This is a genomic window from Allomuricauda sp. XS_ASV26 (assembly GCF_041224615.1).
Classification (GTDB): Bacteria; Bacteroidota; Bacteroidia; order Flavobacteriales; family Flavobacteriaceae; genus Flagellimonas; species Flagellimonas alginolytica.
Genome location: NZ_JBGFGK010000031.1, coordinates 979289 through 1036959 on the forward strand (window position 1 = coordinate 979289; position 57671 = coordinate 1036959).

The 57671-nt window shown below is 39.1% G+C and carries 47 protein-coding genes (2 of these 47 running past the window's edge); 23 read left to right on the forward strand and 24 right to left on the reverse strand.

The window, feature by feature from the left end; genetic code table 11:
- The 6 genes from AB9K32_RS11785 to AB9K32_RS11810 form a co-directional block, all read left to right on the forward strand.
- Nucleotides 1-273, forward strand: the 3' end of a protein-coding gene (locus AB9K32_RS11785; RefSeq protein WP_369885273.1) for a helix-turn-helix domain-containing protein. 804 nt of this gene lie to the left of the window's left edge; the window shows 273 of its 1077 coding nt (coding positions 805-1077); the start codon falls outside the window, past its left edge; the stop codon is at nucleotides 271-273.
- Nucleotides 273-710, forward strand: coding sequence for a hypothetical protein (locus AB9K32_RS11790; RefSeq protein ID WP_369885274.1), 438 nt, complete (start codon nucleotides 273-275; stop codon nucleotides 708-710). The genes AB9K32_RS11785 and AB9K32_RS11790 overlap by 1 nt, the downstream gene beginning before the upstream one ends.
- A gap of 211 nt (nucleotides 711-921) precedes the next feature.
- Nucleotides 922-1098, forward strand: coding sequence for a hypothetical protein (locus tag AB9K32_RS11795; RefSeq protein ID WP_369885275.1), 177 nt, complete (start codon nucleotides 922-924; stop codon nucleotides 1096-1098).
- A 25-nt stretch (nucleotides 1099-1123) separates the two neighbouring features.
- Complete coding sequence (locus AB9K32_RS11800; protein ID WP_369885276.1) at nucleotides 1124-1528, forward strand: lecithin retinol acyltransferase family protein; 405 nt, start codon at nucleotides 1124-1126, stop codon at nucleotides 1526-1528.
- Nucleotides 1521-2348, forward strand: coding sequence for a hypothetical protein (locus AB9K32_RS11805; protein WP_369885277.1), 828 nt, complete (start codon nucleotides 1521-1523; stop codon nucleotides 2346-2348). Before AB9K32_RS11800 ends, AB9K32_RS11805 begins: the two co-directional genes overlap by 8 nt.
- Nucleotides 2349-3983: a nucleotidyltransferase gene (locus tag AB9K32_RS11810; RefSeq protein ID WP_369885278.1), complete on the forward strand. Its 1635-nt coding sequence runs from the start codon at nucleotides 2349-2351 to the stop codon at nucleotides 3981-3983.
- 8 nt (nucleotides 3984-3991) lie between these two features.
- Here the strand turns inward: AB9K32_RS11810 and AB9K32_RS11815 are convergent, their stop codons facing one another.
- The 6 genes from AB9K32_RS11815 to AB9K32_RS11840 all read right to left on the reverse strand — a co-directional run bounded on the left by AB9K32_RS11815 (nucleotide 3992) and on the right by AB9K32_RS11840 (nucleotide 8705).
- Nucleotides 3992-4654: an ATPase gene (locus tag AB9K32_RS11815; protein WP_369885279.1), complete on the reverse strand. Its 663-nt coding sequence runs from the start codon at nucleotides 4652-4654 to the stop codon at nucleotides 3992-3994.
- Nucleotides 4651-5337 (reverse strand): hypothetical protein, encoded by a 687-nt coding sequence (locus AB9K32_RS11820; RefSeq protein ID WP_369885280.1) that lies wholly within the window; start codon nucleotides 5335-5337, stop codon nucleotides 4651-4653. The genes AB9K32_RS11815 and AB9K32_RS11820 overlap by 4 nt, the downstream gene beginning before the upstream one ends.
- Nucleotides 5338-5344: 7 nt before the next feature.
- Nucleotides 5345-5623: a helix-turn-helix domain-containing protein gene (locus tag AB9K32_RS11825; protein WP_207036613.1), complete on the reverse strand. Its 279-nt coding sequence runs from the start codon at nucleotides 5621-5623 to the stop codon at nucleotides 5345-5347.
- Nucleotides 5624-5898: 275 nt separating this feature from the next.
- Nucleotides 5899-6744 (reverse strand): RteC domain-containing protein, encoded by an 846-nt coding sequence (locus AB9K32_RS11830; RefSeq protein WP_369885281.1) that lies wholly within the window; start codon nucleotides 6742-6744, stop codon nucleotides 5899-5901.
- Nucleotides 6745-6765: 21 nt separating this feature from the next.
- Nucleotides 6766-7878, reverse strand: a complete 1113-nt coding sequence (locus AB9K32_RS11835) for an epoxide hydrolase family protein (RefSeq protein WP_369885282.1) — start codon at nucleotides 7876-7878, stop codon at nucleotides 6766-6768.
- Complete coding sequence (locus AB9K32_RS11840) at nucleotides 7875-8705, reverse strand: alpha/beta hydrolase (RefSeq protein WP_369885283.1); 831 nt, start codon at nucleotides 8703-8705, stop codon at nucleotides 7875-7877. The genes AB9K32_RS11835 and AB9K32_RS11840 overlap by 4 nt, the downstream gene beginning before the upstream one ends.
- 82 nt (nucleotides 8706-8787) lie before the next feature.
- Here AB9K32_RS11840 and AB9K32_RS11845 point away from each other — a divergent pair, with 82 nt between their 5' ends.
- Complete coding sequence (locus tag AB9K32_RS11845; RefSeq protein ID WP_369885284.1) at nucleotides 8788-9153, forward strand: winged helix-turn-helix transcriptional regulator; 366 nt, start codon at nucleotides 8788-8790, stop codon at nucleotides 9151-9153.
- Nucleotides 9154-9239: 86 nt separating this feature from the next.
- On the opposite strand, the gene AB9K32_RS11850 is transcribed toward AB9K32_RS11845, so the two are convergent.
- Nucleotides 9240-10232 (reverse strand): MBL fold metallo-hydrolase, encoded by a 993-nt coding sequence (locus AB9K32_RS11850; RefSeq protein WP_369885285.1) that lies wholly within the window; start codon nucleotides 10230-10232, stop codon nucleotides 9240-9242.
- Between the two features lie 116 nt (nucleotides 10233-10348).
- On the opposite strand from AB9K32_RS11850, the gene AB9K32_RS11855 reads away from it, so the two are divergent.
- Nucleotides 10349-10711 carry a winged helix-turn-helix transcriptional regulator gene (locus AB9K32_RS11855; protein WP_369885286.1) on the forward strand — a complete coding sequence of 121 codons (363 nt, stop codon included), beginning with the start codon at nucleotides 10349-10351 and terminating at the stop codon, nucleotides 10709-10711.
- 175 nt (nucleotides 10712-10886) lie between these two features.
- Here AB9K32_RS11855 and AB9K32_RS11860 read toward each other — a convergent pair whose 3' ends face one another.
- Genes AB9K32_RS11860 through AB9K32_RS11880 form a run of 5 tightly spaced genes read right to left on the reverse strand, consistent with a single transcriptional unit; the run spans nucleotide 10887 to nucleotide 14302 of the window.
- Complete coding sequence (locus AB9K32_RS11860) at nucleotides 10887-11615, reverse strand: NAD-dependent epimerase/dehydratase family protein (protein WP_369885287.1); 729 nt, start codon at nucleotides 11613-11615, stop codon at nucleotides 10887-10889.
- 38 nt (nucleotides 11616-11653) lie between these two features.
- Entirely contained in the window at nucleotides 11654-12532 is an 879-nt protein-coding gene (locus tag AB9K32_RS11865; RefSeq protein WP_369885288.1) for a carboxymuconolactone decarboxylase family protein, read from the reverse strand.
- A 58-nt stretch (nucleotides 12533-12590) separates the two neighbouring features.
- Nucleotides 12591-13403 carry an AraC family transcriptional regulator gene (locus AB9K32_RS11870; RefSeq protein WP_369885289.1) on the reverse strand — a complete coding sequence of 271 codons (813 nt, stop codon included), beginning with the start codon at nucleotides 13401-13403 and terminating at the stop codon, nucleotides 12591-12593.
- 14 nt (nucleotides 13404-13417) lie between these two features.
- Nucleotides 13418-13966 carry a sugar O-acetyltransferase gene (locus tag AB9K32_RS11875; RefSeq protein WP_369885290.1) on the reverse strand — a complete coding sequence of 183 codons (549 nt, stop codon included), beginning with the start codon at nucleotides 13964-13966 and terminating at the stop codon, nucleotides 13418-13420.
- An 18-nt stretch (nucleotides 13967-13984) separates the two neighbouring features.
- Nucleotides 13985-14302, reverse strand: coding sequence for a MerR family transcriptional regulator (locus AB9K32_RS11880; RefSeq protein WP_369885291.1), 318 nt, complete (start codon nucleotides 14300-14302; stop codon nucleotides 13985-13987).
- A gap of 154 nt (nucleotides 14303-14456) precedes the next feature.
- Here AB9K32_RS11880 and AB9K32_RS11885 point away from each other — a divergent pair, with 154 nt between their 5' ends.
- Both AB9K32_RS11885 and AB9K32_RS11890 read left to right on the forward strand, forming a co-directional pair.
- Nucleotides 14457-15032, forward strand: a complete 576-nt coding sequence (locus tag AB9K32_RS11885; protein ID WP_369885292.1) for a hypothetical protein — start codon at nucleotides 14457-14459, stop codon at nucleotides 15030-15032.
- A 24-nt stretch (nucleotides 15033-15056) separates the two neighbouring features.
- Nucleotides 15057-15713: an isochorismatase family cysteine hydrolase gene (locus AB9K32_RS11890; protein WP_369885293.1), complete on the forward strand. Its 657-nt coding sequence runs from the start codon at nucleotides 15057-15059 to the stop codon at nucleotides 15711-15713.
- Nucleotides 15714-16025: 312 nt separating this feature from the next.
- On the opposite strand, the gene AB9K32_RS11895 is transcribed toward AB9K32_RS11890, so the two are convergent.
- The 6 genes from AB9K32_RS11895 to AB9K32_RS11920 form a co-directional block, all read right to left on the reverse strand.
- On the reverse strand, nucleotides 16026-17468 hold the full coding sequence (locus AB9K32_RS11895) for a type IV secretory system conjugative DNA transfer family protein (protein WP_369885294.1): 1443 nt from the start codon (nucleotides 17466-17468) through the stop codon (nucleotides 16026-16028).
- Nucleotides 17465-18499: a MobB family relaxase gene (gene mobB / locus AB9K32_RS11900; protein ID WP_369885295.1), complete on the reverse strand. Its 1035-nt coding sequence runs from the start codon at nucleotides 18497-18499 to the stop codon at nucleotides 17465-17467. The genes AB9K32_RS11895 and mobB overlap by 4 nt, the downstream gene beginning before the upstream one ends.
- A gap of 1 nt (nucleotide 18500) precedes the next feature.
- Nucleotides 18501-19037 (reverse strand): BfmA/BtgA family mobilization protein, encoded by a 537-nt coding sequence (locus tag AB9K32_RS11905; protein WP_369885296.1) that lies wholly within the window; start codon nucleotides 19035-19037, stop codon nucleotides 18501-18503.
- A 401-nt stretch (nucleotides 19038-19438) separates the two neighbouring features.
- The gene (locus AB9K32_RS11910; RefSeq protein WP_369885297.1) at nucleotides 19439-19636 is read right to left on the reverse strand and encodes a hypothetical protein; all 198 of its coding nucleotides are present in this window, start codon (nucleotides 19634-19636) and stop codon (nucleotides 19439-19441) included.
- A gap of 16 nt (nucleotides 19637-19652) precedes the next feature.
- Complete coding sequence (locus AB9K32_RS11915) at nucleotides 19653-20102, reverse strand: RadC family protein (protein ID WP_369885298.1); 450 nt, start codon at nucleotides 20100-20102, stop codon at nucleotides 19653-19655.
- Between the two features lie 79 nt (nucleotides 20103-20181).
- A complete protein-coding gene (locus AB9K32_RS11920; protein WP_369885299.1) occupies nucleotides 20182-20517 on the reverse strand; it encodes a single-stranded DNA-binding protein in 336 nt (111 codons plus the stop codon).
- 389 nt (nucleotides 20518-20906) lie between these two features.
- Here AB9K32_RS11920 and AB9K32_RS11925 point away from each other — a divergent pair, with 389 nt between their 5' ends.
- On the forward strand, nucleotides 20907-21194 hold the full coding sequence (locus tag AB9K32_RS11925) for a hypothetical protein (RefSeq protein ID WP_369885300.1): 288 nt from the start codon (nucleotides 20907-20909) through the stop codon (nucleotides 21192-21194).
- A gap of 75 nt (nucleotides 21195-21269) precedes the next feature.
- Here the strand turns inward: AB9K32_RS11925 and AB9K32_RS11930 are convergent, their stop codons facing one another.
- From AB9K32_RS11930 to AB9K32_RS11955, 6 genes are read right to left on the reverse strand one after another with little or no spacing between them, the layout of a single operon-like run.
- Nucleotides 21270-23063 carry a UvrD-helicase domain-containing protein gene (locus AB9K32_RS11930; protein WP_369885301.1) on the reverse strand — a complete coding sequence of 598 codons (1794 nt, stop codon included), beginning with the start codon at nucleotides 23061-23063 and terminating at the stop codon, nucleotides 21270-21272.
- 1 nt (nucleotide 23064) lies between these two features.
- A complete protein-coding gene (locus AB9K32_RS11935) occupies nucleotides 23065-25194 on the reverse strand; it encodes an ATP-dependent endonuclease (protein WP_369885302.1) in 2130 nt (709 codons plus the stop codon).
- Nucleotides 25195-25200: 6 nt separating this feature from the next.
- Nucleotides 25201-26352: a Wadjet anti-phage system protein JetD domain-containing protein gene (locus AB9K32_RS11940; protein ID WP_369885303.1), complete on the reverse strand. Its 1152-nt coding sequence runs from the start codon at nucleotides 26350-26352 to the stop codon at nucleotides 25201-25203.
- A complete protein-coding gene (locus AB9K32_RS11945) occupies nucleotides 26349-29744 on the reverse strand; it encodes an ATP-binding protein (RefSeq protein ID WP_369885304.1) in 3396 nt (1131 codons plus the stop codon). The genes AB9K32_RS11940 and AB9K32_RS11945 overlap by 4 nt, the downstream gene beginning before the upstream one ends.
- On the reverse strand, nucleotides 29728-30312 hold the full coding sequence (locus tag AB9K32_RS11950; RefSeq protein ID WP_369885305.1) for a DUF4194 domain-containing protein: 585 nt from the start codon (nucleotides 30310-30312) through the stop codon (nucleotides 29728-29730). Before AB9K32_RS11950 ends, AB9K32_RS11945 begins: the two co-directional genes overlap by 17 nt.
- Nucleotides 30309-31775, reverse strand: coding sequence for a DUF3375 domain-containing protein (locus AB9K32_RS11955; RefSeq protein ID WP_369885306.1), 1467 nt, complete (start codon nucleotides 31773-31775; stop codon nucleotides 30309-30311). Before AB9K32_RS11955 ends, AB9K32_RS11950 begins: the two co-directional genes overlap by 4 nt.
- Before the next feature lie 191 nt (nucleotides 31776-31966).
- Between AB9K32_RS11955 and AB9K32_RS11960 the strand changes: the two genes are divergently transcribed.
- The 12 genes from AB9K32_RS11960 to AB9K32_RS12015 form a co-directional block, all read left to right on the forward strand.
- A complete protein-coding gene (locus tag AB9K32_RS11960; RefSeq protein ID WP_369885307.1) occupies nucleotides 31967-32752 on the forward strand; it encodes a type IV toxin-antitoxin system AbiEi family antitoxin domain-containing protein in 786 nt (261 codons plus the stop codon).
- Nucleotides 32745-33638 carry a nucleotidyl transferase AbiEii/AbiGii toxin family protein gene (locus tag AB9K32_RS11965; RefSeq protein ID WP_369885308.1) on the forward strand — a complete coding sequence of 298 codons (894 nt, stop codon included), beginning with the start codon at nucleotides 32745-32747 and terminating at the stop codon, nucleotides 33636-33638. Before AB9K32_RS11960 ends, AB9K32_RS11965 begins: the two co-directional genes overlap by 8 nt.
- Nucleotides 33639-34186: 548 nt before the next feature.
- On the forward strand, nucleotides 34187-36940 hold the full coding sequence (locus tag AB9K32_RS11970; RefSeq protein WP_369885309.1) for a Two component regulator three Y domain-containing protein: 2754 nt from the start codon (nucleotides 34187-34189) through the stop codon (nucleotides 36938-36940).
- A 235-nt stretch (nucleotides 36941-37175) separates the two neighbouring features.
- Entirely contained in the window at nucleotides 37176-40214 is a 3039-nt protein-coding gene (locus AB9K32_RS11975) for a SusC/RagA family TonB-linked outer membrane protein (RefSeq protein ID WP_369885310.1), read from the forward strand.
- Nucleotides 40215-40227: 13 nt separating this feature from the next.
- A complete protein-coding gene (locus AB9K32_RS11980; RefSeq protein ID WP_369885331.1) occupies nucleotides 40228-41775 on the forward strand; it encodes a RagB/SusD family nutrient uptake outer membrane protein in 1548 nt (515 codons plus the stop codon).
- 24 nt (nucleotides 41776-41799) lie between these two features.
- Complete coding sequence (locus AB9K32_RS11985; RefSeq protein WP_369885311.1) at nucleotides 41800-44172, forward strand: LamG-like jellyroll fold domain-containing protein; 2373 nt, start codon at nucleotides 41800-41802, stop codon at nucleotides 44170-44172.
- Nucleotides 44173-44223: 51 nt separating this feature from the next.
- Nucleotides 44224-45600 (forward strand): glucoamylase family protein, encoded by a 1377-nt coding sequence (locus AB9K32_RS11990; RefSeq protein ID WP_369885312.1) that lies wholly within the window; start codon nucleotides 44224-44226, stop codon nucleotides 45598-45600.
- Complete coding sequence (locus AB9K32_RS11995; RefSeq protein WP_369885313.1) at nucleotides 45593-46969, forward strand: glucoamylase family protein; 1377 nt, start codon at nucleotides 45593-45595, stop codon at nucleotides 46967-46969. The genes AB9K32_RS11990 and AB9K32_RS11995 overlap by 8 nt, the downstream gene beginning before the upstream one ends.
- A 1-nt stretch (nucleotide 46970) precedes the next feature.
- Nucleotides 46971-47774: a prolyl oligopeptidase family serine peptidase gene (locus AB9K32_RS12000; protein WP_369885314.1), complete on the forward strand. Its 804-nt coding sequence runs from the start codon at nucleotides 46971-46973 to the stop codon at nucleotides 47772-47774.
- A 27-nt stretch (nucleotides 47775-47801) separates the two neighbouring features.
- Nucleotides 47802-50069, forward strand: a complete 2268-nt coding sequence (bglX, locus tag AB9K32_RS12005) for a beta-glucosidase BglX (protein WP_369885315.1) — start codon at nucleotides 47802-47804, stop codon at nucleotides 50067-50069.
- 334 nt (nucleotides 50070-50403) lie between these two features.
- Nucleotides 50404-54564, forward strand: coding sequence for a two-component regulator propeller domain-containing protein (locus AB9K32_RS12010; protein WP_369885316.1), 4161 nt, complete (start codon nucleotides 50404-50406; stop codon nucleotides 54562-54564).
- 267 nt (nucleotides 54565-54831) lie between these two features.
- Nucleotides 54832-57671, forward strand: partial view of a SusC/RagA family TonB-linked outer membrane protein gene (locus AB9K32_RS12015; RefSeq protein WP_369885317.1) — the 5' portion only. 217 nt of this gene lie beyond the right edge of the window; 2840 of the gene's 3057 nt are visible here — the first part of the coding sequence; the start codon lies at nucleotides 54832-54834; its stop codon lies off the right edge, out of view.

Here is a 57671-nt window from a genome sequence, read left to right on the forward strand (position 1 = left end):
TCAATAAGGTCAATCATTTATAGAATGAATAGTCTAAAACTGATAGATGATGATACAAAAGATAGGATTATAAGCGAGTATGAGATATGGCGTATTGATAGGAAAGATTTTGGGGAATATATTAAGAGTGACGAAAAACCGAAAAGATTTTTTGAATTGTTAAGAACTGCTTTAACCGAAAATAGAATTGAAAAATATAAGGCATCAGAGTTAAGCGGAATCCCCATAGACAAACTTAATGAATTAACCATAAAAAATTTTAATCTCAATTAATGTTCATTTTTTATGACATAGAATATTTGTGCTTACTAAGTGACGTCAGGCAATTATCGCTAATAAGGGATGATGGTTATAAGATTTTTGTGCCCCATTTACAGGTTCAAGGTTATAGTAGTGATATAAAAGGAAAAATAAGGAATTGTGAAGAATCCAAGTTGATAGAAATGCTAGATTGCTATGGGTTTGATGATTTCCTTCATGAACATGATTTAATCAATAGTGTTTTTGGTAAAGGCTTTTTATTCTTATTGCATTGTTGTAAAGCAAATGATATCGCTCTTGTAATTGACAATACAAGGTTATCTCAAATAGCTTTGTGTAATAAACTGAAAATAAAAATTATATCTATTGAAATGTTTAATAGGGAAGTAATAAGAAATGAGCAGTATTATAATTTTTTAATGGCAAATAAAGATAGAATAATGATATAAAAAAGGCCGACACCTTCAGGGCATCAGCCTTTATGCTTTAGATGAATTGAATCCATCGTAAAGAATGTTTTGCAGCACGAATATACTACTTATCGGGTAGATATTCACTCTTCACGTTGAGTTTTTCAGTTTCTACAAATAACCTAGTTAACCAACCTTCTATATGTATATAGATAAGGTCAATTTAGTGTGTAATTTAAATACTTTGAATATGGCAACAAATGGCAAGAGCGGAGATAACCGCAGGCACGGGGCGGTAAAAAGCCGCTCACAAGTTAAAAACCCAAAAACCGGTGTTTGGACAAAACGCGATTCTGAAACTGGCAGGTTTATGGATGGAAAAACATCCAGTAAGACTCCATTTAAAGGAATCAGGAAAGAAAAATGAGATTTAAATAATTATGATTAAACAGTTGAAACTAATCGACCAATTACATCCAGTAGATGTCATTGTTGCTAAGAAAAAAAGTGGTCTAAGTAGAGTTTTAGATCATTACATAGTTTATTTAGGGAAGGGTGTATTTATTGGCAACCTAAAGGGTTGCGTTAAAATTATTCCGCATCAAGAACTTGACGAACTCTTAAGGGATTATGAACCGGTAAGAATTAGAAGGTTTAGCGGAAATAATTTTGATGTCCAAAAAGCTATTCAGAGGGCTTATCAAAGATTAGGACAAAAATATAGCTATTTAGGTTTTAACTGTGAACATTATGCAAATTGGGTTCAGTACGGAAAGGAAAAAAGCAATCAGGTAAATGCAGGCTTGGCGATATTGGGAGGTATACTTTTTTTAAGAATGATGTCTAACGATGAATAACAGCATAAAACGTTTTGTCGTTTACCTAGTCGGGCTTTTTATCTCAATCGGGTATTTACTTTTTAGATATAAGTTTCTCAAAGATGTAAATGACTTCCATAAAGAAATTCTGGTAGCTTCTGCCTTTGCCGTAATTATCAGTTGTCTTACGGGCATTGTAGAAATTGCCAAGGCTCAGGGAAAGTATTTTTGGATTGCATTAAAGTGTTTTTTGTTAATACCCAATAAAAAGGTATATGTTTCTTTAAGTTATCTACTGAGAATTAAAATACCAGGAGAAGAAAAGTATTTTTTAGTCAAAGGTTCTAAGATAAATCAATACCAGCCAGTTGGGGGAGTTTACAAATTGGTCGGCAATAAAGATTTATACAAGGACTGGAAAGCATCCCCCAAAGCAGATGGAAAGAACCCTAGGGATCTACGTTTTTTTGTAGATGCAAAGTTCCTCCCCCAAATAATCAACTGGTTCTATTCTAGAAAGGATAGGGAAATTGGAGTGTGGCGCGAGTTTTACGAAGAACTCGTTAAGACTCAAATTTTAAATGCAGATAATTTTAAATCGATACGGGCGGAATTTCTACGTACAAAGGAAAACATTCTTTGCAAGCAAACTCGCTTCGAAAATGAAGTTTATCATACTTTAATTTATGATGTTTTTCAGATAGAGCTTAGTTCAAAGCAGTCAAAGGAGTTTAATAAGCTTTTTAAAACTGATAATTTCAATGAGAAGTATGCCTTTGTTACTGAAGACGATATTAAAAGGGAATGTTTCGATGAACATAAAACAAGAATAGGACAACACACTAAATACATATTATAAATGAATTTTCAAGAATACTTAAATAAACATGGCTTCCAACGAGAAGACTTATTGGCTAGGCTTGCAGAATCGCTTGAACTTGATGAAACGAGATCAAAGAAAATGGAGACGGCCTACAATGCCATTTATGATGTTTTAAAGGCTGACCCTATATTTTTTTCAAAAGTTGATTTTGTAGTTTACCCACAAGGCTCAAAAGCTATTGGCACTACTACCAAACCAATTGGTAAAGATGAGTTTGACTTAGACATTGTTGTTCAGATTAAAGACTCATATAGGAACTATACTTCTTCTGAGATTTATAATCACCTGATACGTGTCTTTAGTAACAATGAAGTATATAGTCCTAAACTTTTAAAAAAGAACAGGTGTGCAAGGATAAATTATGCTGGGGATTTCCATTTGGATATTTTACCGGGTTGTATAATCATTCCTTTCGAAGATAAAATTATGGTGCCTGACCAAGAGCTTGCTTCTTGGACTTCTTCTTTTCCTAAAGGATACGCTAATTGGTTTATAGACAGAGCTAAGGACGTTCGTGAACCTGTATTGTTGAGGAAAGCATTTGGAGACTTTGTAACACTATCTGAAGCTAAGGCAGAACAGGAAGATTTACCAGATGAGAATATCTACGAAAAAGAACCACTAAAGCGTGCGGTACAGTTAACTAAGAGATATCGAGATATTTTCTTTGAAAAGAAACCAAAGTACAAAACTTCTAGTATTGTTTTGACTACAATATTTGGTGAGCTATATGAAGGCGAGCCTTCTATTTATGAAACAATCGATAATGTCCTTAATAGGGTTTTGGAGCGATACACGAGCTATGAAAAACTTTATGAAAGTAGTGGAGTTTATAAACGGATTAAAGTCCTGAATCCAGTAAATGAAGATGAAGATTTTACTGATAAATGGGATAAAGACAAAGAATACTATTATCAGTTCATAAGCTTTATAAGAAGTTTTAAAGAGAAATGGGAACAGTTGAAAAATGGTAATTTTGGTGTAGCTGAGGATCTTTTTGGAAGTGCTAGAACCAAAACCATTTTGAAAGCCCAACTTCAAAATTTATCTCGAAACGGTAGAAATGAACTTGAAAAGGCGGGCCTAACAATATTATCGGGTAAAAGTTATGTTGATGACCAAGGAAATATTTCTAAAGACAATGGCTATCCCAGCAAGCCCAATCGTAACTATGGCGGTGTCGAATATGATTTAAGAGCCTATAATAAGAAAGTCTTAAATAAAAATTATGTAGCAGCCTTTATCCAAAAGGAATATTTGAATAGAAATTTTCCTTGGGTCAAAACGGTAATTATTGATGGAAGATTACTTGGAAAGGGAAAAGTCAAGCCTAATGGATGTAAAAAGGAATATGAAGTCCTTGTTGAATATGACATAAATAAGGAAGGCAGAAAAGAAAGGGTATATGTGTTGAATGACAGTCAAATCAAATTTGGAAAAACACCACACCTATACCCTGGAAATAGTTTATGCCTTTATTACCCAAAGGATCTGTCTCCGCAATTAGATTTGAATTTTGCTGATGTTATTCCTTGGATTTCTGAATGGTTAGTTATGTATGAACTTTGGAAAAAGTATGGTGTATGGTTGGCGGATGAAGTTAAACACTAATTATAAGGTCACTTCCTTTTATCCCCAGCAACCTTATCAAAAGCCACCAAATTAAACAACTGACGCATACGGGAACGCACTCGGTTACCATACCGTTCCTCCAGTTCCTGGGCATTAAGGTTGGTAGTAGCGTGGGTCTGGATGTTATGGTTCAAGAACAACTCGTAACGGGACAACAATATTTCGCCCAAGACATTGCAGTCCTTCCCGAAATGCCGTCCAGTGGGTTCTACGCCCAAATCGTCAAAACAGTAGAATTTTTTATCCCCATAATCTTCAATGATTTTATAGCCGATATTGTTAAAGGCAAAGGCAATATTCCGGGTGGGGATGACCTCATAGGGTTTACGGTGTGGTACGATATGGCGCAATAGTTTCATCAGACTGGTTTTGCCACAGCCCACGGGACCGGAAAGCAAAATGCCCTTATGGATATCGATACCAAGCTTTTTGCAGTTAGCCTCGTCCTTGATGTAATAATTGCACAGCTTAAAAAGTATGTTCCGGTCTTCCTCATAAATCCTGAATTTCTTGCCAAAGAGCAATTTTCCTTTGGCATTGAGATAAACCAGCATTTTATCAAAATCGTAAATAATTTCATTGTTCCTAAAAGTTCCCAAGGTATATTGAACACTGCCCTCTATGATGATATGTGGTTTATCCAACTTCATAGGGGCTCACTATAATTTTTGTTGGAACTCGTCTTTAGGTTGTCCGTATTTTGGCTAACTGCAACCACCGTTTTTTCTGTTTTAAGCTCGTCGGCTTTTAGCATCCAATTGCGGGCGGTGGCCTGCCAATCAATAATTTTTGTTTTGCCGCCCACTTTCCAGCCGATACCCTGGTAATGATTGTAAAATTTTTTGGCCTCCAGTTCCGGCCAATTTTCTTTTTGAAAAAAAATGATGACCTCGTTTTCATTTTTGGGCCGGTCAAGTTTATTCCCGTTTGTATTGTTTATTCCTGTTTGTATATGTTTGTTTATAGGTACCACCGCTTGTCCATTGCTTGTCCCGATAATGGTATGGCTTGGGTACAGTACTTGTCCATCACTTGTCCCAAAATTGAACATCTTGATTTTGCTCCCGTGAAAGGGATTGTGGGAAGGCTCGTATAACAGATATTTCCAATGGTGCAGCTCTTTGATGCAACGGTGGTAGGTGGTTTTTGAGCCGATTTTTGAAAACTGCATCACTTCTTCCCGGTTGATATGGAAATTAACGGGGAAGTGGTAATTGTTCCATATTTGGAACAAAGCCACGTACAGACTGATGTGCGTGGGATTCAAACGGCCGTCTTTCGAGAATTGCAGGAACACGGCGTTCAGGTGCTTGATGTAATTTATCTGCTCCAAAGGAATATCAGAATTTGTTATGGATTTTGTTTTTTTCCATCACGTTCATAATTTCCTCATAATCGTAATAGAGTACACCGCCTACTTTGGTATAGGGCAATGTGCCGTTGATTCTTAAATTCTGTAACGTGCCGGAAGAGATTCCCAAAAGCTCTTTTACCTCTGGGGATTTAAGCCACTTTTTGAAAGTATGCCCGGACTGGTTGTTAAGAAGTTGCTTGATGTCATCGAGCAGTTCCATTTTGAATTCCCGAAGGTCTTCGGTTGTAATGATTGTTGCTGCCATTTGTAAAACGGTTTAAATAAAAGAGACCATCGCCTTACTGTCACCTAATTTGATGGCCTCTCTTCTGATTTGACTTTCGTTCTACAAAATTGATGGGGTTTGATGGATATTTTTCAATAGTTGCACCCAAGGTGGGTGTTTTTTTCGCTCATATTTATTGTGTTGAATTGATGTTTTTTGAAGTAAGAATAGCGGCAAGACACTAATAAACAGCAGCAAAATTTATGGGTGCATCGATAATTCTTAAATCCCCACCTTGGGTGCAACTATGGTATTTACAAGTCAGAATCTGACATCCGTTTCAACAGCAGTTCTTTAAGCTTATCAAGATACTTGGTAGGATTGGATTTCCGTGACCGTAACTCTACAAAGGTGTGGTAATAGTTGCCCAAATCTATATTGAAAATCTTTTCACAGGCCATGGCTATTTCCCTGAGTTCAATGACCCCATTATTTATAGAGGCACTGCTGTGAAGAGCGTAAATCAGCTCTACCAAATCGATTTTATTGGCGGTCCAGCTTAAATTGTTTGTTTGGAGGTATCTTCTGAGGCTTTCATTGACATTATTGTTATTCAATCTATTGAGTTCCCCTACATAATAAACCAGGAGTAAATCATAGGCTATGATTTTTGCCACGACATTGTCGTGGCTGGTGGAAAACTCAGAATCGGTATAAAAGTGGGAGGTATCGGAAAAGAGTGCGGGATTGTCCTTGCCCCTCAAAAAATAATATTCGTCAAGAATGGTATTGTTCTCACGATAGTACTGGACAAAATCTATGTTCCTTTGGTAGTAATTCTGAAGTTTTTCAATCTGTGAGTCGATAAAGGTACGCTGGGATTTTTTGCTTCCCATAGGTTTGTGGGTGACATATTGATATAGCTTGGAATAGAATTTTAACCGCCCGTAGATATATGGCTTTTGTCTTTTGAAGAATTTGATTTCATCCTTACCGTTCTTGAATTCCCCATTTCTTAATATCAAGCGAAGTTCCTGAAGGAATTTTCTCGAAATATGGATGCCCGTCTCTATTTTGGCTAAGGTATATGGTGTATCCTGGTCTATTTCAGATATTTCTCCTTTATAATTTGATAATATTTTTTCGATGTCATTTGTCACTTCGTTAGGTTGAGTAATTAATTAGACTTCTATTGTTTTAAAGAAAAACTGCAAATCATCAGCAAAAAGTTTTGGTTGTTCCATTGCGGCAAAATGTCCTCCTTTTTCCATATTGGACCAATACACTATGTTAAAACCTTTCTCTATATATTCTCTGGGTGGCACTGGTATTTCTTTTGGAAACTTTGCAAAGCCTACCGGAACACCAACAAAATCATTTTCTCTAAAAACAAGAGGATTCAGCCTTATGCCATAATAGATTTTAATGGACGAATAAATACTTTGGGTAAACCAATAGAGGCTAACATTGGCAAGCAGTTCCTCTTTTGTAAAACTTTTTTCAATCGTTCCATCATTATCGCTCCAAGCTTTGAACTTTTCGATAATCCACGCGCAAAGCCCAATAGGCGAATCATTTAAACCATAGGCCAACGACAGGGGTTTGGTGCTATGAATCATTCCATAGGCTCCTTCTTTGTTGTTCCAGTCATTTAACCGTTCCAAAAATTCTTGATTGTCATTATTGAAACTTTCTTTTGAATAAGGCCTATACGAATCAGAAATGTAGTTTAAGTGAAGCCCAATAATACTCTTGGGCTGTTGTTGCGCCAATCGTATACTGATTCCGGCACCCAAATCACCACCTTGCAGACCATATCTTGAATATCCCAGTTGTATCATTAGTTTATGCCATAATTCGGCTACGTAATCATAATCGACCATTTTCTTTTCACTTGTTCCTGAAAATCCAAACCCAATTATTGAAGGTATGACCAAATGGAAATTATCTGTTAACAAAGGGATGATTTTGAACATTTCCAAAAAAGAACCAGGCCATCCGTGAGTTATTAAAAGTGGAATTGCATTGGGGTTGCTGCTTTTTATATGTACAAAATGAATTTTCGTTTTGTCCACCTCAAAAATGAAATTTGGGTAAGCATTAATTCTCTTTTCTATTTTTCGCCAATCAAATTCTTTCAGCCAATATTCGGCGAGTTTCTTTAGATAAGGCAAACTGGTGCCGAATTTCCAATCGGAATCTGGTGTTTCATTTGGCCATCGGGTGTTCTTTATCCTTTCATTTAAATCATCGATTTCAGATTGTGGTATGTTTACGTTGAACTTTTTTATCATAACTCATCTTGATTTAGATGCTGTTTAAAATAGACGAAATGGTAGACTATTGACTGTGACCAATATTCAGTATTATGGCCTCCACGTTGAATGGCAAAACGTATGGGTAGCTCTTTGCTTAATGCCAATTCCTTTATCTTCAATGTGTTTTCGAGCAAGGGGTCTTGCAATCCGCAATCCAAAAAGAATCCCTTTTTAAAATCTGGATGTTGCTCCAGTAAATTTGAAATCGAAAACCTGTTCCAATCATTGTCCGAGGGGTTTCCCAAGTGGTGTTTTAAATCGTTGGTCATTCTTTCGTTTTCAAAGAAAAGGTTACTTATATTTTTGAAATTCTCGAAATCAATTTCCAATGCCCCACTGGTGGAAGCCGCCGTATTGAAATATTCCGGATGTTTAATAAACAAGCTCAAAGCCCCATAGCCGCCCATACTTAATCCGGTTATAAAGATATTCTTGCTATCTACCTTATATTTTCGATGAACAAGAGGTACCAATTCATCAAAAAAGAAGTGTTCGTATTGTGGTCTGCCTCCAGTTCCGTTGAGATAATAGGTAGTAAACCCTTCAGGGCAAACTAAAATCATCTGATAGTCGTTTGCCAATTTTTGTAAATCGGTGGTCTTTGACCATTGTGTATAGTTTTCACTATAACCGTGCAGCATATATGCCACAGGATATTTTTTTGATTGTGAATAATCACTGGGTTTCTGAACCAAAATGGGTGTTTCATTGTTTATGTATTCTGAATTGATTTTGATTATTTCCTGTGAAAATAAATGTTGGCTCATTAGCCAAACTGTGGCCAGGAATAGTATGTCTTTCATATTTTGTATTTTTAACAAAGTTCTTAAGAGCCAACGCTTAAAACAATAACTGACAAAATTGTTAGTATTTAAAATATTGATTATGAGAAAATTAAAATCTTCAAATTATATCAACGAGCAGTTTTTATTCCAGGTTTGCGAAATAAATTCTGCCATAAGTATGATAAGCGGTCGATGGAAATCCCAAATCGTTTATTCTATTTCCCAAGGTAATAACCGCTTTAATTTACTGTTGAAAGAGCTTCCCAATATTTCAGAAACGGTTTTGGGACGTCAACTAAAAGAATTGGAAACCCACGCCATTTTGGTAAAACGAGAGATCCCTGATACCGTTCCAATAGGCATAGAATACATTTTGACCAATAAGGGTAAAGACCTAGTTCCTATTCTAGAAAGTTTGTGCGATTGGGGTAAAATGTATGCAGAGGGCAAACTGGTATCCTTATAGAGTACTATTATTTTACTTATATTAAACCGATGTAACAATTTAGTTTTTGTCGTTAAGTTAGCCCTCATTTTTTGACTTTTCATAATTTAAAGCCTAATTTCATCTGGAGTTGCGAAAGGTAATGGTATCCAATAATAGTTATCTTTTTTTCCAATATAGCCCAATCCTGGCCAAGGAAGATGTGAGGACATTGTTAATTGATTTTTGACAAAACAATCCTCCAGAACATTTTTCCTTGTATCTATACCTTTTTTAAAATCGACATCCCATTGAGTTCCCCATTCGGGATTTCCAATTAAAACTGGTGTATGAACTGTGTCTACAATATTTTTAATTGATTTATCTCCTGAAGAGATTGTAAAAATTGTATGCCCTGGTGTATGTCCCTCTGCTAATTCGGTTTGTAAAAACGAAAATAAAGTTTCACCATAATTAAAAAAAGTGATTCTTTCCTTGATGATATTTAAAATTCTTCTTGTAAAATTTATAGAATTTTTGGCTGCTTCAGGATTCAGTTTACTTTTAGAAAAATCAGGATTTTCGGACATCCAAAAATCATACTCCCTTTTTGACATATGGTAGTTAGCATTGGGATAGACTAAAGACCCATTAGTTGTAATAAGCCCTCCAACATGGTCTCTATGCCCGTGTGTGATGAAAACATCTGAAATTTCTTCTGCTTTTATGCCTGAATTTTGAATATTTTCCAATAGCCAACCTTCGTTTTCTCCAAAATGCTTTCCACTTCCTGAATCGATTAAAATAGTTCTATCCTTAGTTTTTATAAGCATAATGTTTATCGCTAAATCAAGATTGCCGTTTCCAAGATGTAAACTTCTTAATTCGTTGCCTAAACTTGAGGCTTTTATACCTGGTGCGAATGTTGGTTGTGGTTTTTCTAGAAACACGTGACCATCTGAAAAGAGTAGTAAGTCGATCTCATTGAGCTTTATTTTCAAATTATTGCTCTTTTGAAAAATAGTAGTGTTTGATTTTTTTTCCGAAAATCCTGTCAAAGTGGGGACAACCATACTTGCACTTGATAAGCTACCTAATTTTATTGCTGTTCTTCTATCCATTATATAAATTTTCACAAAATTATTTATTAAGTTTATTTATGTCAAGTACCTACTAATTTGTACTTTAGCGACTAAAAAGAAAGTATTGCTGATTATCAATTAATTAAAATATTAAAATGAATCAAAAAAAATTAAAAGAGCCTATTTGTGCTGTTGATTATGCTTTTCGAAGAATAGGCGGAAAATATAAAGGGCGTATACTATGGTATGTATCAAATTATGAGATTTTAAGATTTGGGGAATTAAAAAGACATATAAAAGATATTACCACAAAAATGTTGACCCAAACGCTAAGAGAACTCGAAGCGGACGGATTAGTAAACAGAAAAGTCTATCGTGAGGTTCCCCCAAAAGTAGAGTATTCGTTGACGGATTCAAGCAAAGAATTAATTCCTTTCATAAACCATTTGCGTGAATGGGGTGAAACACAAATGGAAAAGGATAATATACCTAGTTTAGTACATCATAATGCCAATTGATATTTCTTGTAATTATAAACTAGGAAAAGAGGTAGTGTTAATTCAGTTGCGTTACAAATAGCTTAGTGTAGGACTTTGGTTAAATAATTGGACCTTTAGTTTTTTTCAAATTAGTTTTATTATTGCTTTAAAGAATATTAATGTCCCAAGTCATTTTTACGACAGATTTTTATGTTTATTTTTTTAGTTTAAAAAGTTCAAACGCATCTGCTTTTGGCGAGTAACCCACTATTTCTCTTGATTCAGTTATGTCTAATCGTTTGTACCTGTTATTTGAAATAGCGTTCAAAACTTCATATTTTATATTTTCTGTCTCGATACACCCAATCAATAGTTGATTAAAATCATCAGGATGCAAAAATGCACTTAAATCCCGTGCGTTCATTTCGGTAAAGTCCTTTGGAAATTCGTAGGCCCCAATTCGTAAACAAATTGCCGAAATCCCTTTATTATATGCATAGAAGGCAGCTAAGGCTTCTCCAAAACATTTGGAAACCCCATAAATGTTTTTAGGTTTTGCAAGCATATTCTTGTTTACCTGAATATCTTCTGAATAGCTTTCTATGGTTTGTGCACTGCTCGCAAATACCAGTCTCCTACATTTAGCGTTTCTGGCAGCTTTAAATATATTTTGGGTCGTTTTTATGTTCGTTTCCAAAATTTCGTCCGATTCTGAAATTGGGTCAACTATTCCTGCAAGATGTATCACAGTATCCATTCCCTCGCATAAATTCGAGCAAACTGAAAAGTCCATCAAATCAGCTTTTTTGATTTGGACTTTGTTAGAAAAGGTGTTGTTATTTGTAACAATATCTGCAACTGTGATTTTGTATTGATGGTCGAAGTTTTGAACAAAATGCTTGGCTATTTTTCCAAATCCTCCTGTTATTAGAATTTTTTTCATGTTCTTTTTTTAAGTTAGCGGCCAACCAGCGTTGATCCTTATTCTTTTTCAGCTATTACCTCTTTTAAACTATTGGTTCCGTTAATGGCGGCAGGAAACCCTGCATATACTGACATTAATAGCATTATTTCTTTTACTTCATTTTCTGTAAGTCCTATATTCAACCCTGCGTTAATATGAAACTTTAACTGCGATTTAGCATTGCCAATTGCAGTCAATGCTGATATAGTAGCAATTTGTCGGTGCCTCGTACTTAAATTATCCCTTGAAAAAATATCGGCATATCCATATTCCAGAACAAACTGGACCAGGCTTGGCGAAAATTCATCATAGGCTTTTTTTAGTTTTTCTACTTGTGTATTATCTAATTTGGTCAATTCCTGGTTGCCTACGTCAAGACGGGTATCCTTCTTGTTATATGACGGTGATTTACCTATATCATCCTTGATACCTTTATCACTTCGTTCCTGTAATACTTCTTTTAAAGCATTCATCCCGTTTATACAGCTAGGGAATCCGGAATACACCGACATCTGCAAAATGACTTCTTTTATCTCGTTTATTGAACTACCTGTATTTAAAGCTCCATTAAGGTGTACCTTTAATTGAGGTTGTGCATTTCCCATAGCTGTTAATGCTGCGACAACAGCTATTTCTTTTGATTTTAGGTCTAGAGCGTTTCGTGTATAAATATCACCAAAAGGATATTCTATAATGAAATTTCCAAGGCTTGGCGAAATATCCTTTAAACTTTCTATGACTTTTTCCCCAGCTTCACCGTCAATTTCCTTGAGTTTTTCCCAACCTCTTTTAAATCGTTCTGTTTTTGTACTGTCCATTTTTGTTTGATTTTCTGTTTGCCCATATCCATTTACTGAAATGGATAAAATGAGTGCTAAAACTGTTAAATATTTCATTTTTTTAGGCAAAACTAACAGCTGGAAGAAGTTCTTTTACAGGACTTTTTCCCAAATTTCAGGCACTTTTAAATTCGGTAGGTGAAAGGTTTGTTTTCTGTTTAAATATTCTTGAAAAATAGGAACTATCCTCAAACCCTAACTTAAAAGCGATTTCCTTTACAGATAATTCTGTAAAATAGAGCAATCGTTTGGCTTCCGTTATTTTCTTTTCCAGGATTATCGTTTTAGGACTTTGTCCATAATTTTCCTTGCAAATTTCGTTTAGCTTGTCAACGGTTATGTTCAGTTTGGAAGAATAGTCATTTATGGAAAGGTTTTCGCCGATAGTGCTGGAAATCAACTTTGAAAATTTTAAAACAGTTTTTGAATTGGTTCCTTTGTTATGAATTGGCTCATTTGATAGTCTTTTTAATTGATGTAGCAAATATGAAATGCCTTGGACAATTGTTTTCTCTCCTAATTTGTCATTTTGCTTGGACTCTTCAATGAGATTATCAAATAATGGTTTTAAAAGTTGTGTGCTTTTATTGGGTAAATCAACAAATGGACTATCTATAAAACTCATTACCAGTTCTTTTAAAAGATACTTATCAAAAACGGCTATATAACCATTTGAATTTTTTGAATAGGACCAATTATGGACCTGTTTTGGTCGCATCAAAAACAATCTGTTGTGTTTTATTTCATACTCCTCAAAGTCAATTACATTGACTCCTATACTTTGTGTGAACCAAACCATCGAATAAAAATTGTGCCTATGTGGCCATTCCACATTAGGGTCTTCTGTTCCCTCAAAAGTTCCAACGTAGAAATACTTCTTTTTAGGGTTAGATATTATAATGTCCGATATGGAATATTCTTTTAACAAAGTTTTGTTTTAGATTATTCTTTTCCGATTTCAATGTCTTTAATCTTTTTAGCTGGATTCCCTGCAACCACTATATTGGGAGCAACATTTTTCGTTACTACGGAACCAGCGGCAATTACTGAATTGTCCCCAATTAACACACCGGGAAGAATGGTGCAATTTCCACCAATCCATACATTGTCTCCTATTGAAATAGGCTTTGCATAACCGTACTTATTACGGTTTTTAGGTGAAATGGAATGTCCCGCAGTATATATGCCTACATTCGGGGCAATCATACAGTTGTCTCCAATGGTCACCTTCGCAATATCTGATATTACCAGATTATATCCTCCATAAAAGTTTTTTCCCACCTCAATATTAGAACCAATGTCACAATGGAAATTATCTTCTATTTTACAATCCTTTCCTGTTTTTCCAAATAATTCGAGAATGATTCCTATTCTTGATTTTTCATCATCAATATTGGCACGATTTAATCTTTGAATTAATTTTTTGGCTCTGTTATTTTCGACTTGTAAGTTTTTATCGTTCCTTTGATAAACTATTTTTTCTTGATTCATCTTAAAAAATAATTGTCCTTAAGTTCTTTTTAATTTTTTAAGCATTTCCTCTATCATTTCCATACGCTTTTTTACTTTTTCCGCCGAAGCGTCCAAGGTGTAACCTTCGTCCAAAAGCTCCTTGATGAGTAATATTTTTTTGATGTTCTGGTAATCATAGCGCCTGTTCTTGCCTTCTTCCTCGGTTAAACTGGTAATAATGCCTTTATCTTCCCAATAACGTATTTGCCTTGTGGGGATGTTGGTTATTTGCGAAACCTCGCCAATGCCTACAATAACTTTATCCAAAAAATCAAAGTCGAATGATAAATCGGTACTCGTATTCTTTTTGCTCATTTTGTAAATTATTTACAATAATTGTTGTAAAAGTAAAAAAATGTTAGTTGATTTGAAAATGTAGATTATTTACAATCAATGGTAATTTTAAACAATAAATGAAATGAAACTGCTATTGATAGTCGTAACTATGGTATTATTAAATCAAAACAGAATGAAAGCGCAAAACCTCACACACGAAGAATCACAAAGCTATATAAGTGCCTTGCAAGGCAAAATAGATATTCCTAAAACGTTCCACTTCCAATCGGTTAAAAAGGTAAGGGTCGATGGCGTCCCTGCTTTAATGGTCAGATATGAGAAACAAGAGAACAAAGGGTCAAAAGGGGAACATTTCTCTTTTGTGGTTACTGAAAAGGAAAAACTGATTTTGGGCTTTACCCATATGGATAGGAAATATGCCGATCTAAAGATGCTTTCCAAATCGGAAACTGAAAAGGTAGCCAAAGATTTCCTGTTAAAACTGGATAGTGATTTGGCCAAAGACCTTAAAAACCTATGGATTGAACGACATGACGAAGAAATTATCGTTGATGGCATGCCAACAATAATCGCTGGCATGAAATACAAATGCTATCGTCCTGCCCAAGATAACTATACATGGGTAATCGTCGGGTTTGATGGTTCGGTTGTCACCTATGAGCGAAATATCAAATGGAACAACAATTTGCAAAAACGTATTACCGAAAAGTGGTTGCACGACAATTGGGTAAGTGAAAACGAACAATAAAAGCAATAGTAATAAAACGGGAAAATGAAAAAGTTTCTCTCTTTAATAGTAACGGTTCTAACAATGATAACAACAATCAACGCACAGGAACAGGGCAAATCGGCCTTAATCCTTATCGAAACGCAAAACGAATGGATGCACAAGGACGGCAAGCTGTACAAGGCTCTTGTCACGGACAAGGAAATGATGCACAGTTCAATTACCAATATCGAAAAGGTGCTGGACTACGCAAGAAAGAACAACATCGAAGTTATCCACGTCGGATTAAGTTTTGAAAAAGGCTATCCCGAATTGGCCAATGGTAAAAGCGGCCTGCGCAAAGCGATACCGAATGCGGGAACTTTTCCGATAAACGAATTCGGATCACAATTTTATGAAACCGTAAAACCTATTAAGGGTGAGTTTGTGGTTACCGGACGAGTAGGCGCAAGCGGATTTACAGGGTCTAATTTAGATGTATATCTCCGCAACAACAAAATCGAAAACCTATATTTGGTGGGCTATGCTACACACGTTTGTGTGGAAAGTACTTTGCGGGATGCACACGAAAAGGGATACAACACATTTTTGATTTCAGATGCGACTGCAGCATTCAACAGAATGCAACAAGATTACGTAATAAATGAAATTGTCCAACATTTTGGCGAACATCTAACAACGGGCGAGTTTAGCAATGAGTAAGGAATTGAAACAAACATTGCGGTTTGTGTCCATGATAGCCATTCCGCTTTGTTTTGTCAACAGTCTGATTTCGGGTTTTGTTCCAACAAGCTTTATTTCTGATTGGACAAGCCGATTCATTTTCAGTCTGGGCATCACGTTTCCCCAGGCGGTTTTTTATGTTTCGATAGTAAAAAGGTTGGATAAAAAAAGGAAAACATGATTTTTGGATTCTTAAAAATCAATAGGTTCCTGTTTATCAATTGTTCTTCTTGCCCTTTTGATTATGTTTCCGGTTTCCTTGGTAAGGGATTCCTTTTCTTTTTAAAAAGTTCAATCTCTAAGTATCGACTGAATTTCCCGATAAACTCTTTCAAAGTTTAGTTGTATCTCATCATCGGCATAACAATTATTAGGTTTAGGTGTCTCCTTTACAATAGGCTGTAGCTTAAATTGTACCCGTTTATCCTTCCCATCCGCAAAAGCGATAAATTCCCCTTGTTTCAATCTAAAGAAAACATCCGCCCTACGTTTGGAGACCTCTTTTTCGCCTTTGGTGATGCGGCTTTCAAAGCTCATTCCACTGCTTTTACTGATGCTCTTGGTCGGTGTCTTAATAATCTCAAAAAAACGTTCGTAATATTTAGCAGTATCGGGGTCGTTCACCTTCCCGAAAAACTGATAGGACAGGTTGCTCAAAATGGCCTTACTGGCCTTTTCACCATATAGTAGGTCATTCTGGATTTTGTCCTGCATCACATAGACTGTACAGATATCATAGCTGCGTAACGTTGCAGGGATACGGTGCATATTGGGCAATTTTAAGGTAGGGGCTTCTTCCATCAACAAAAAGGAAGAATCCCTATCTCGCACACTCATCTGTTTGATGATGGTATGCATTATCATGGCGATGACTGGGGAGTAAGCAGTATCATATTTCGGATGATTGACCAGGGAAACCACTGCCGGATGCTCAGGGTTGTTGATGTCCAAGGGTACTTCATCCTTGGACAACACATAGAACAGTTTTTGGGAACTGATTTTTTTAAAGGCATTGGCCAACGTACTTTTTACCCCGGCGGTCTGTTTCTCCGATTCGATACCGTTGATAAAGGCACTGGCCATACTTTGGGAGGTCAAATCAGATTTCAGGAAGGCAACCAGTTTTTTGGTGCTGAGCGATTGGAACAGGGCGATGATGTGGGGCAGCGTACAAAAATCGGGATAGGCCGTTTTCATTTTCCAAATCATCCCGCTTAATAATCCTTCCACAGCATCGGAAAAGAACTTGTTGCTTCCACTGTTTTCGGAAAGGTTCTGTTCCAGTAGGTTTTCCATCAGTACCCGTGATACTTCATTGACACTTTCCTCGTTCGGCAAATACTTTGGGGCAATGGGATTGACACGATAATGGATTTGGTCAAAGGCGATAGTGTAGAACTTTATATTCTTCTCCCGGAACAACGGATAGGCGATTTCGGTGAGTTCAAAATCCTTATAATCATGGATGACCCCACAAAAACCATGATTGCTGAAATGCTGTAAAAAATTATAGATGACACTTTCGGTCTTTCCGCTTCCCGCCGAACCGATGATGGAAGCCCCACGGCGGATGTTGTCGATTTTGAACTTACCGTTTTTTAGTTTGAAACGTACCCGGTACTTTTTATCCGTTGGGTTTTTCCGTTCTGCAAAGAATAAACCATAAATTATCGTACCCCCAAACAAAATAGGTACGACGATATACAGGACGATATGTTCCCATTGCCAGTTCATATCCCGATGGAGCCTGATTCGATGGCCTTGCCGATTCCTTTTTTCAGTTGGTTGATGGCCTTCATGGTGAGCTGGAGTTTATTGGTAGGGATGCTCAACAACGAGGTATTGACCCTTGACTTTTGAAGTAGTTTAAAGGCCACGGCCTTTTCGTTGGTCGGCAATTTGGTAATAATGGAGAAATACAGTTTGGGATCCTTTAAAAAGGTTTTTCGGGCGGTATAGGTCTCCACATAATTCCGTTGATATTTGAACAGGGTGTCAAAGGTTTTTTCCGAATTTTTAAAAAAAGTGTCCCTATCAAAGCCCCGTTTTATGGACTTGCCGTGCATTTCCACTTCGGAGGCTCTGTGCTTACTCCCAGGAGAAAGGCTGAAACGATTGCTGACATCCCTACGGCTGACAATAATGTGTACATGGCTTTGTGGTCCCGGTTTGGCCATGCCCCGAACGACACGTTTACCATTCAATTGGTGCGGGGCTTCTCTCTCCAATTTTTGGATTTCCTTGCTCAGCTTACGGATATTGCCCGATTGATGTCCTGCCTCGATGCTACCGATCTCTTTCCTTAATTTCAAAATCTTCGTGGCGTAGGGTTGGTTCTCCCGGATTTCTTTGTCGGTTCCTTTGAACGTGCGTTGCCGTTCCACCTTGCCATAGTATTTAATATCATCCACATTGATTGGCCGCCCGTTTATTTCCCTGTTAAAAGCTTTGGCGTATTCCTTCATGGCTTCCCTTGTATAGCGTTTCAGAGCCTCGGGCGAATCCTGTATGGCTTTCAGCTCCCTGGCACCTGGATTCAGGGTGATGGAATAGAACTTGGGCTCGATCTTTTTGAGTTTGGCCGTGTTCCCGTCGATTTCCCTGATGACCTCTTCCGCGGATATTTCTTCCTCAAATTGATTGAAGAAGTGTTCCTGTTCCTCTATGGTCTTGCTTTCGTTTTCCTTTTCGAGATAGGCCACAAAATCGGCGGCACTTTGGGCATAGTTGCCCTTAACGTTCTGTGCGGTGATGGTAATGTACATCCTATAATTCTTTTTTGAGTTTTTCAAATTCATCCTTGCCCATATCCAGTTTAAAATGTCCTTTGCCGAACGTTCCTTTTACATAATCCATTCGTTCCATGACATCCTGCATACGGGTTTTATACTGACCGAGCTGTTGCCGCATTTCCTCATAGCGGTTTTGGTAATGCTCCAGTTCCCTGTCCCTGCTAAAAGGTTCGGGCGTTCCAAAATCAAAGCCTTCTTCTGCTTCTTGGTCTTCCACTTGGGACATTTCCTGGAACAGGGTATCCAACATGACCTTGGTGGGCAGGGTCTGTTGTTTTTCGATGTTCTTCAGGATGGCAATGACTGCATTGATACGTTTGTTGGTCCGGTTATTTTTGATGCCAAGGTCATCGTTGGGAGAAAGGTCGTTCCGTTCAAAAAAGTCCATGACGATTTCTAGGGTACGGGTATGGGAATGCGACACCAGACGGGAAAATGCCCGAAAACGCACAGCCGTTTTCTTTTTGATGCTGATGGCCGAAAAGCGGTATTTTTCATAGGTATTCTCCATTTTTACTGTAAAAAATTGCCTGTTTATGGGCGGTCTGGCCGCTTTTACTGTAAAAACCCTTGTCAATCAATTAATCATGTGTTTTCAAAGTATTGATTAACAATTCCTTATAAGTAAACAAATAACTGTAACATCGCTCTGCGTGTTACCCTCTTGCTTCTCCAAATTTCGTCCCGTAGGGACCAAAATTTTCCGAACAACTTGACTTAAAAGTCAGTTGCCTTTTATGTTACATTTCTATGGATTCGGTCATTCAAGGAAAGTCAAATCACCCTATAATCGGGATTGGTAATGACCAAAAAAATGTTGTTGTATAACGCTTTAAAGATACGATTTTCAACTTGTTGGACATGAAAAAAGCCCATCATAATAAATGGGCTTATTTGGTTCAATTTGATGCGTCAGATTTTAAAAATATACCTGTAATTGTATAGATTTCGTATCGCTTCTTCTTCCAATAGGGTTTGGTGATTTACAAAGTGTTCCTTGGCATAGTTCCTTAAATGCTTTCCAAACCGTTTTTCAATGTCTTTTTTTGACATCAATAACAATCTTTGTTGGGTTTCGTCATCGAGGTTGTTATAATTTAAATGAATCATGGCTTCTTTTTAAGGGTTATAACAATCCGTTATCGGCAAAACTGTAATACTCCCCATTGGGCGTGATAATCAAATGGTCGAGTACCCTCACGTCAAAAAGTTGAGCTGCCTGTTTAATTTTATCGGTCAGCCTTTTGTCCGCTTCACTAGGTTCGGTCTTATAGCTCGGGTGGTTATGGGCAAGTAAAATCCCAACGGAAAGGGTCTTTAGTACTATGGCGAACAGGATGCGCACATCTACCAAAGTACCCGTAATGCCCCCGGTGGATAGTGGATAGACCCCTTTGACCTTGTTGGAGTTGTTCAACAGCAGGATTTTAAAGGTTTCCTGTAGCCCTATGGTATTTTTGTCCCAATTCTTATAAAGCAATTTTGCTGCATGCTCTGAACTTTTGATAGGCTCGGATTTTAAAGTTGCCATCTTTTCTCGGTAACTTATCTGTATTTCGTTAACTTTACTCTTCATTGTTCTAATTTTTAAATTGAATAGTGAAAAAGAGGGCACACACTAATTGAAAACTGGTTTTAGTGCCCTCTTTACTTTTTTACTTGTTGCCCATTAATAGGATTTCATCGGCTACCACTTCGGTAACATAGCGTTGGTTGCCATCGTCCATAGTGTAGGTACGTGTCTTTAATTTGCCCACCACACCGATTTCCTTGCCTTTTTCGGCATATTTTTCGATGATGTCGGCAACCTTGCCCCAAGCGACAACGGTGTGCCAATTGGTATCGGTCTGTTTTTCGCCCTTACCGTCCTTGTAATACTCATTGGTCGCCAATGACAGACGGGCTACTTTTTTGCCACTTTCAAGGTTCGTAACGGTCGGTACCTGCCCAACGTTCCCGATCAACTGTACATGATTTTTAATACTGCTCATAACTAAATATTTAAAAGATTAATAAATCCCCTTTGGATTTCATTTCAATTGAATTTTAAGGGGTGTTTGTTTGATTTCTTGCGTGCATGGCACCAATGGATAAAGTGGGTTTTGTCAAGACTTTTAGGGAACAAATCAGGAGTGTCTGCGACGTAGAAAAACCCTTGGGTTTTCAAGGAAGTAGAAACCTTATTTTTCACTGAAACCTGCTATGGTCTTGACAAGTTCCATAACAGTATTAGCAATTCTTCCAAAGCTGTCCACAAGGGAGCGTACCGGTAGTTAAGCGAGTGAAGTGAATGGGGTTTGGAATAGAATTGGTTATACTGTGCCCGTTTTTCGATGACCCGAAAAACGACAAAGGCTTTATCTATTATAAACCCCTTAAAATGTGTAAGACAGCGGCTCGGTTTTTAGGGATTTTCAAGCAAGGGCTAAAGAAGAACTTGCCGAAAATCACGTTGAAAAAACCGAGGCGATGGCTTTCCGTTGACAAGCGGACTCCATCCTCTTTTTGGCTCTGGAATGCAGTGTCCCTGTCCAGCAAATCGGACAGGGTTAACGGAATGGAAAGCCAAAAACGGGGATGGTGTCCAAGAATGTTTTTAGTGAAGCTCTTTACCCATAATGCAGTGCAACGGAATGGAGGGGAATGTGCTGAGTGGGTTATGCTTTAATAATTTGATGAACGTATTTCACAAATTGCATTTATTCATAATTCAAATTCTCATTCCAATAAAATAATTCAGCAACTAAATTGTATCATATTTATGGGATATTTGAGCAAGTACATCGGTAGGATACAAAGTTTCTTTTTTCCAATTCTTTCTTCCTTTTTCAGAAATCAAATGAAGATTTTTACGGGCTCTAGACCCGATAACATAAAGAAGTCTGTTAGCTGTTTCGATTCCGTTCTCATCATTAGAATGCGGAACATATCCCTCTAGTAAACCAAAGGCTATAACAGTATCAAATTCTGCCCCCTTTACACCGTGAATTGTGGAAATGGTAGTACCATCTTTTTGTTGAAATACTTTTTTAAAGCTATCTATATGTTCAATGAAATCATTGCCATCTTTCTTAATTCTCTCGATACGTTTTCTTGAACTATCAAAAAAAGAATTGAAACTCTCTGTTAATGAAACATTTGTGTCTATGTCAACCCCCAATTCTTCAAGAAATATTTCAAAGAATAATTGTAGATATGTTATGCCGTGAGTTTCCGTAATAGTAATTCCATTACAAATTTTCAAAATTGACTTGTGATTAATTCCATCGACATTATATCCTGAATCTTCCAAGTCTCTGAGGACTTCATTTGCCCACCTCAATCGTCTCAAATACATTCTCGGAGATGCTTCCGTTAGGACAATTCGAGAAAGTTTATACCAAAAATTATCTAAATCCCTTGAAAAAGGAGCCATACCTGGTCCATTAAAATTATACTCAGGCATTTCTATCATCAAGCTTCTTGATATTGGAGCCAAATGAACCCATTGAGGTCCAAGAATACAGATTTCATTTGGGTCAATACCTAACTCTTCCACATTATACCTGAGTAATCTAGACATTTCATTTACCAAATTATCAACGTGAACTTCATTGTTATATGAGATGATACTACAATAGCCCTTTTCTTTTCCAGAAGCCACAACATTATTCTCAATGGTCTTATACATATCGAAGTAATTGACAATGGATAGAGAACTCCGATAGTTTTGTTCAAGTTCTAATCTCTTAAACCTAAGACCAGAAAGTGCTTCAAGTTCTTCTTTTTCTATAGGATAACCACCGAGACCGCCATAAATGGTTTGATTCGGGTCACCTACTATCAATGCTCTAGTGGCACCCTGTCCAGAATTCCATATTTTCGAGATAATATGGTACTGTATTTCTTTGGTGTCTTGGTATTCATCAACCAGAATGATTTCAAACAGTTTGGACAGCGTATTTGAAATGACAGGGTTTTCTTCAAGTAGTTGATGTGCATATAACAACATATGCTCATAACTAATGAAATTATGCTTGTCTAGAAATGCAAAATATTCTTGCAATACTGCACTGACACCATCATACTTATAACCAGAATTGGTTACTTGAACGATACCATCGATGCTGGCATAATGCTTACAGTCCCAAAATGTGATTTTTGGTTTATCGTATCCTTTACAGATTTCATTTATTAGATTCTCGGATTCGTTGGAATCCATAATTCGATATCCGAATTTGAGTTTTTCCAAAAGTGAGGAGTAAGGTTTTAGAATCCATTCATTGCAAAAGGAATGGATGGTTCCTATCCATAATTGGTCGGTGGGAACACCTAATAATTCGATGCGTTCCTTTATTTCGTTTGCTGCACGATTTGTATAGGTAATAGCAATAACAAACTTCTTATGGGAATCTGATTTTGACAATTCATTCGCTACTTTGTAAGTAAGTGTTCGTGTTTTACCGCTTCCCGGACAGGCCACCAATAAAATGTTGTCATTGTCTTTTACAACGGCACTCTGTTCTTCATTGAGTTCTTTGTCAGTCCAAACAAACATTTTATAATAGTTTTAAAAATGTTAGTGCAGCATCGTCCAATAATAATGTTTCAAATTCATCTATTAACTCTGACAACTCTAATTCATTTTTGCGATAGCTCTCTAATTGCTGGGTAAAAGCAGTAAAATTTATAGTGTCGTCAGTCTTATGATTTTCGGCAATCCTATACTTAAAAATCCCTGAAATTATTTCACGATTCATTTTGGGTGTTGCAAAAGATATTGCCTCCAAAATATATTTGGGAATGTATGTATCATAAGCAATGCTTTGCCCTAAAAGAACTGAAAACCAGCCTTTACCTTCTTGTTTGGCCATTCTAAGAATTCTTCGACCTGAAACAGAAACATCATTGGATTTTAATTCCTTCTTTGAAGTTTTTATAGTGGCGGGGTCTGAATAGACTTCGTCTAGTATTTCAATTACCTCTCTTGAATTATTGGACGTTAGAAAGTCTACTTCAAAAGTATGATGGGCGTAGAATGCTTGTACCCAAGGATTTTCGCTGATATATGCGGTAATACTCTTTTGCCTTGTTTGTCCTTTGATTTGAGAATTAAGACATTTTTTCTTGTACTTCTTAAGAGTTTTGGAATCCTCGTCCTTTATAGTCGTATCTACTATTGAGGTGTCCAAATCCGTTAGTATAGCACAATTGCGCTGGATTCTGTCATCGTGAAAAATATCCGCGATATTTTCAAAACCTGTACTCCTTATGTTTATGATACTCACACCGATTTCATCTAGACTAAATCCCAAGACTTTTTTGACAAGCGATGGAATTAAAATTTCTTCGGCATCGCCTTCAACCAAAATGACACCTTTAGCAAATAGTAGGTTTGTACGTATGGCGTCTAGATAACGCTCCAGTTTTGTGATTCTTGATTTATCCAAACCATTTGCAGGTTGATATGCTACGGAATAGTTGGCCTTTTTACTTAATACATTAATATTTGATAGATTGCTTACCTCTGAAATTTGGGTTGAATGTGTAGAGTATATTATTTGTGTGTCACCATAGTCAAGTTTGTCAAATAGAGTTTTTTGAATGTGTGTATGAATATGTGCTTCAGGTTCTTCTATAAGCAAGAAATTAGCGAAAGTTTCATTTGCTTTTTGATACTTAAACTCCAACAACTTCAGGGTTAAATAAATCAAGTTGGCACCACCGAGACTCAATTCGTGAATACCACCTTCGTAATCTTCACCAGGTTCACCGATAAATAATTTTAAAGATTGAAGAAGTTTGTTTGCTTCGTCAGATAAACTTGATTTGATACTTAGTGATGAAGGTGAGTACGTTTCTCCAACAGTTTCTTTAATAGTTTGAGAAATATTATCTGTAATATCCAATACATCTTGTAATTGCTCAATGGATTCATTAAGAGTTGAAACCTGTTCTGAGATATTTGCATATTCATCCTCATCAATATCCTCACTTTTGGCTTTCAATAACGTCAAAAGTGGGTTAGTTCTGTTGTTGTGAAAATCTGAAACTACGTCCCTAAGGGCTTTAATAAACGTAAACGATACTTCTCTGGAAATGGATAGTTGATGCGGAATCAAAATACCTATTTTAGACGCATCATCTATATAGCGAAACTTTACGTTTTCAAAATCACCCACAATATCCTTGTAGACATTCTCGTCATTAAAGTCCACCGTACTCTTTCCTGTAAATTTTGTTTCATAATCATCTATGGACAACTCATCTAGGATTGCCTCTAAACCAGCTGTATCACCCTCAACTAACTCTGAAAGTCTTATTCGAATATCTGGCTTTGGTCTAAATAAAAGGGTATAGGTTGCCTTGGTTAGAGGTTCTTCTGTCACATCACCTGTTCCGTGTACGAACAATGCCTGAATTTCCTCATCGGGCGATAGGTCACTAAACTCAATGCTGATGATTATCCAATGCCCTTGCCAAGGTCCTAAATGCCTATTGAAATCATCCTTATTTAACTTATATGCCATTCTTAATAAGTTATCATCCAAAAGCAAGCGTATGGCTCGAAACAGATTTGTTTTTCCAGACCCATTTTCGCCTATGATGGTATTGATGCCTTCCTTGAACGAAAATTTGGCATTCCTAAAACTTTTGTAATTGACTATGGAAACATTTGATATATACATTGGTTGTTATGTTTGTTCAGTTAATGGTTTCAGCTTTTGCAGGGTGTAATCCATAGGAATTTTCTCTTGTTCCAATCGCCATTTATTGTTAAATAACATTTGGTGCATTTGGCACTCGGCTTCAGTAAGATTTGGGAGTGAAGCGACTTTAGATTTTGTCTCTAAATCATCTTCAAAATACTTATCAAATGTGGCCTTATCCATCATCAAGCTTTTTGTTTGCGGATAATGGCCTCTAAAGCCAGAAAGTATCTCAAAGCCTTGGGCATCCAAATCGCCCCAATACCAAATTTGGCAACTCTTTAACCATTCGATATTCTTTAGCGATAGCACTTTAAAACCCTTGCCAAAAATTGACAAAGTACCTATGATTTTGGGAAGGGTTAATAAGTTCATAAGATTTTCTACAATTAAAACTCTTTTTATTGGTAACTCAATTTTAGAAAAATCACTTATTCTTAAGGAAATATCTTCTAACCCTGAAAAATACTGTTGTGCTATTTGGCTATCAAGTAAGCGGAAACGTACCAAAGGTTCGCTAAATTTCAGGTGGAATCTTATCTCAAAGTGATTGTGTTCATCAGTACATAGAGACTGAGCAAGTATTATATCCAACAATTCCCGAAGTAGTGATTTGTTCAGTTCTATAAATTTGGTGTGAACTTTTATTGGAAGTTCCCGAATGTAAAGGTCTGGTTTGGGATTGGATTTAAAATAGCCGACCACTTTTAGGATATCTTGCCAATGTTCTATATTTGCAACCAATTTCAAAGGGTTGGCACTGAGCCAATTTTTGAGCTCTGGATAAAGGCTTAACGTTTCATCCTTTAATTGTTTGAAGGTTTTGACTTCATTTATTTTATTGAGGTAGCCAACGTAGTCAAGCTCATTCTCAAAGTAAATTCGTTTAGGTAAACTCTGTGAACCGATAAAACGGGTTTTGGTTTTTACACAATCGATAGTGTAGCCGTATTTACTAGTACTTTTTGAAGCGTTTAATAAATCATCCATTTCCTTTCTGTAAATCTCAAGCGACTTTCCTGGCGATTTATTCCCTCTAATTTCCATAGGGAAAAGGTCTTCTTGATTTATTAAAGAGGACAAAAATGAAGCGTATGTTCTGAGCGCTTTTTTCTTTATTTCTGAAGATGATATCAATTGGTCATTAAATATTTTTCGCTTTCCTTTTGAAATTGCTCGATCGGCATATCGTACAACGAACTCTTTTTGCCATTTTCAATTTCAGTAAAATGCACGAAGGAAATATATGGTTCAACTATCTCGATATTATCACTCGGGGTCACTACCAACACTTGTAAGTGAAGTTGTTCACATAACTTCAATAAATACTCTGATTTGTCCTGGTCTTGAGCCTTGAAAGCTTCATCAATTGCCACGAACCTAAATGAATTGGATTCCAACCCCTGAGAAGTTAGATTAAATTGGTAGGCAATCGCCGCACCCAAGATGGTATAGGTAAGTTGTGCTTTTTGACCACCAGACCTGTGACTCATACTTTCAAATGTGGCTATTTTATGGTCGTCTTCCCTAACAAATTCTTCCGCTCGATATTGAAACCAATACCTCACATCAAGGGCTAGTTTACGCCATTTTTGATCATCGAGTTGTTCTATTAAAGGTGCTATATAGTTTTCAAAATGAATTCTTTTAGATTCAGTACTTGTTATTTGAGTAACGTCAGGAAGGGCTTCATGTAGAAGTTTTCTAAAATCCTCAGCTTGCTCGGATAGAGCCATTCTCTCTGACAATTGAATATACGTACTTCTAGGAGCAACTTCAAAATCTATGGCCTGTAAGGATGCATTGAGTGTCTTAATGGTTTTCTTGATTTCTTCAATCCATTTTTCAAAGAAGAAATTAAACGCACCTACTTTATCGATAATGGTGTCTTCTAAATAGGTGTCAAATTTAGCCTGAAAGCTAGGTAAATCGTCGTTTTTTAATTTCTTGTATAGATCCTGATATTGATAAAGATGGTCAAGATTGCTCGTTAGTTCACTGACATCAGAGCCCCAATCAGGAAATCGATCAAGAATTTTTCTGTCTGGACTTTTAAAAGCAGCAATTTTAGGGGTCAATTTCTCTCTGGTTTTATAAATTGACTTCTCAATATCTTCAAGTGCTTTTTTGTTTTCTTCTTGAAATGTTAACCTTTCCTGCTTGAAATTCTGGTAAGATAAATTGCTCAACAATGCATTTTCAGCATCAAAATCGGATATATCTATGTCGTTTTCAGATAGTATTTCGAGTTGGGACTCAAAGGTTTTAAGTTCGCTTTGAATTTCGCCCAATATCCTATTGATATTGAATATTCTTTCAGATTTGGGTTTCTTTTCTACTTTATTTTCTGCAATCTTGTCTTCCAGACTTTTCTTCCGCTTCCTTAAAGTTTTAGCCTTATCGTTCCCTTCTTCTAGTTCTTTGATTGTGTCGTTCAGCTCTTGTATTTCCAACGCATACTTCTTCCAGTTTATAAGGTCATAATCATCAAAATTTGCTAAAAACGCACCGTAATTTTTATTTAATTCCGCAAGTGCTTTTATACAAGAATCAAGCTGTTTCTTGTTTTCCAAAAGTTCATCGCCTTTTTCCCGAAGCTCAGTATAGCTATCCTTTAGCGCATTTACCTTGCTCTTGTTGTCCCATCCAAGTACATAGCTATTTCTAGAATTAATTTTTGCCCTATCATCTTTCTCGTGGTTTCCCTTACCTCTTTTGATAAGCCCATTGATGGTAATTGCTTTTTCAGCTTTTGCGAAAGCGTTCAATCCCTCAACGCACAGGTAATTATAACGTGAAACTATATTGTCCTCTATGAAGTCTGCATAGGATGAATCTTTCTTAAATTCCAACTTACTAATCAATTTGTCATCATCTTGGTATGATGTATTGAAACCGCTTAACAAGGAATCGGTATAGCGCAGATAAGTAATCTTACCTCTTAAGTTAGTATCGTTTACATAGGAATTTACTTTTTTGTAATATTTCTCAGGAACAATTAATTGAAGGGCAAAGGAATGTAGTACCTTTTCAATAGAAGGCTGCCATTTTAACTGCTCATCTTTTACCTTGATGAGTTCACCGACAAAAGGGATTTCCTTTTTTGAAGCACCAGTAACGGTTAAGATGTTCTCTCTTATTGAAGCCACTCGACCAGAAATGTTGTTATCATTTTTACGGAGTGTTTCTATAGTCTCAACAATGTCGGCAATTGCCTCTTTATTTTCTGCTATGTCAATTTCAACGGCCGTTTTTGTTTCGATTTTTTGAGTTCGTTCATTATCTGTTTCTTCAGCCCTTTTAATGGCAGTATTCTTGTTTTCATCAAAAGCACTTTCATTCGGGTTTTCCTCAAGCGCTAATTTTCTACCAAAAGTGTTATAAGAATCCAGTTTGGTTTGCCGTTGCGCCTTTTTGACTTCCAATTCTTTTACATTCTTGGTGAGCTTGTCGATTTGAGTGCTTATCTCATCTTTTTTTATTTGATTGTTTATCTCGTTCAAATCTTCACGAAGTGTCTCTTCTTGGTCATCAAGTTCTTTTAATTGAGTCTCAACTTTTTGTTTTTCGCCTTCTAAATTCTCTTTCTCTTCCTCAAAAAGTGCTTTTCCCTTTTTGGAAAACCATAGCACTGCAAGGTCTCTGGAATGAACAAGTTTTTCCTTTTTACCGATTTTATCTTTAAGTTTTTTAGCTAGATTATCAATAGGTTCTAGCTGGTTGAGTTGCTCTTGCGTTTTATCAATTTTGTTTTTGGCACTACTAAGTGTTACGAAACTATTTCTAAGCTCAACGTAAGTCCCTTCAGGCTTCTTGTCTTCAAGCATGTTTATCCTGATAAAACCATCCAAATCTTCTAGAACCTTTATACCAACAGTTTGGTTGAAGAGTTTTAAGGCCTTCAACGATTTCATACCCAATACGGCTACCAAACGTTTTGCATAACGGGTGGGATAATCGTCAAAAAACTCAACTTTGTTTTTCTGGGTATTGCTATTGAACTCTTGCTCTAATCGATGTTTCCAAAGGTTTTTATCGTCAAATTTTGGAAAGTGATTTTCGATGGTTAGAGGTACGTGGGCTATACCATAACTACGTCTCATTTCATTGCCAGAGAACCACCTTAGTTGAAAGAGGGTGACGAATTTTTGGTCTTCGTTGCCAAAGGAAGCCAATAATATAGAATAAGTTTCTTTGTTACGAAGCCGTTGGGCCGTTGCACTACTGGCCCCTTCTTTTAATATTGTTCCATAAGCACCTAGCACATAGCTTTCCTCGGTACGATCGCCTTTCTTTTCCGAGCCCGATGATTGATTATAAAACCTATCCTTTTTCTGTGGTACCAAGAGGGTCAGCAACGCATCTACAAAAGTTGTCTTACCGGAACCATTGGCACCAGTAAGCAAAGAATTATTCCCTTTAGGCTCAATCCTTATTATTTCGTCATCAAATGTTCCCCAATTATAGACCTCAAGATAGTTGAGTCTAAATCCAGAGGTATCTGACCGTGTACTAAATAGACTCAACATATTCGTTTAATTTGTTTTTAAATTCTTCTAGTGCATCAATGTTCACTTTTTCTTTAATGATTTTGTGAATTCGGTATCGGGTATTTAGGTCATCAGAATCCACTCTTTTGATATAACCCAATTTTTCTATTCGTTTGATGTAGTCTTCAAGTTTCTTTAAATAGCCAACCTTATCGTATTTCTCTGGCAGGAACAGTTCAATCTGGTTGATTAATTCCTCATTATCAATAAACTTTTCTGACCCACTGAAATCCAGAGGATTCGTTTCAAAATCTTCCAAAATCTGTCTCAACACCACCAAGAGTACAGAGGTTTCAAAACCAACCTGCTTTCTTGAAACCAATCCAATGGTGTTGTCATCGTCATCAATTAGGAATTGTTTTAAAAAAGCATAACCATCGTTTTCCTTGATAATGAGCTCTAGCCCAATTACATTAACATATTCTTGAATAGGTTTTCTATACAAAAGAACCTCGTCCCAAACCTTGTCGTCGCTGTTTACCGTGCCCTTTAGCAATCGTACAATTGCCACGGAATATTCTTTTAAATTGGAACTCAAACTGTTCATTTTGTAATAATTATTTCTGGAATTCTTATCATTTTGTTTGCTGTTCCATCGAACAGGATTTGCGTTTCTTTTTCACTATTGAAGGTATGCTTGAAGTTTTTCAGAATACTGAAATATCCAAACACTTCTGGCAACCCTTGGGTTACACCCCCATTGTCATCTATTATTTCGGCTAAAGTAGCCTGTCCTTTTTCTTCAAGGGTTCTAAGGATGTTCGAATTCAAAACCTTTTTACTTATTTTTCTTTTTGAAGCTATTTTCTCAAACTGTGAAGATTGTTCGATGTCTTTTGGAACGACTTGCGGTCGTTGACTATAGGTTCTATCTTTCTTCTTTTCTAGTGTGAGCTTCTTGTCAAAATTCAGGTTGATTTCTATATCACTTTCAAGTTCTATCGATATGTCAGGTGATTTTGAAATCCTGCTGGTTTGTATTAACAGGTTCTTGATTTCTGCCAAAAGTCTTTTCAAACTTTCTCTTTGTAAAGAGTCACTCTCCCTAATAATTTGACTAATCTTTTCGGCCATTTTATCATTTGCCCGATAGACGTGCTGACCAGTCTCAAAAAGATTGTTTTTTATACCAATGAGAAAATCATCATCGACCTCAATTTGCTTTTCCTTTAATTTGCTTAACAATTCCTCTATGAGCCTGTTCCATTCGGTTTTTAGGCCTCGGTCTATGAGGAATTGCCAAAACGCATAAAAGCTTTTTCCCTGATGGCTTTTTTTGAGCTTGTCAATGGCATCAAATGTAAATGACAGCACCTCTTTTTTGGACAGATCTGAATTGGTATGCTTAAGATAAATTTCTTTGGAAATTTCCTTGAAGTTGATTTCAACTTCTTTGAAATCTGAAAGTAATTCTTTTGCAGTATCATTGATATTCTGAAATCTTGGAATAATTTCATATTCCTGATAGGTATCTACCTTACCGCTAATTTTTAACTCGTTTATTTCATTCTCAAGTTCACGCTTTTTCCCTTCAAGGATTTCGATACGTTTTTCAACATCGTCATTGGTCCATTCTACCAGCTCTTTTAATTGGTTAAAGACTTCCTTGAATTTTGATTCGGTTCCTATGAACTCTTTTTTCTTAAGGCCTTCCAACCAAATAAGGGTTTTAGTGGTGTGATTGGTAAGTTGATAGTGAGGTGCGCCATTTTCATTTCTAAAACTCGTTAAAAAGCCCAACTGTGTCCATCTTTTAATAAGTTTTTTTGCTTTTACCTCGTAACTATCGGTAAATTGTAGGTCATTCTCGTCATCTTCTTCCAGTTCAATACTTTCAAGGTGGTCTGCAAGTTTGGTATGAATAAAATCGTAAGAATGGCTTTTGCCGGTATCTGGGAAAGTCGATAGTAGAAACAGCAGTATTAATTCCCGATTTCGGGATTTTAAAATCTTGACGCTAGGTGCGTGTTCAAGAATTCTTTTTATTTCTTCTAACTCAAAAGTTCTCAAAATAGGTAAAGCACTTTCAAATTATCCAAAAAATAAAATTAATTGTGCCGAATAATGGTTGTGTTAAAGTTGGCTTAAATATACTTGAATTTTGTTGAATATTAAAGTTTATAAAAATATAAAACCACAAACTAATAGTTTGTATATTTGAAAAAAAATAAACCAAGTAAACTTTTTTGGTTTAAAAAAGAATGAAAATAGAAACTATTAGTTTGGAAAAAGAGCAAAAAATAAACCATCTTCTAAATTCACAGCCTCCAGGGGTCGTGTATTTAAGTTCATGGTTAGCGAAAAATGGGTTCTCCACACAATTGCTTAATCGATATAAAAAGAGTAATTGGATATATTCTGTAGGTTCTGGAGCTTGGATGCGCATGGGGGATAGGCCAACCTATCAAGGAGGGTTGTTTGCATTGCAGCAACAAGCAGATCTGAATATTCATCCAGGAGCTAAAACGGCCTTATCCTTATTGGGGAAGACTCATTATCTGGAGCTATCCACAAAACAAGTAACGTTGTTCGGGGGAAGCGAAGAAAAATTGCCCGCTTGGTTTTCAAAATACGATTGGGAGGTAAAAGTAAACTACTTTAGTTCCTCCTTTCTTCCACCCAATATAGGACTGCAAACTATAGAACAAGGCGCTTTTAATTTGTTGGTGTCCAACCCGACGAGGGCTTTGATGGAATGCCTGTACCTAACGCCAAAAAAACAAGAACTGGTCGAGTGTTACGAAATCATGGAGGGGTTGAACAACCTTAGGCCGAAACAGGTACGGGAACTTTTGGAGGCATGCAAGTCAGTTAAGGTAAAGCGATTATTCCTGTACATGGCAGAAAAAGCCGGACACGATTGGTTTAAATATATGAGCTTGGAAAATATAGACCTTGGAAAAGGAAAACGCTCCTTGGTAAAGGATGGTGTTTATATATCGAAATATCAAATTACTGTCCCTAAAACATTGGAGAATTATGAGTAGCTATAAGCAACAGGTTTCTCTATTGTTACAAGTGTTGCCGGAAGTGGCAAAAGAACCTGTTTTCGCATTGCATGGAGGTACGGCCATCAATCTGTTTGTACGGGATATGCCCAGATTATCTGTCGATATCGATTTGACCTACATTCCCATTGAGGACAGAAAGACATCTTTTAAGAACATTATTGAAAGTCTTGGCCAGATAAAAGCTAAACTCGAAAAAATTCTGCCAGAAGCTACAATTACCCTTAAAGAGGAAACATTGAAACTTCAAATCACGACCGTAAACTCACAGATAAAATTGGAAGTGAACCAAATCAACAGGGGTATCATGGATGATACGGTAACGTTATCACTATGTGAAAAGACCCAAGAGGAATTTGATGCTTTCTGTGCCATCCCGGTGGTTCCTCTAGGGCAGTTGTATGGTGGAAAAATCTGCGCTGCATTGGACCGTCAGCACCCTAGGGATTTGTTCGATGTAAAATACCTGTTGGAGAATGAAGGATTTGCCGAAGAAATCAAAAAAGGTTTCATATTGTTCCTTTTGTGCAGTAATCGTCCCCTTCACGAAATGTTGCATCCCAATTTTATCGACCAAAGAGAAACCTTAGTCAATCAATTTGAGGGTATGAGTGAGGAACCCTTTACATATGAAGATTTTGAAAAGACCAGAGAGGAATTGATAAAAACAATCCATCAAAATCTAACAGAAAAAGACAAAGAGTTCTTATTAAGTTTTAGCGAAGGAACACCCAATTGGGAAATCTATGATTTTGAACGGTTTCCTGCTGTCCAATGGAAACTACAGAACCTTACAAAACTAAAAAATGGCAATCCTGAGAAGCATGAAAGCTTTGTTGCTTCACTGAAGAAAGTATTGTATTGATTATAATATAAAAAGTACATGGTTTATTATAAGATTTGTTACTAAATGGGTTGATTTAATATTTAACAAATTTTATATTTGTAGGGTCAGAAAGTAAAGCAATTTACTTTGAGTTCATTTAAGTATCGTCAACAAATCGGATAACAGTTGTTTTTTGAAGTCTGTAACTGGTTGATATATAAAACATTGTGTGGTAGGGTTCAAACTCTGCCACCCCGACTTGATTATCAAAGAGTTACAACTTTTTTTAAGATGTAACTCTTTTTTATTTTATTCTTCTAAGTGGTTTTGTGAAATTTCATCAAATGTCAAATCTAGGAATGTCTTCAATAGTGCCCTTGTCTCATCCATGCTAAGGTTCTAATCGTAACAGGTATAGATCAACTGAAGAGTTTAACTCTCATTTAGGGTAATTGTTATTTTGCTCTATCCTTATATTCGATTGGTTTTTTAAAAGTATGTATTGCCACGAAAACAGCAACACATCATTCTTTAGGGTTTTGTATTTTCAAAGTTTAGAAAGACCTTTATCCAACAAACGGTACTATATGTTAATAAGGTTCTTATCTATTACTTTGTTCCTTACCTGTTTTTCAGTTTATGGACAACAATTATTGCCTCCCATCCAGAATTATCAATTACTGGATTATAAAGGGGGTAGTAAAAATTGGGATCTTTCCGTAAATGATATGGGAGAACTCTTTGTTGCCAACAATAAGGGTTTGCTCCATTATAATGGGGAGGAATGGACCCTCAACAAACTGCCTAACAATACCATTATACGGTCCGTAGAGTGTATTGGAGATAGGGTCTATACCGGATCTTATGAAGAGTTCGGGTATTGGACCAAAAATGAATTTGGAGAACTGGGGTATACATCTTTAACAAAACTGATAAAGAATCACACCTTTACCAGTGAAGAATTTTGGGAGATTTCTCCATCCGAAAACGGTAAAGTGATATTCCGTTCCTTTTCGGCAATTTATACCTATGCAGATGATCAAATCAAGGTGATGGACCCCCTTTATGTAGTCTCTGATTTTATCGAATTCAACGGTAAATTGATTGTTGCCGCGGAATCTAACGGGCTTTATGAAGTGGTAGGCGATACTTCGGTTCCTCTCCCCGATCAGGAATTGTTACAGGGAAAAACAATCAATGATATAACTCTGTATAAGGACGAATTGCTGATCGGCACCAAATTGCACGGTTGCTTTTTGTTCGACGGTCAAACGCTAAAACCTTGGTCCGTACCTATCAATGAGGCTTTGAAACAACATCAGTTGAACAAAATTGTACCATTGGGCAATGGGCAACTCGGTTTTGGGACCATCAAAAATGGATTGTACATGTATGATTCAACAACCAAGAACTACAGTATCCTTAATCGTGAGTCCGGCCTTCAAAATAATACCATATTGTCAACACTGTTGTTCAAAGACCAGTTATGGCTCGGACTTGATAACGGAATCGCGCGGGTCAAGATCAACAATCCCATTTCATATTATACGGATTATACAGGGGCTTTGGGAATGGTCTATGATATTGCTTGGTACAAAGGGAAGTTGTTTTTGGGGAGTAATACAGGGGTCTTTTACTTTGATGGGAACCAACTTCAATTTGTGAATGGCTCTCAAGGTCATGTTTGGGATTTGCAAGTTGTGGAAGGTGATTTACTTTGCGGGCATAACACCGGAACCTACAAAGTTACCGAGGACAGTTTTGAGCAGGTCAGCGAAATGGCCGGGGGGTATCAAATGATTAAAGTGCCCGACCAAAATGCCACTTACGTTCAAGGTACCTATAACGGACTGGCAAGGTTTCAGAAACTAGAGGATGGTCATTGGAAGGTAAATAGAATTGAAGGGTTTGATGCACCGGTAAAACAATTGAGTTTTGAAGCACCCGAAATACTTTGGGTAGCTCACCCTTATAAAGGTTTTTACCGTATGCATTTTACATCAGATGACCATACGGAATTTGATGATATCCAAGAGTTTGGGAAAGACGAAGAGCTTAGCGAGTATAACGTAAAACTGTACAATATCAAGAATACCATTGTACTTAACAGTGAGGGTAATTGGTTTACCTACAATCCCATTGGCGATCGAATAGAACGTTTTGATGAATTTAAAAATTATAGAAACAAAGAACTGCTGTTTTTTGATGATGAGTACTTTTGGTTCGTTGACGACGAGGAACAAAAAGCCATCATCCATACCAATTTAAAAGAGGATAGCCTTTTGGTAACGGATTTACCTTTGAGAGAACGGTTGGCGCCAGATTCCCAGAACGTAATCCAGGTCAACGATAGTACTTCCTATATTACCCTGACCGATGGATTTGCCAAAGTAAACGACCAACGAATCAGACGCATATCCAATGTTGAGCTGCCCATGCCACAGTTTGTGGTATTGAATGATCAGAAAAATAAGCATTCCGTGATCCAAGACTTGGTGGAGATTCCGTTTCGTTATTCCGAGTCCATCACCGTAAAGGTGGCTACATCCGATTACATATCTCCACATTATTATTATCAGTTACAAGGGCCCAAAGATTATTCTGAATATTCTGAAAATGGATTTATCAATTTTCAAAACCTGCCCTTTGGGGATTACACCTTACAAATTGCCACAGCAGGTATGGAGAATTCCATTTCAGATTTTAATACGCTGAAGTTTTCCATTTCTCCACCCTGGTATTTTTCTTGGGGTAGTCTTGTACTTTATGTTGCCTTGGGTGCGATGATCGTTTTTTTGGTACGTGGCTACAATAGAAGAAAATTCGAGAGAAAGCAACGTGAAATGGCGGAACAGATGAAGCAGGAACAATTGGAACGCATGGCAAAACTAGAAAAGGAAGAACTGGCCAAACAGGTAAGGTTAAAACAGAATGAACTGGCAAGTACCACATTGAACATAGCCCGCAAGAATGAGATGATTTTGGAATTGAAGAATATGTTGGTAATGAACAAGGAAAAATTTTCCAATTCGCAACGCTATAGATCCTTTATCAAAAAGTTGAACAATTCGATTGAGGATACGGAAGACTGGAAACAGTTCGAAGTCAATTTTAAAGAATTGCACGATGATTTCTTCGAACGATTGTTGAAATCCTATCCATCCTTGACTCCTAAGGACCTAAAACTTTGCGCCTACCTAAAGATGAACCTTACCACAAAGGAAATCGCCCCCCTAATGGGAATTACGATAAGGGGGGTAGAAATACATCGGTACCGATTACGTAAAAAGCTGGATATGGATAGTTCTGAAAACCTATCCAATTTTCTCATTACCTTCTAATACGGTCTGGTTGTTGGCTTCGGCTACTTAATCTTACAATATTGGGACTACATCAACACTACATCACTATGTTAATTCTTTTTACAACACATTAACTAATTACTACTGCAAAGGTTGTAAAACAAGCGGTTTCGGTGATTTTGAACTTGATGTATTTTTTATGTATTCCCAAGAAGGTGTTACCTACCCTTGTATTATTAATTTAGTAATAAACAAACTCAATTATTGCACAATTATGAAAATTAAAAGCAAACTATTGCTAATCTCATTTTTATTGTTTCAAGCCGTACTTTGGGCGCAAAGCAATATAACGATTTCGGGGACGGTGACCGATGAGATGGGACAACCCTTGCCCGGAGCAAGTGTGGTGCTCCAAGGCACTACTACAGGTATCCAAACCGATTTTGATGGAAATTATCGTTTGGAGAATGTTCCAAGTAACGGAACATTGGTGTTCAGTTATGTCGGATTTACAACCCTGACCATACCTATAAATAACAGATCGAGCATTGATTTGACCATGTTGGAAGATACCCAAAGCCTCGATGAAGTTGTGATCGTGGGGTATGGGACACAAAAGAAAGCAGATCTGACGGGGTCTATTGTTACTGTGGACGCCGATCAAATTGAAAAGACTCCATCGGCCAACCCGGTTCAATCCTTGCAAGGTAAGGTGGCCGGTGTTCAGATTGTGTCACCTGGTGCTCCGGGTGCTTCACCAACAGTAAGGATTCGCGGTCTTGGGACCTATTCCGATGCCACCAGTTTGTTGTACGTGGTGGACGGCATGTTCTATAGCAACATTGATTTTCTGAATCCTAACGATATTAAGTCGATGAATGTGCTTAAAGATGCTTCATCTTCGGCAATTTATGGGGTAAGGGCAGCAAACGGGGTTATTATCATCGAAACTAAATCTGGTGGTAAAAACAGAAAACCTCAAATCGAGTACAACGGATATACCGGTATTCAAAGAGCACAAAACGTATTGCAAATGGCCAATGCCGAGCAATTCGTTGCCATGGCGGTCGAATCTGGTTCCGATGCGGACGTTCAATTTATATTGAATGCCATGCAGCGTTACGGCCGTAGCCGAATCAACCCTAACGTACCAGATGTAAACACAGATTGGTATGATGAGATTATACGGGACGGGGTTATTCAAAACCATAGTTTGAGTGTAACCGGGGGTACGGATAATGTATCGTACTCCATGGGTGCCAACTACTTTTCTCAAGAAGGTTTGTTGGATATGGAGAACGATTACGAAAGGTTCAACATCCGCTCTAAACTGGATATAGATGTTTTGGATAACCTAAAAATGGGGGTTAATACTGTTTTCAGTAATGCGACCCAACAAACTCCAGAAAATTCTGCTTGGTTCAAGGCCTATTTCGCAGTGCCAATTTTACCAGTTTTTGATCCATTGAATACCGAGGCGACACCAACGCCTTATGCCAATGCGCAAGCTTTGGGCTACAGGGGAACACAGAATCCTTTCCCTGACATGGACTACAACGACAACAGGTTGAAGATTCGTAAGTTGTTGGCGAATATTTATTTGCAGACTGATCTTATAAAGGACAAGCTTACCTTTAAAACTACCTATAATGTTGACTTTTCTGCCTTGGAGGAGCGTTATGTAAATCTACCTTATAACATGGGATTTGGTGATCAACGAATTTCATCCATTAACAGACGACAGAACAACTATTTCAACCAAATTTGGGATAATGTGCTGACTTATACGGACACTTTTGACCAAGACCACAATGTTACCGTAATGGCAGGTACCTCTTTTAGGGATGAAGCAGCCAACCAGTTTCAGGCAACCGGAAGCGATATTGCAGGAATCGATTACGAAACATCTTGGTACCTCAATTTTGCCGACCCTCTGTCCTTCAACAATAATGTAGAGGAGAACAACCGTAGGATTTACGGCCAATCATACTTTGGTAGGATTTCCTACAACTTTAAAAACCGGTACATTCTTTATGGAACTTTTAGGGCCGATAGATCCTCAAAGTTTACCAAAGAACAATGGGGATATTTCCCATCTGTAGGCGCAGGTTGGGTACTTTCAGAAGAACCATTTATGGAAAATGTCGGAATCTTCGATTTTTTGAAATTGAGAGCCGCATGGGGACGTTTGGGTAACGACAATGTACCCGCCAGTTCAGGAACCAATACTATTTCCAATCAAACCGTCGACCTGGGAGATACCCCTAACACCGGTATTACCGCTACAAGCACCTTTACCGATTTAACTTGGGAGGTTGTAGAGGAATTGGACTTCGGTTTCAACCTGAATACTTTGAACAATAGATTATCTGTTGAAGCTGACTATTACATCAGGGACACCGAAGATGCGATTATGCCGGTTTATATTCCTATCGCGAATCAAACCGTTTCCAGAAACTCGGGAGTTATTCGCAACTCGGGGGTGGAGGTCGCCTTAAATTGGAGTGACGAAATTTCATCGGATTTCACTTATACCATTGGGGCCAACTTTACCACCGTTAAAAATGAAGCCATTGAGATCGAGGATGAAAGTGGCTATATCGATTCAGGTTCGGCTGAATTTAGGCAAAGAACAATGGTAGGAGAGCCGCTATATGCCTTCTACGGGTATGAAACCACAGGAGTTTATCAAAACCAAGCCCAGATCGATGCGGACCCAATAGCGCAAAGTGCTATAGCTGATGGTCAGAACATTCAACCAGGGTATTTTATTTTTAACGATAGAAATGGCGACGGAGCTATCACCGATGAAGACCGGGTCGTCTTAGGATCGTTTCTTCCAAAGTTCACCTATGGCGGTAATATCGGGTTCAACTACAAAGACTTTGGTTTTTCCATGAACTTCTACGGTCAAACGGGAAACAAGATCCTAAACAGAAAACGCGGAGAGGTCATCTTTACCAACGACACCAATATGGATGCAGATTTGGCCAAGAACCGTTGGCATGGTGAAGGTACAAGCAATACCTATCCTTCATCGGCTGGGCTTCGGGATAGTTGGAACCAGCGTTTGAGCAATTTTTGGGTAGAGGATGGGGATTTCTTCAGAATCCAGAACATTCAGCTGGCCTACACACTTCGTGGGGATAGACTCAAGGGCAATATGCCTGATGTTAAGTTCACATTGACCGCAGAAAGACCTCTGACCGTTTTCAGCTACAATGGATTTAATCCAGAAGTTTCGGATGGGGTGGATCGCCAAACCTATCCGGTACCGTCTATCTACACCATTGGTGTTAATGTTAAACTATAAAAAGAAAATCGTGATGAAGAATAGTAACCTATTATATCGAATAGTATTTGTCCTGGTTGCGATACTGGCTATCCAATCATGCTCAGACAAGTTTGAAGATATCGAAGGACAACTGAATGCTGATGACCTTGATTATTCGGCAACCGAAGACATGGTTCAAGCGTTGATCGGTTCATATTACATCATTGCCACAAGAGGATGGGAGGAGCCATTGTTGCTATCCGTTCGCGGGGATGATGTAAACGCGGGCGGACTGGGCGACCAACAACAATTTTCCGATACCGACAACTATGTTTACACTCAGGATTACTGGATGTACAACTCCCTATGGAACGTGCATTATGGGGATATCGTTCAATTGAACACACAGATTGAGCTGATTGAGAACTTTAAGGATTTCGCCAGTGAAACCGAACGCACCACTGCAGACCAGTACATTGCAGAGATAAAAGTAATGCGGGCATGGTTGCACTTTAACTTGGCAAGGGTTTGGAGCGATGTATTCATCATTGAGTCCACACAGCCCGATGGTGAAATAGCCAACGGTCCTGTCAGTAAAGAAGAGATGATGCAGTTTATCTCCGATCAAATGGATGAGGCTATTCCGTTATTGCCCGACTTAAGACCCAACGAAAGGACGGATATTCCCGGGGGGGTAACACGCTATACGGCCTACGCTTTAAAAGCGATGGCCCATATGGAGATGGAGGATTACCAGGGAATGGCCGACGCCTGTGCCGCAATCATCAATTCAAATAAGTTTACGTTGTATCCAGACTTTTATGCGCTGTTCAAAAAAACGGGAGAGTTGAGCGATGAGAGCATTTTTGAACTGCAGTTTTCAGATTACGGCTCCAGCACTGGAGATACCTTCTATCATCTTTATGCGCCGTTCGGTCCTCAAGGATGGTCTCCAGCTAGAGAAAATGCTTCCGATGGATGGGGCTTTTATGAGCCAAGTATGAAATTCATCAAGTTCATGTTGGATAGGGACGAAGCCGTTCGTTTGGAGACCAGTGTGCTTTTTACAGACCGTGGAATCACGGAATTACAGACGGACCCCAATTATGCGACCTTGCCATCGTTCGTAAACAATACAACTCGTGACGGCGATGTGATAAATGATTATGCCAGGGCCTTGTTTGCCAGTGGTAAGCATTATTTGCCATCGGTTCAACTAACCGATCAGCGGAATGAATACGGAGGAGGAAAGAACATGATCGTAATACGCTATGCCGAAATCCTATTGATGTATGCCGAAGCTTTGACACGGGGTGCCAGCGGTTCGGGAATGACTGCGGACCAAGCAGTGAACCTTGTTCGCAACAGAGCTGGAATGCCGTCAATATCAGGAGTGTCGTCCAGTGATGTTATGGACGAAAAATTTGCAGAATTGGGCATGGAGTGGGGAATCCGCTACTACGATATGATCCGTTTGGATAATTACTCCGAACTGAGTTACGATGGACGAACTTTTACGGCCGATAAAGAACTATTGCCATATCCACAAGCACAAGTGGATGCACTTCCAACCTTGGGTGGTGGGAGTAGCGATGACTAAAACTAACTAAATAAACAAAACAAGATGAAACATATAGTTAAATCCATCATGATTCTACTGGGACTACTGGTGGTTTCATGTAACGAGGGAATCGACCCCATTACGGCCATAGATGCCGGAGTGGATGAAACGGCGCCCCAGGTCAATATAACCTACCCTACGGAAGGAGTTGAGCTTATGCCATTTGAAGAAGAAACTTCTATAGATATCACCTTTGAGGTAACCGACGATATCGAAGTGGTTAATGTCACAGTCATGATGAATGGGTCTCAAATCGCGACATTCAATGCGTTTACGGATTATAGGATTGTTTTGGAAGAGGTAACCTACGACGGGTTGCGCAATGGAGAACATACCGTTACCGTATCAGCGACAGATACCGATGGTAAAACAACCACCGAAGCTGTGAATTTTGCCAAACTGCCCCCTTACAGTGCACAATTTGATGGTGAAGTATTGTATATGCCGTTCAATGCAGATTACCGGGATTTTATTAGTTTCCAAGAGGCAGGAGAAGTGGGGAGCCCTGGATTTGCAGGAGACGGATTTTTGGGTGCCGATGCTTTTGAAGGAGCGCAAGACTCCTATTTGACTTTCCCCATGGAGGGCCTTAAAAGTCCTGAGTTCAGCGCAGCCTTTTGGTACAAGGTCAACCCTACTCCAGATAGAGCCGGAATTTTGGTTGTTGGTGATGATGCTGATGATAGAAACCAGGGATTCCGTTTGTTCCGAGAAGGAAACGCCGACGAACAGCGTATTAAAGTCAATGTGGGGACAGGGGCCGCGGAAAGCTGGAATGATGGTGGTGTGATCGATGTAACTGCCGGAGAATGGGTGCATGTGGCACTTTCCATCTCCCAAACACAGAGTACCATATATTTTAACGGGGTCGAAATGCTAACATCCGATCTGCCGGCACCTATCGATTGGACAGGTTGTGAGGAGATGCACATTGGCGCTGGAGGGCCAACGTTCGATTATTGGGATCATGGTTATGATGCCAGTCAAATGGATGAACTACGAGTTTTCAACAAGGCTTTGACGCAAAGTGATGTCCAAATTTTGATCAATGCAGCAAACCCATACACCCCCCAATATACAGGTGAATCCCTATACATGCCCTTTGATGGTGACTATATCGATTTGATGGGCAGCAAAGCAGCCACCACAGTGGGCTCACCAAGCTTTACCGATGAAAGCCAAGTAGGAGATCAGGCTTATTTAGGTGCAACGGATTCTTATATCAATTATCCAGCAGAAGGATTAATGACTTCTGAGTTCAGTGGTTCGTTCTGGTACAAAGTCGATGCAACTCCAGATAGGGCAGGTATTATTACCATTGGTGATGATGCGACAGATAGAAACCAAGGTTTCCGATTGTTCCGTGAAGGAAACGCCGACCAACAACAAATAAAGTTGAATGTTGGAACCGGGAGTGGCGAAAGCTGGAACGATGGCGGATTTATCGATGTAACCGCAGGTGAGTGGGTGCATGTTGCATTCACTATTTCAAGCACAGAAAGTGTAATCTATTTGAACGGTGCCGAAGCATTGTCTTCAGCGATGTCCGCTCCTATCGATTGGACCGGTTGTGACACCTTCACCATTGGTGCAGGAGGTCCCACTTTTGATTATTGGGGACATGGCTCCGATAATAGTATCATCGATGACCTAAGGTTCTATAACAAGGCACTGACGTCCGGGGAAGTCGCAGAGGTTTTTGGAGGGGATGTAGCTCCTAAAAACTATGGTTCAAGCTTATATATGCCTTTCGAAGGATCTTATGTTGATGACAATTCTGGCGAAGCGGCCACAGTAGAAGGAACTTTAGGTTTTGCGGGCGAAAGTGCTGTGGGCACTGATGCCTATGCGGGAGCACCAGATTCTTACTTGACATTTCCGATTGATGGCTTGTTCAGCAACCAGTTCAGTGGAGCTTTTTGGTATAAGGTTAGTGGAGACCCGGATAGGGCGGGGATTTTGACAGTTGCTCCGCCAATGAATGGAACGGACAATGATCTGTCAGCAGGATTTAGGTTGTTACGGGAAGGAACCTTGGACGAACAGCGTATTAAACTTCACTTAGGAACAGATGCCGGTGATGTTTGGAACGACGGCGAAGTTATCGATGTAACATTGAATGAATGGGTGCACGTGGCCTTCACGGTGTCGGATACGGAAACATTGATTTACTTCAATGGGGAACCTGTAGAGAATACAGGAGACATGGTAGGCAAAACCATCAATTGGGAAAACTGTTCCATACTTTCCATAGGGTCGGGAGCACCCAATTTTAGTGGTTGGAACCATCTTTCTGATGTAAGTTACATAGATGATCTGTACCTATTTGATAGAACTTTGACACAAGAAGAGATTCAAGAAATAATGAATAATTAAGGTGCTTTTAATGAGCATTTTACCAAATTAGAGATAGTTAGTTTAGTTTATATGAGGTTTATTTTAATTCAATTGGCCATTGCCACCCTGATCATAGGGTGCAATGGTCAAAAAACCAAGGAGAGATCCCAATCGGAAACACGAATACATGGTGACAGTCTAGCTCTAGCCGACGAGGTAATGTTGGACACTTTGCAGTATCAAACCTTCAATTATTTTTGGGAAGGAGCGGAACCTGTTTCCGGATTGGCCAGGGAACGCATACATATGGATGGCGTGTATCCCGATCACGACAAGGACATTATTACCACAGGAGGTTCCGGATTCGGGGTGATGGCCATTTTGGTCGGTGTTGAAAGAGGGTACATTACACGTGAACAAGCTTTGGAGCGCTATGAGCGTATCATTGATTTTTTGGAAAATGCCGATCGCTTTCATGGGGCATGGCCACATTGGATGTTGCCATCGGGTAAAGTAACCGCTTTTAGTCAGAAGGATAATGGGGGAGATCTTGTAGAAACTGCCTTTTTAGTGCAAGGACTGCTTACAGTAAAGACCTATTTCGATAATGGAAATGAACGAGAGCAACGACTGGCCCAGAAAATCCAAAAACTTTGGGAAGGTGTTGAATGGGATTGGTACACCAAAAATGGTGAGGACGTGCTTTACTGGCATTGGAGCCCAGAATATGGATGGGAAATGAATTTCCCCGTAGGCGGTTACAACGAGGCTCTTATCATGTATGTATTGGCTGCAGCATCGCCAACGCATTCAATCGAAAGGTCGGTGTATGAGAAGGGATGGGGCGTTGACGGTGAAATCACTAAGGATACCACCTATTATGGGTTGGAGACCGAACTCAATCATTATGAGCATAACGATGCGCCCGTTGGACCACTTTTTTGGGCACATTATTCTTATCTTGGATTGAACCCTAAAGGACTTAAAGATCAATTTGGAGACTATTGGAAATTGAACCAAAACCATGCCTTGATTCATTATAGGTATGCCGTAGATAATCCCAAAGGGTATAAAGGATATGGTGAGGACTGTTGGGGCATGACCTCCAGCTATTCCATAAAAGGCTACGCAGGGCACCGCCCTGGGGCCGATTTGGGTGTAATTTCACCCACGGCAGCACTTTCATCCATGCCATACACTCCCGAGGAAAGCAAAAAGTTCATGAGGTTTATGTATAACCAACAAGATAGCTTGATCGGAAAATATGGCCCTTATGACGCCTTTAGCTTGGGGTCTGACTGGTATGTGCCAAGATATTTGGCCATTGACCAAGGACCCATTCCGGTAATGATCGAAAATTATCGCAGCGGATTGTTTTGGAAATTGTTCATGGCCAATGAAGATGTACAAAAAGGCTTGTTGAAGTTGGGTTTTGAAAGCCCAAATATGAACTCTGCAAATGATTAAAAAAGCATTATATCTAGTTCTCTTCGCCGCACTGATCATCTCATGTGGGGGAGGGGACGATTACACCTACGTACCTACAGGACCGGAACTTCCAGGTAACGGTTCTGGTGATGGCGAAGAGGACCCAACCATTACTGATGAGGAATTATTGGATCTGACCCAAGAAACTACCTTCAAGTATTTTTGGGATTTTGCCGATGCCGATTCTGGAGGGGCAAGGGAAAGATATCACCCTAATGACCCGGGCAATAGTGAAGGCGTTGTGACTACGGGGGGTACGGGATTTGGCATCATGGCCATTTTGGTCGGAATAGAAAGAGGTTTTGTAACCAGAGCGGATGGAGTGGAACGGATGAGCAATTTATTGGATTTTTTGGAACATGCCGATCGTTTTCATGGGGCTTGGCCCCATTGGATCAATGGTTCAACAGGTACTGTGATTCCCTTTAGCGATATGGATGATGGGGGCGATTTAGTGGAGACTGCTTTTTTGGCCCAAGGATTGATCTGTGTCAAGGAATATTTCAAAAATGGTTCTGATGCCGAGCAGGTATTGGCACAACAGGCCGATGATCTTTGGAAGGGTGTGGAATGGGATTGGTATACGCAAAATCAAAATGTGCTGTACTGGCATTGGAGTCCAAATCATGGTTTCGATATCGGTCTTCAGTTGAAGGGCTATAATGAGGTGTTGATCACTTACATCTTGGCTGCGGCCTCCCCGGATTTTGGTATAGCTAAAGAAATATATTCCAAAGGTTGGGCCTCCAGTGGAGGTATCCAATCGGCCAATACCCAATACGGATATCCACTTTTGGTAAAACATAATGGCAATGAACAATTCGGAGGTCCACTGTTTTGGGCGCATTATTCTTACTTGGGATTGGATCCGAGAAATCTTTCGGATGATTATGTGAATTTTTGGGATGTCAATGTCAACCACGCTAAAATCAATTATGAGTATTGTGTGGCAAATCCCGGTTTTTTTCAGGATTATGGTGAAGATTGTTGGGGGTTAACGGCAAGTTACTCCCGAAACAATGATGGAAGTATCGGATACAACGCCCACAGTCCAAGCAACGATACCGGTGTCATATCTCCCACTGCAGCAATCAGTTCTATTCCCTACACGCCCGAAGAATCTTTGGATGCAATGCATTACTTTTATAAAAATAGAGATGATTTGTTGGGCCCGGCAGGGTTTTACGATGCCTTCAGCCCAGAATACGATTGGGTAGCAGAAGCATATTTGGCCATAGACCAAGGCCCGCAGATCATTATGATTGAAAACCATAGGACCGGATTGCTTTGGAACCTTTTTATGGCCAACGAAGATGTACAGGCCGGTTTAACCAGATTAGGATTTTGATATGAAATTACAATTCACTTTAAGTTTAATCATGTTCGCCTGTACCTTGGTTTCGGCTCAATGGCAAACCAAGTATAAAGCTGAAATGCTTATTGACGGGATAGATACCTTAAGATATCGTGTCATGTATCCCAAAAATTTTAAGGAAGACGGGAATTATCCAGTGGTGTTATTTCTACATGGAGCAGGAGAAAGGGGGAACGATAACGAAAAACAATTATTGCATGGGGCCAAATTGTTTGCGACCGATGACCACCTAGAACGCTTTCCTGCCATTGTCATATTTCCACAGTGTCCCAAGGATAAGTATTGGGCCAACGTAGATGTGGATAGAGGTTCATATCCTATCCAATTGGACTTTACGTATACCGAAGGACCAACAAAGCCTATGCAAATGGTCATGGATTTGCTCGAAGCGACCATAGCAGAGCCATATACCAAGGATAGTCAGATTTATGTGATGGGACTTTCCATGGGGGGTATGGGTACGTTCGAATTGTTAAGTAGAAAACCGGATACATTTGCCGCAGCCATACCGATTTGTGGCGGTGGAGATCCCGAGTCGGTATCGGTATATGCCAAAAACACCCCGCTATGGGTGTTTCATGGGGCGCAGGATAATGTTGTGCATCCGTTGCAGTCCGTGGAAATGGTTTCCGCCTTATTAAAAGTTGGTGCACATCCAAAATTTACGTTATACGATTTTGCCAACCATAATAGTTGGGACCCGGCATTCGCAGAGCCTGATATATTGCCCTGGCTATTTTCACATTCCAAAGAGGCTACACAAAAAGTAGCAGATTAAAGAAAATATAGAAAACAACACTAAACAATGCATAATAAAAAAATAGTATTGGCCCTAATGGCGCTTTCTTTTTGGTCCGCACAGGCCCAAAAAAGAATTCAGGAAGTAGAAGTCCTGTTGAATAAAATGACCATTGAAGAAAAAATTGGCCAGTTGAACCTGTTAACCCCTGGGGGCGGTGTAGCTACCGGAGAAGTGGTCAGTAAAGATGTGGAGTCCAAGATCAAGAATGGACAAGTGGGTGGACTTTTTGGGGTGTCGGGCCCCGAGAAAGTTCGAATTGCGCAAGAAATTGCTGTAAACAATAGCCGATTGGGAATACCATTGCTTATTGGTTCGGATGTGATCCATGGATACAAAACTACCTATCCAATTCCACTGGGCCTTTCGTCCAGCTGGGACATGGAGCTAGTGAAACAGGCGGCGCAAATGGCAGCTAAGGAGGCCACAGCGGATGGAATCAACTGGAATTTTTCTCCTATGGTGGACATTGCCCGAGACCCTCGTTGGGGGCGGATTTCAGAAGGGGCGGGAGAGGACCCTTATTTAGGTTCAAAAATTGCCGAAGCTATGGTCAAGGGCTACCAAGGGGACGATTTGTCCGCTACCCATACCATGTTGGCTTGTGTGAAGCATTTTGCCCTATATGGAGCCTCGGAGGCCGGACGGGATTACCACACGGTGGATATGAGCAAAATAAAAATGTTCAACCAATATCTACCTCCTTACGAAGCCGCCATTAGGGCCGGTGCAGCCAGTGTTATGAGTTCATTTAATGATGTGGACGGTGTTCCTGCTTCGGGCAATTCATGGTTATTGACCGATTTGCTGCGCGATCGTTGGGGTTTTGGCGGTTTTGTGGTTTCGGATTATACTTCTGTAAATGAAATGATTGCCCACGGATTGGGAGATCTTCAAGCCGTTTCGGCATTGGCATTAAAAGCTGGGTTGGATATGGATATGGTAGGTGAAGGCTTTCAGACGACCTTAAAAAAATCATTAGATCAGGGAAAGGTAACCGAGATGGATATTACCAACGCGTGCCGTCGAGTATTGGAAGCGAAATATCTTTCAGGATTATTTGACGATCCCTATAGATATTTAGATCCACAAAGAGCTAAAAAAGATATTCTTGCCGAAGATAACAGGGCATTGGCACGCAAATTGGCAACGCATTCTTTTGTGTTGCTAAAAAACCACAACAATATACTCCCTTTGAAAAAAGCGGGAAAGATCGCTTTGGTAGGTCCATTGGCAGATAGCAGGGAAAATATGTTGGGTACTTGGGCGCCCACAGGTGATTTCAACCTTGCTGTAACCATTTTGGAAGGATTTAAGAATGTAGGTGCAGGCGCTATCATTCAATTTGCAAAAGGAGCCAATATTTCGGATGATACAGATTTTGCCAAAAATGTAAACGCTTTGGGGGAAAGAATTGTAATCGATGAGCGCTCGTCGGAGACCATGTTGAAAGAAGCGGTGGATTTAACCAATACCTCGGATGTTGTTGTGGCCGTTGTCGGCGAAGCGTCCGAAATGAGCGGGGAATCGTCCAGTCGTACCGATATTTCCATTCCCGAAAGCCAAAAGAGGTTGATCAGAGCATTGGTGGATACTGGAAAACCGGTGGTTTTGGTGTTGATGAGCGGTAGGCCGTTGACCATTTCCGAAGAGTTGGACATGCCGGTATCCATTTTGCAAGTTTGGCACCCGGGTGTGGAAGCTGGCAATGCAATTGCCGATGTGGTATTTGGAGATTATAATCCATCTGGTAAATTAACTGCCACATGGCCGATAAATGTAGGACAGATTCCGATATACCATAGTGCGAAGGTCACAGGGAGACCCGCTCCTGAAAGTGGGGAGTTCCAAAAATTTAGGTCGAACTATCTGGACGCGCCCAACACACCTTTATTGCCCTTTGGGTATGGATTGAGCTATACCACTTTTGAATACTCCGACCTTAGGCTGAGCAAAAAGGAAATTGGTCGGGGAGAATCGATTTCGGCCACCGTTACGGTGAAAAATACAGGTGATCATACTGGGGAAGAAGTGGTGCAGCTATATTTGAGGGACATGGTCAGAAGCATTACCCCGCCGAAACGACAATTGAAAGGGTTCCAAAAAATAAAGCTGAAAAAAGGGGAGCGAAAGGAAGTGACAATTACCTTGACTCCGGATGATTTAAAATTCTATGATGCCCAATTGGAATTTGTTTCCGAACCTGGTGAATTCAAAATTTTTGTGGGAACCGATTCCAATGCCGATTTATCGGAATCTTTCATTCTAAGGTAAAATACGATGTTCCTTACTGGTTGAGGCGGATGGTTGTGGCCACCCAAAACAAAAAAATGAGCAGTTTCAATAGATGGTGGTTGAGGCATGAGGTTCAAGTTTTTTGCCGTAGTGGAAGCAGCCCGGTTTTAACCAACGAATGTAGTTTGCTATGTCCGGAGTTCACAGCCTATTCAGTACCATTGGAATACTGCTGGTGATGTGCAGTTTCCTTTTTGTAGTTCAGTTTGTATTCCTTTGGTGTAATTGAAGCTACTGCATTTTAATGGACTAGGAGTTAGAAGTATGTTTACTAATCGAATTGATGGGTAGGAATATTTCATACTTTTGCTGCATGGCACCTAGCAAATCTATTGCGATATTTTTCGTGTTTATTTTTGGTCTATTTAGTTTTCCTGATATTTATGGAAGCCCAATTTTCCAAACTGATGCCATTATTTTACAGGAAGAAGACCGGGATGTTACTTATTCTTTGGAACAATTGGATAATTCTTCCGGGGTATCCCATAGTTCAATCAATACGGTGTTTCAAGATTCCAACAATCTGCTTTGGTTGGGTACATGGGATGGTCTGAACCGTTACGATGGACGTGCGTTTAAAGTGTACAGACCTGAGCTGAACAACGATAGTTCCTTGAGTAACCAGGTAATCCTAAATGTATTGGAAGATGCTGAAGGTCATATTTGGGTGTTGACTTTACATGGAATCAATCGGTATGAGAAGGATTCAGGTAATTTTGAACGCTTTTATTTTTCAAACACCAATAGCCCAACTTTATCGGAGAACGAGTTCAATATGTCCCTTTCCCCCGATAATATGTTGTATGCCTATGCCAAGGAATGGGGAATAGGTGTATTTGATGGTACTGGTTTTCAAAAAATTTGGGAAGATTCCTTTCTGGAGTCTCCAATTGTACGGATGAAGTTCTTAAGAGAGGGCGAACTCTTAATTTTGGATGCGTTGGGACAATTTTCAATTCTCAAGTTAGAGCAAGAAGGGGAATCCAGAAAAGTGTTGGAACATTCATTACTTCTGAACAATTTGGTTGATTTTGAAGTGCTCGACAACCAAAAAGTCGTAGTGGTAGATGCAAACGGTTCAACTGGTGTTTTTTCAGCACATGATGGGAAATATCAAAAACTAGGGTTAGACAAAACAACTTCACTTATCGGGAAAGTTATAAAAGGAGTTGTCATTTCAATAGGGGAAAGACACTATTTGATAAATTCAGAGGTTGGTCTGTCAGTACCCAAATGGTTGAATATTTTACAGGGTCATAAATTAACATCTCTTTTTCAAGGCGCAGAAGGTATATATTGGGCTACAACAGATGGAGAAGGAGTATTTAAAGTATACCCTAAAAATAAATTGTTCCAAGGGATTTCCAGTAAGCAGGTTCCCGATTTTGATGGCACTATTGTACGATCGTTCCTCCAAACCCCCGACCGTTCCATTTGGGTTGGAACCAAAGGAAAAGGAGTATTTCGATTTTCGGAAGATCAACTTGAACCTCGCAAAGGGCAACGCGAGTATATCAATCTAAACGAGGATAATAGCCCGGTCAACAACGCAGTTTATGCCTTATTGCATACTAAGGATAGTTTATTGCTTATGGGAACCGATGGTTCTGGCATAACAATTTTCGACCAAAAAACAAATCAACTCATACCATGGGAGAGTGTGAAGGGAATACCTGAGCAGTTTCGATTTAAATCGGTCTACGCACTGTATCAGGACATTGATGGGGTAATTTGGGCAGGTACAAACGGATATGGCCTCATCCGACTAATATTAGCGCGGACTCAAAGAGGTATAGTCCTGGAATCTATAGATCAATATGTGGGAAACAAGGGTAAGGATGGTGAATTAAGTAGCAATATTATTTTTTCCATAGTACCTAAAGACCAACATGCTTTATGGGTGGGAACCCGATTGGGGGGATTGAACCTGTTCCATAAAAAGAACGGTTCATTTAAGGTGTACAGAAATGAAGTCGGAAACCCAAATAGTCTTTCCAATAACGATATTCTTTGTATGCATAGAACAGGAGACGAGCTATGGATAGGAACCAGTTTTGGTCTCAATATTTATCGGGGTGATGGCACATTCTCCCATTTTACTGTGGCGGAAGGGTTGCCAAGTAATACCATTCATGGAATTACTTCGGACACGAATAACAATCTATGGATAAGCACTAATTATGGTCTGTCCAAGTTGGATACGGATAAACAGGTTTTTTACAATTATACCAAAGAAGAGGGACTCCAAGATAATGAATTTGGGGATGGCGCCGCCTATTCCGGAACAGATTATATATTTATGGGAGGACGGAAAGGGTTTAATTACTTTGTTCCTGAACAGATCAATATATCGAATGCCGTTCCTAACCTGTTTATAGATAAGATTTTGGGCCAGGATGAAGAGGAACCTTACTATCAAAATTTAGTGATAAATCCCGAAGGTAATTCTGCTCCGACCATACCGCTAAAACACGATCAGAATTTTATCAATATTGAGTTTTCTGCCCTAACTTTTATCAACAATGGTAAGTGCAATTATGCTTATCAATTAAAACATTTTGATTCGGAATGGAAGCAGATAGGCTCCCGTACCAATTTGTCATTCACCAATATTCCGCCCGGCAACTATTCCTTATGGGTGAAATGGACCAATGGGGATGGGGTTTGGAGCAAGCCGGTCGAAGCTGCAAAATTCAATGTTGCACCAATCTTTTGGGAGTCCAATGTTGCTTGGATATTATACGCACTGGTTTTTATTTTGTTCGTCCTGTTCATATTGGGCTACTACCAAAAAAAGCAATCCTTGAAACGTAGTATTCTTATTAGGCAAGAGGAAGAAAAAGCGCATGAAAACAGATTGGACTTCTTTACCAATGTGGCGCATGAACTTCAAACCCCATTGACCTTAATGATTGCTCCCATTCAAAAACTGGGGCAGAGCATGCAACTTGATAATGGGAACAATAAATATTTTGAAATGGTAAAGAAGAATACATCAAGACTTCTTTACTTGACCCATCAAATCTTGGAGTTTCGTAAAGCAGAGGACGGCCATCTGGAGGTGAAAAAAGAATATTTTGACCTCGTTGGTTTGATGGAACAGATAGCGGAACTGTTTGATGAATTGGCCCTAAAGAAAAATATTGAATATCATATAGAGTTGCCCAATCGATTAATAGGCTGGTTCGATAAGGATTTGATAGAAAAAATCATCTTTAACCTACTTGCCAACGCTTTTAAATACACCCCTGTCAATGGTGAAATTAAGTTGCAGGCCCAAAAAATGAATAACAAGGGTGAGCCTGCGCTGATGCTCTCCATTGCAAATTCCGGAGATGGAATACCAAAGGAGAAATTAAAACAAATTTTTGACAAGTTTTATCTGTTAGATCAAAACAAGGAGGTGGGGACCAATATGTTCAGGACGGGCATTGGATTGGCATATACCAAAAAATTGGTAGAGCTGCTCGAAGGAACTATCGAAGTTCAGAGCAAGCCCGGTAAAGTGACTACTTTTCGGGTAGATTTTCATTGTGGGAGTGTTCGAGGTAACCCGGAGGATATATCGGAAAAACCGTATACGATTTCACCTCGATTAAAGGAGATTGCCGATCAAGGAAGAGCGGAAAAGAACACTGCCCCTGTAGACAATAAGCTTGAAACTTTGGAAAAGTTGGGTGATAGATCAAAAAAATGCATACTTGTGGTAGAGGACGACCCAGAGGTCCAAGACCTTTTAACACTGCTGCTGGGGGACACCTATCAGGTATTGATGGCTTCAGATGGTGCAGAGGCCCTTAAAAACCTTAAGGTCAGTGAGCCCGATCTTATATTGAGCGACGTGATGATGCCCATCATGGACGGTATGGAATTGTGTAGGCATGTTAAAGGGAATCTGGATACATGCCATATACCATTGGTGCTGCTTACCGCAAAAGATGCGATCAAGAACAAACTGGAAGGAATAGATAGTGGAGCAAACGATTATATTTCCAAACCCTTTAATCCAGATTACCTATTACTTCGGATACAAAAACTTTTAGAGGAAAGAGATCGGATACAAGAACATTTTTCAAAGGACTCGCCCTTCGAGGATTTGATTGGTCTTGCTAAAGAAGATACGGACCGGGAGTTTATTGAAGAATTGATTACGCTGGTCCAAGAAAACTTGGACAATGAAAATCTTCAAAGTAGTTTTCTTGAGAAGAAAATGGGCCTAAGTACTTCAATGCTCTATAGAAAAACAAAGGAATTGATGGGGTTCTCACCCGGGGATCTGATTCGAACCATGCGATTGAGGCATGCAGCCCAGCTATTAAAAAAATCAAGCTTGACGGTTTCAGAGGTTTGCTTTCAAACCGGGTTCAATAATAGATCATACTTCCATCGTGAGTTTAAAAAGCTCTATCAGCAAACGCCAAAAGAGTATCAATTGCTTCACAAAGGAAATCCTGAAATCTATCAGGATAAGTAATATGCGATGCACTTACAATGCTTTATAAGATCATAGAAACAGGAATCTACATCAGCAAAACCTATGCTCCTCGATGTAAGCTCAATTTGCCAGAATAAGTGACAATCTACTGTATTTCAGTTGTTTGTGGTCTTGTGTACACCTTTGAAAGAATTGTACACACTCTTACGGCGCATGGTATCTATATTTGAGATGGTTGATAATTCCACAAATTACCATCCATAAAAATGCACATTAAAAAATACAAACAAACTAATATTGCGAAAAATGAAATCTAACCTAATTGTTAAAGCTTTCACCATCACCTTCCTCCTGATCATGGGTATGGTAGGCACACATGCCCAGCAGAACATAAGTGGATATGTGTCGGACGGAAAGGTTCCCATTCCGGGAGCCAGTATTATAGTTAAAGGAACATCTCTTGGAACCGCTACCGATTTCGATGGAAATTTTTCTTTGGCTAACATTGCGCCAAATGATGTTCTTGTTATTAGCAGTATTGGATTTATTGCCCAAGAAATACAGGTCGGCAATACATCTTATTTTGAGATTGTCCTAAAAGAGGATACTGAATTATTGGATGAGGTCGTATTAGTGGGATATACGACACAACGGAAGGCGGATTTATCCGGTGCGGTAGCAACAGTAGACGTTGAACAATTGGAAAGAACACGGGTTCCCAACGTGTCCCAAGCCCTTCAGGGGCAAGTGGCAGGGGTTCAAGTGACCGCAAGTACAGGTGCACCTGGAGAACCTGTTGAAATCAGGATTAGAGGAGAGGGTACTATTGGAAACAATGATCCTTTATATGTGGTCGATGGTATACCCTCAAGAGATATAGCATTCTTAAACCAAGGTGATATAAAATCCATTACCGTTCTCAAAGATGCCGCTGCGGCCGCCATCTATGGATCTCGTGCTTCAGGCGGTGTGGTTTTGATCACCACAAAACAAGGAGCAAAAGGCAAAATGTCATTCAATATCGATTATTTCAATGGGTTCAATAAGGCTGTGAACCTCCCTAAGATGTTGAATTCAGAGCAATACATCAATACGCTGGAAACCGCTTGGGACAATACTTACACAGATGATAACCCATATACAGCGGACCGTGGACGTTCCGATTTTGCAGATACGGATTGGTTGGACGAACTTTTTGAAACCGGTCGTACCCAAAACCTACAATTAACGACCAGTGGGGGAAATGAAAAGTTACAATATTTAATGTCTCTGGGCTATTATGGTCAAGATGGGATTGTCGTATACGACAACGATACTTATGACAGAATCAACTACAGAACTAATATTAGTGCGGATTTAAACGATAGGTTAAAGGTTGGTACCAATATGCAACTATCCTACGACAAGAGAGCGCTTGTCGCCTCTAAGGGAGAAAGCCTGATCCGCTATGCTTTGTTGCGTGCTCCGGTTATACCGGTATATAAAAATAGTAACGATCCAACGTACTCGGAAAGGGATCCATTTACTGATTTACCTTTTTATACAGAAACGGGTTACGATGTAGGTCTGCAGCGAAGTATGTACGAATTGGTGGGCAATCCCATAGCTCGAGCATATTTTACGGACAATACGGAAAAGATATACAGGACCTTTGGAAACGTTTTTGGTGAGTACCGCTTTTTAAAGGATAAAAACTTGACATTCAGAACCAATGTGGGTATAGACCTCGCCTTCTTTCACAACAAAGTATTCAACGAGAATTATGGAGATGATGATGGAGGAGGTAATGCCTTAGATGCGGGCCTTGGACGACAAAACCGCCCTAATAGTTTAAATGAATCGCGTGGAGAGGCCTTTACTTTGACCGTGAACAATACCTTGAACTACAAGACACTTTTGAATGAAAAGCATAGTCTGAGCGCTCTGGTGGGTATGGAGTACATTACCAACTATACCTCTTCCATAGGTGCCAGCAGAGCGAGATTTCCATATACTGATGATGAGTTTCGGTATTTGGATTATGGAGGTACAGAATTGGATCTTTGGAACAGTGGTTCAGCTTCGGAATGGTCCCTTTTCTCTTATTTTGGTTCGGCTTCGTATTCTTACGACAACAAGTATATGTTGACCGCCAACCTAAGAGCAGATGCCTCATCTAGATTTGCAGATGATAACCAGTGGGGCTACTTTCCATCTGTGTCTGCTGGTTGGCAAGTTTCAGAGGAAACTTTTCTTGCGGAAGTGGATTGGTTGTCCAATCTAAAACTGAGGGCAAGTTGGGGAATTCTAGGAAACCAAGAAATAGATAATTATACCTACCTAACGCTTATAAGTCAAGAAAACGGAATCGTACGGACCAATCGTTTTGGAAACCCGGATTTAAAATGGGAAAGTTCCGAGCAGGTGAATATAGGACTGGATGCGGGGTTCTTGAAAAATACATTGAATTTTACCGTGGAATATTTCAATAAGAATACCAGTGATATTCTATTGCCCATTAGTCTTCCATCGGTCGTGGGCAATGTCGAACCAACCATTCTTAACGCCGGTGAGGTAAGAAACAAAGGATTTGAGTTTTCCGTTAACTATCAAAATTCAGAAAGAAGTTTTAAATATGGTATCAATGCGAATTTGGCCACTTTGGATAATGAAGTGCAGAAGTTACATCCCAATTTGCCCAATATTGTGGGAGAGGTCTCAAGGACAACAGTGGGTCAACCGCTAAATGCATATTATGGATACCAAGTGGAAGGTATTTATCAAAATCAAGCAGAAATAGATCAACATTTGAGAGGCACAAACAATCCTTCAGTAAAACCAGGGGATATCCGATTCAAGGATTTTAATGGGGACGGGGTCATCAGTGCCGACAATGACCGCGGCTTTATTGGCTCCCCCATCCCAGAGGTCACATTTGGCCTTTCTTTTAATTCATCCTATAATGGATGGGACTTCTCCTTTCTCTTCCAGGGTGTTGAAGGTGTAGATCGTTATAATGATGGTAAGAAAATTGTGGATTTTGATACCCGTCCCTTTAATTTTACCGAAGCTATTTTGGGGGCATGGAATGGTGAAAACACTTCAAATAGTATCCCAAGAGTGGCATTTGAGGACAATGGAAGCAGCAAGATATCCAGCATATTTGT

Coding starts and splice junctions, on each gene's coding strand:
- AB9K32_RS11790 (WP_369885274.1), top strand. CDS start 273: ATGTTCATTTTTTATGACATAGAATATTTGTGCTTACTAAGTGACGTC.
- AB9K32_RS11795 (WP_369885275.1), top strand. CDS start 922: ATGGCAACAAATGGCAAGAGCGGAGATAACCGCAGGCACGGGGCGGTA.
- AB9K32_RS11805 (WP_369885277.1), top strand. CDS start 1,521: ATGAATAACAGCATAAAACGTTTTGTCGTTTACCTAGTCGGGCTTTTT.
- AB9K32_RS11810 (WP_369885278.1), top strand. CDS start 2,349: ATGAATTTTCAAGAATACTTAAATAAACATGGCTTCCAACGAGAAGAC.
- AB9K32_RS11815 (WP_369885279.1), bottom strand. CDS start 4,654: ATGAAGTTGGATAAACCACATATCATCATAGAGGGCAGTGTTCAATAT.
- AB9K32_RS11825 (WP_207036613.1), bottom strand. CDS start 5,623: ATGGCAGCAACAATCATTACAACCGAAGACCTTCGGGAATTCAAAATG.
- AB9K32_RS11835 (WP_369885282.1), bottom strand. CDS start 7,878: ATGATAAAAAAGTTCAACGTAAACATACCACAATCTGAAATCGATGAT.
- AB9K32_RS11840 (WP_369885283.1), bottom strand. CDS start 8,705: ATGAAAGACATACTATTCCTGGCCACAGTTTGGCTAATGAGCCAACAT.
- AB9K32_RS11845 (WP_369885284.1), top strand. CDS start 8,788: ATGAGAAAATTAAAATCTTCAAATTATATCAACGAGCAGTTTTTATTC.
- AB9K32_RS11850 (WP_369885285.1), bottom strand. CDS start 10,232: ATGGATAGAAGAACAGCAATAAAATTAGGTAGCTTATCAAGTGCAAGT.
- AB9K32_RS11855 (WP_369885286.1), top strand. CDS start 10,349: ATGAATCAAAAAAAATTAAAAGAGCCTATTTGTGCTGTTGATTATGCT.
- AB9K32_RS11860 (WP_369885287.1), bottom strand. CDS start 11,615: ATGAAAAAAATTCTAATAACAGGAGGATTTGGAAAAATAGCCAAGCAT.
- AB9K32_RS11865 (WP_369885288.1), bottom strand. CDS start 12,532: ATGAAATATTTAACAGTTTTAGCACTCATTTTATCCATTTCAGTAAAT.
- AB9K32_RS11875 (WP_369885290.1), bottom strand. CDS start 13,966: ATGAATCAAGAAAAAATAGTTTATCAAAGGAACGATAAAAACTTACAA.
- AB9K32_RS11880 (WP_369885291.1), bottom strand. CDS start 14,302: ATGAGCAAAAAGAATACGAGTACCGATTTATCATTCGACTTTGATTTT.
- AB9K32_RS11885 (WP_369885292.1), top strand. CDS start 14,457: ATGAAAGCGCAAAACCTCACACACGAAGAATCACAAAGCTATATAAGT.
- AB9K32_RS11890 (WP_369885293.1), top strand. CDS start 15,057: ATGAAAAAGTTTCTCTCTTTAATAGTAACGGTTCTAACAATGATAACA.
- AB9K32_RS11895 (WP_369885294.1), bottom strand. CDS start 17,468: ATGAACTGGCAATGGGAACATATCGTCCTGTATATCGTCGTACCTATT.
- mobB (WP_369885295.1), bottom strand. CDS start 18,499: ATGTACATTACCATCACCGCACAGAACGTTAAGGGCAACTATGCCCAA.
- AB9K32_RS11905 (WP_369885296.1), bottom strand. CDS start 19,037: ATGGAGAATACCTATGAAAAATACCGCTTTTCGGCCATCAGCATCAAA.
- AB9K32_RS11910 (WP_369885297.1), bottom strand. CDS start 19,636: ATGATTCATTTAAATTATAACAACCTCGATGACGAAACCCAACAAAGA.
- AB9K32_RS11915 (WP_369885298.1), bottom strand. CDS start 20,102: ATGAAGAGTAAAGTTAACGAAATACAGATAAGTTACCGAGAAAAGATG.
- AB9K32_RS11920 (WP_369885299.1), bottom strand. CDS start 20,517: ATGAGCAGTATTAAAAATCATGTACAGTTGATCGGGAACGTTGGGCAG.
- AB9K32_RS11925 (WP_369885300.1), top strand. CDS start 20,907: ATGTGTAAGACAGCGGCTCGGTTTTTAGGGATTTTCAAGCAAGGGCTA.
- AB9K32_RS11930 (WP_369885301.1), bottom strand. CDS start 23,063: ATGTTTGTTTGGACTGACAAAGAACTCAATGAAGAACAGAGTGCCGTT.
- AB9K32_RS11935 (WP_369885302.1), bottom strand. CDS start 25,194: ATGTATATATCAAATGTTTCCATAGTCAATTACAAAAGTTTTAGGAAT.
- AB9K32_RS11945 (WP_369885304.1), bottom strand. CDS start 29,744: ATGTTGAGTCTATTTAGTACACGGTCAGATACCTCTGGATTTAGACTC.
- AB9K32_RS11950 (WP_369885305.1), bottom strand. CDS start 30,312: ATGAACAGTTTGAGTTCCAATTTAAAAGAATATTCCGTGGCAATTGTA.
- AB9K32_RS11960 (WP_369885307.1), top strand. CDS start 31,967: ATGAAAATAGAAACTATTAGTTTGGAAAAAGAGCAAAAAATAAACCAT.
- AB9K32_RS11965 (WP_369885308.1), top strand. CDS start 32,745: ATGAGTAGCTATAAGCAACAGGTTTCTCTATTGTTACAAGTGTTGCCG.
- AB9K32_RS11970 (WP_369885309.1), top strand. CDS start 34,187: ATGTTAATAAGGTTCTTATCTATTACTTTGTTCCTTACCTGTTTTTCA.
- AB9K32_RS11975 (WP_369885310.1), top strand. CDS start 37,176: ATGAAAATTAAAAGCAAACTATTGCTAATCTCATTTTTATTGTTTCAA.
- AB9K32_RS11980 (WP_369885331.1), top strand. CDS start 40,228: ATGAAGAATAGTAACCTATTATATCGAATAGTATTTGTCCTGGTTGCG.
- AB9K32_RS11985 (WP_369885311.1), top strand. CDS start 41,800: ATGAAACATATAGTTAAATCCATCATGATTCTACTGGGACTACTGGTG.
- AB9K32_RS11990 (WP_369885312.1), top strand. CDS start 44,224: ATGAGGTTTATTTTAATTCAATTGGCCATTGCCACCCTGATCATAGGG.
- AB9K32_RS11995 (WP_369885313.1), top strand. CDS start 45,593: ATGATTAAAAAAGCATTATATCTAGTTCTCTTCGCCGCACTGATCATC.
- AB9K32_RS12000 (WP_369885314.1), top strand. CDS start 46,971: ATGAAATTACAATTCACTTTAAGTTTAATCATGTTCGCCTGTACCTTG.
- bglX (WP_369885315.1), top strand. CDS start 47,802: ATGCATAATAAAAAAATAGTATTGGCCCTAATGGCGCTTTCTTTTTGG.
- AB9K32_RS12010 (WP_369885316.1), top strand. CDS start 50,404: ATGGCACCTAGCAAATCTATTGCGATATTTTTCGTGTTTATTTTTGGT.